Genomic DNA, 56,159 nt, shown 5'->3' on the forward strand with positions numbered 1-56,159 from the left:
AGAAATGGACCATGCCGATCCGGGATTGGAAGCCTGCACTGAATCGCTTTATTATCGAATTCGGTGACCGCCTGGACGGTCACCTATAGTGAGGTGGGCAGTTACACAGATTTATTTACAGGCTCGCAATATACGGTACACCATGCTTCACAAACTCAGATGATCGAGGGTACTGTGAGCCGTGGTTCCCGTCCTGCAATCTCAGCAGTATTTTTTTGTTGAGAAGTTCTTGCGCGCTGAATGTATTCCATGCGGCTGGAATTTTTCCCACCGGCGAATCCTTAAATTCCGTATGCCCAATTCCTTTCGTCAACAACTCCTGCATCATGCCGGTTTTCAGGTCTTTCAGCTTGTCGATCTGTGCGCGTGTTTTTCCGATCACGTCATCGACGGATGACAGGATGGTTGCGATTTTTTGTTGTTCGGGGAGTGGGGGATATGCCTTTTCTATGCCCTTAATATCTTTTACCGAGAGATGCTTAACTGTGGTCGCGCCAGTCGCTGCATGAATGGAATCAAGGTCATCTACGAGTGAGTAGAACAGAAAGTCACTATCGAACCCTCCATCCTTCGATGCTTTCACTTTGCAGATTCGCTGATTGAGTAGGGCGCTCTTCGTTTTCCATTTCACTATATTGAAATCGCCATCCATCCCGATCAGGATATCGCCTCTGCGCACCACGTATTCGTCGTCAAAGTCTCCGGCGTAAAAAGTTTCTACGCTTTGCTTCACTAGATCACGAATACGGATGACGCCCATCTTTGAGGGGTCATCGCAGAACAGTGATGACTTAAATGGATATCCAGATAGAATTTCGACCTTGCCGTCAAGGGGTTGAATAGCCCATCCTTCAGGAACCGTATTACTCATACCCCAGCTCCTTCAGATACCCCTTCATCACGTTCTCAGCTTCAGTCACTTGCGCATCCAATTCGTTCAATGACACTCGGTACTTGTCCCACCAACGTTCCAGCTGAGTGATCACTTTGGCATCCACTCCTTCCACGGTTTCCCGAATGGCTTCCTTGGTGTCGATCTCCGGCTTGAATTCGTAGCAATCCGCATTCTGCTTCACAAATACGGTGGACACGTCGAAGTCTTCCAGAATTTCTTCCCGGATGTATTCGCTTTCCACTTCCCGAACTGGAATGCCACCGTGCAGGATGGCGCGCACGTCGAAGATTTCCGGAGGCGGGCTGGTGTCGGCGTAGCGGCGGATGTTCAGGTTGTAATCGTTTTCGGCGATTTCAGCGAGGGTGACGACTTTTGAATATCGTTTGATTTCCGCGTAGTCGTCGAAGGTCTGGACGATCTTTTCAATGTCCTGCTGGCGGAGTTTGTTCTGGTTCTTGCCTTCTTCGTATTCCAGTTCACTGTTGATGAACAGCACTTTGCCCTTACGTTCTGCCGGTTTGTTCTTGTTGATGATCAACAGGCAGGCGGGGATGCCGGTGCCGTAGAACAGGGCAGCCGGTAAGCCCACCACGGCTTCCAGCAGGTCATCGTTCAGAATGCCCTGGCGAATGGCTTTTTCGCTGGAACCCCGGAACAGCACGCCGTGGGGCATGACCACGCCCATCATGCCTTCGGCGTTCAGGCTGGCAATCATGTGCTGAACGAATGCCAGATCACCGGCATCCTTGGGCGGTGTGCCGTAGGGGAAGCGACCGTAGGAATCACTGTCGGCTTCGTCCTTGCCCCACTTCTTCAGGCTGAAGGGCGGGTTGGCAATTACCCGGTCAAAGGTCATCAGTTCGCCGCCTTGGGTATGCTGCGGATCACCGAGAGTGTCACCCTTGCGAATGTCCGCACTGTAGACCCCGTGCAGGAACATGTTCATCTTGCAGATTGCCCAGGTGTTCAGGTTCATCTCCTGACCAAACAGGGACAGGTTGGACGGGTTTTCACCGTGGGTCGCCAGATAGTTCCGGGTCTGCACCAACATACCGCCAGAACCGGCGGTGGGGTCGTAGATACGCATCCCGGCATGGGGCTTCAGCAAGGCAACCAGCAGCTGCACCACTTCGGACGGGGTGTAGAACTCACCGCCTTTCTTACCGGCGCTGTCGGCGAACATCTTGATCAGGTATTCGTAGGCAGTACCCAGCAGGTCAGGGCGTTCAAAGTCTTCGTTGCGCAGGCGGTAGCGGCTGAAGTGGCTGAGCAGGTCGCGCAGCTTTTTATCAGACAGCTTGTTCTTGATGTTGAAGTCTATGGAAACCAGAACCCCTTCGAGAACGGGGTTGTATTCTTCAATGGCTTCGGTGGCGGTGTTCAGTTCGGAGCCAATGTCATGCTTCAGGTCTTTCAGCACATTCCAGCGGGCAACGGGCGGTATATAGAAGGTTTTGTCGTATTCGTCTTCATCGTCCGCCAGCTCGCGGGCTTGGTCTTCGGATTTGCCCTTTTCCATGTAGTACCGGACAACACCTTCCTGTGCTTCTTCAAAGGCATCCGATAGGCGCTTTAGAAACATCATCCCGAAGATGTAGTCCTTGTATTCGGATGCGTCCATGTTGCCGCGCAGAATGTCGGCGGCTTCCCACAGGAAGGATTCAAGTTGCTGAAGGGTGATGTTGTGGCTCATTCAATGGGTTCCATCTACTGCAATGAGCATGGGGCGTGTGGTGCCCATGCGGGTCAAAATGCCTTTGAGTGTAGCGGCGGGGGCGTACACGGGCAATGCTGCAAGAGAGTAGGGTATTGAATGAAGGCGACAAACAGCGTCGTTAGGTGAATAAGGAAGAAACAGAAAGTGCGTTAACGGCAGCCCAAGGCGACTGAACAATCAGGACAGAGTAGGGGAAATAGAAATGGTTTAATCAGGTGTGTTAAAGTCGGGCTTTTCTAACCCAAACACCTGTATATCTGAAGTCTGTAAGGTATTGAATCTTTGCCATTTCCTGGGGAAGAAATGGTGCCGAGGAGAGGACTTGAACCTCCACGGGGTTGCCCCCACTAGCACCTGAAGCTAGCGTGTCTACCAATTTCACCACCTCGGCAGGTGATTTGCAGTTTCGCCATTAGCTTATGAAAAAGCCGGCGGTTCTGCCTTCGTTGAGGTGTGCCCCTCAACCGATGGCGCATACTTTAATGATTCGATAAAAACCTGTCAAACCTTTTTTTGGAAAATTTTCCGGATTTTAATTGCTTTAATTGCCCGCAGGTTAGGCAGGGTGGCCGATCCGGCGTTATACTCCTGAGCACATGCAATGTAACCGCATCAATTCTGACGCGGACAGGACAAGGATCCGAATGGTTTCCAGGAAGAAGACGGATAATGATCCGCACGCCAGTCGTGAGGCGCAAAAGTACGACAATCCCATCCAGAGCCGGGAATTCATTCTCGAGCATCTCAAAGAACGCGGCGCGCCTGCGACCCATGAGACCCTGTGCCAAGAGCTCGGGCAGGAGTCGGAAGAAGGTATCGAGGCCCTGCGGCGCCGGCTGATTGCCATGTGTCGTGATGGTCAGCTGATCTGTAACCGGCGCGGGGCCTATCTGCCCATTGAAGAGGCGGATCTGGTCACCGGTCGCGTCGTCGGCCATAAGGATGGTTTCGGGTTTCTGATTCCCGATGACGGCGGCAGCGACCTGTTCCTGACGGCCCGTCAGATGCGCCAGGTGTTTCACGGCGACCGTGTCGCGGCGCGGGTCGACCGGGTTGACGATAAAGGGCGCCGTGAAGGCGTGATTGTGGAAGTGCTGGAGCACCGCACCAGCCAGACGGTTGGTCGCTTTTTCCAGGAGAGTGGCATCAGCTTTGTGGTGCCGGAGAACGCCCGCATCAATCACGAGGTGCTGGTGCCCCAGGAGAATTGTGGCGATGCCCGTCATGGGCAGTATGTGGTGGTCGATATCATCCGTCAGCCTACGGTCCGCACCCAGCCGCTGGGAAAGGTGGTGGAAGTGCTGGGTGAACATATGGCACCGGGGATGGAGATCGACGTCGCCATCCGCTCCTACGACATTCCCCACAGCTGGCCGCCTGCGGTGGGCGAACAGACGGCGAGCATTGCCGAAGAGGTGGAAGAAAAGGACAAAACCAACCGGGTGGATATCCGTAACCTGCGCCTGGTGACGATAGACGATGAGACCGCCCGCGACTTTGACGATGCGGTCTACTGTGAGCCGCGCCCGCGGGGCGGTTACCGGCTGCTGGTGGCGATTGCCGATGTGTCCCACTATGTGCGCCCGGGCACGCCGCTGGACGAGGAAGCGGTCAACCGCAGTACCTCGGTCTATTTCCCGGACCACGTAGTTCCCATGTTGCCGGAAAAGCTGTCCAACGGATTGTGCTCCCTCAACCCGGGGGTTGACCGGCTCTGCATGGTGGCGGATATGACCATCAGCGCCGCCGGTAATATCAGCAGCTACAGTTTCTATCAGGCGGTGATGTACAGCCATGCGCGGCTGACCTACAACAAGGTCAGCGCGATGCTCGAGCATCCGGACTCGGAGCAGGGCTACAAGCTGAGCGAGCAGTACGCCCATGTGCTCCCGCAGCTGCACAACCTTTACGGTTTGTACCAGTTGCTGCGCAAGGCCCGCACCGAGCGTGGCGCCATCGATTTTGAAACCACCGAAACCAAGATCGTGTTCGACGCCAATCGCAAGATTGAAGAAATCGTGCCGGTGCAGCGCAACGAGGCCCACAAGATCATCGAGGAGTGCATGCTCTGTGCGAACGTGGCCACGGCGCGCTTCCTCAAGAAATACAAGCTGCCGGCACTGTACCGGGTGCACGATGGTCCGTCGGAGGAGCGGCTGAACGCGGTCCGGCTGTTCCTGGGTGAGCTCGGGCTGCAGCTTGGTGGCGGCGACAGCCCCACCTCCGCAGACTATCAGGAACTGCTTTCCCACATTGCCGAGCGGTCCGACGCCAACGTGATTCAGACGGTGATGCTTCGTTCACTGAGTCAGGCGGTCTACAGCCCGGAAGAGGGTGGCCACTTTGGTCTCGGTTTCGCCGGCTACGCCCATTTCACCTCGCCCATCCGTCGCTATCCTGACTTGATCGCCCATCGGGCGATCAAGTCGGTCATTCACGGGGAAAACCCGGCCAAGGATGTGGTCAAGCCGCCGAAGCGCGATCCGGAGCTGGCAGATTACCCCTACGATTTTGCCCGCATGGAGCGGCTGGGTGAGCACACCTCGATGGCCGAGCGCCGCGCCGATGATGCCACCCGCGATGTGATGGCCTGGCTCAAGTGCGAGTATCTCAGCGATCATGTGGGAGAAGAGTTCGACGGCGTGATAGCGTCCGTGGTGCCTTTCGGTTTCTTTGTCGAGCTGTCCGGTGTCTACATCGAAGGTCTGGTGCATGTGTCGACCCTCAGTGGAGACTTCTTCCATCACGATGCCGCCAAGCATCGCCTGATTGGGGAGCGCACGGCCCAGAGCTTCCGGCTCGGCGATGAGGTCCGGGTCAAGGTGGTGCGCGTCGGCATGGAAGATCGCAAGATCGATCTCGAGCTGATCAGTGAGCCGCGCCATCGTCAGGCCGATCGGGACGCGCTGGATATCACCCGCAAGGAGCCTCGCGGCAAATCGAAGGGACGAGGCAAGGGCGGTGCAAAAGACAGCAAGCCCGGATCCCGTGGGGACGCTCGCGACAAATCGGCAAGCCGTGACCGGCCGGCTGCGAAAAAACGCCCCGCCAAGGCCGCGGGAGACCGGCCCAAAGGCAAGCCGGAGGCCAAGAAAGATCCGGGCTCTGACAATGAGCCGATGTCTGCCCGTGATGAGCTGGTCGCCCAGGCAGCCAAGCTGGCCCTTGGCAAGGACCGAAAACGGAAATCCCGCAAGTCAGGAAAATAATCAGTGTCCGGAGAATTCATATTTGGCTGGCACGCGGTTGAGGCGGTCCTCAAGCGCGAGCCGGAGCGTTTGCAGCAGGTCTGGATTCAGACCGGACGCCAGGACCGCCGGGTCAAAACCATTACCGATGGCCTGGACGAGCTGGGGGTGCGCTGGAAGGTGGTGCACCGCAAAGAGCTTGATGACAAAGTTGCTGGCGTCCATCAGGGCGTGGTGGCTGCAGTCTCCGAGAGCCGCGAGTGGGGCGAGGATGACCTGATGGCCATGCTCGCCACCGCCGAACAGCCGCCGTTCCTGCTGGTGCTGGATGGTGTAACCGATACCCACAACCTGGGCGCCTGTATGCGCACCGCTGATGCGGTGGGGGTGCAGGCGGTGATCGTGCCCAAGGACAAATCCGCCACCTTGACACCGGTTGCCCGCAAGGTCGCCTGCGGTGCTGCCGAAACCGTGCCCTTTGTGCGGGTCACCAACCTGGCGCGCTGTCTTCGCGCCCTGAAAGATCAGGGGGTATGGCTGATCGGCACCGCCGGGGAGGCGGACTGCACGCTGCATCAGGCCAACTTCACCGGCCCGGTGGCATTGATTATGGGTGCCGAGGGGAAGGGGATGCGACGGCTGACCCGCGAACACTGCGATACGCTGATCAACATTCCGATGCTGGGCCATGTAGACAGTCTCAATGTGTCGGTGGCCACCGGCGTCTGCCTATACGAGGCCTTGCGGCAAAGGCTTGCATAGATCCATCCACACGCCTAGAATACGTCACCCCTTTTTATAGGGGCGGTGTTGTATTGCCTGAATTCCGGGCCGCAGCGCTGCGCTTTTGATCAGGTCAGTTGTTTCGCCTTATCGATAAAGCAAAAGAAACCGGCAGCTTGACTGCCACCTCCTTGCTTTCATATTTAACGGTCCCGTTCGTGTTTTGGCTCGGTCGTTGAAAAGGAAGCTGTTTAAACCGTAGGGAGAACTCATGCGTCACTACGAAATCGTATTTATGGTACACCCGGATCAGAGCGAGCAGGTGCCCGCGATGATCGAGCGTTATACCAGCGTCATCACTGAAGATGGCGGCAAGGTACATCGCCTGGAAGATTGGGGCCGTCGTCACCTGGCATACCCGATCAACAAGATCCACAAGGCTCACTACGTGCTGATGAACGCTGAATGTTCACAGGCCGCAATGGACGAGCTGACCCACAACTTCCGGTTTAACGATGCCATCATCCGCGATCTGATTCTGCGTCGTGATGAGGCCGTTACCGATCTGTCTCCGATGAAAGCCGCTGAGTCCCGTGAGGACCGTCGTTCAGGCGGTGAAGATCGTCCCCGTCGTTCAGCCGAATCTGACGAGCGTCGTCAGGCTGAAACCCAGGACGAAGAAGAGTAATTAACCGGAGTTGAGGAGTTACGTTATGGCTCGTTTTTTCAGACGTCGTAAATTCTGCCGCTTCACGGCAGAAGGTGTTAAAGAGATCGATTACAAGGATCTGGACACCCTGAAAGGTTACATCACTGAAACCGGCAAAATCGTGCCCAGCCGCATCACCGGCACCAAAGCACGTTATCAGCGTCAGCTGGCTACCGCTATCAAGCGCGCCCGCTACCTGGCACTGCTGCCGTACTCGGACAGCCACGACAACTGATTAACAGATAAACAGGACCCGGGACCATGCGTGCACTGGCACAGTTTGTAATGCGCGGTCCCCTGCAGGCAGGCGGGGTTGCGGCGGTCACAACGGCCATACCCCTGTTGTTCTGGATTGGCGCAGCCGTTATCGGCCTGGTGATTCTCAGGCTCGGTATCGGGAAAGGGCTGAATATCGCCCTCTGGGCATTACTACCGGCGCTGGGCTGGAGCTGGTTCGGGCAAGACCCGACAGCCCTGGCGGTATTGCTGGAAGTGATGTTGATGGCGTCCATTCTCAGGCTGTCCCTGTCCTGGGAAAAGGCGCTCCTTGCGGGGAGTTTCCTGGCGATTGTCACCGGGCTGATGTTGCCGGTGATTTATCCCGGCTTGCTGGACGATCTGGTCCGCACCGGGGTCAGTTTTTACGAGCAATACAATGCCGAGGTGGCCCGCAGTCTGGGTGATGAGCTTGAGACTGTGATTCGGGACACTATGAATGCCAGCATGGCAGGCACCTACCTGGTGACAGGTGTGGCGATGACCATGCTGGCGCGAGCCTGGCAGGCCGGGTTGTACAACCCGGGCGGGTTCCGGAAGGAGTTTCATGCCTTCCGGCTGTCACCGGCGGTGGCTGTGCTGTGCGCAGTGACCATGGTGGCAGGGCCTCTTCTGGGGCTGAACTCGATGTTGCTGGGGTGGGCGGCGGGTACGCCGTTGTTCATCGCAAGTCTCGCACTGGTTCACGGTGTGGTCGGTCGTAAGAATCTGAATGGCCAGTGGCTGGTGCTGTTTTACATTGCACTGGTGCTGTTGGGCCCGAGTCTGATGTTTCTGTTGGTCGTTGTGGCGTTTGTGGATAGCTGGCTGGATATCCGGGGGCGAATAAAACCCGCCGGGCCGGCTGAATAAAGCACGAAGAGGTTAACGAGATGGAAGTTATTCTGCTCGAAAAAGTAGCAAACCTTGGTTCACTGGGTGACAAGGTCAAAGTAAAGGCCGGTTACGGTCGTAATTTTCTGCTGCCTTACGGCAAAGCGGTTGCAGCTACGGCTGATAACCTGAAAGCCTTTGAAGAGCGCCGTGCAGAGCTGGAAAAAGCGGCCGCTGAGAAGCTGGACGCTGCCAAGGCCCGCGCCGAGGCACTGGAAGGCGCTTCCTTCACCATCAGCTCCAAGGCTGGCGACGAAGGCAAGCTGTTCGGTTCTATCGGTGTGCGCGATATCGCGGATGCCGTGACCGCCGGCGGCACGGAAGTCGAGAAGAGCGAAGTTCGTCTGCCTGAAGGTCCGCTGCGCGCGACCGGCGAGTACGACATCGAGCTGCAGCTGCACTCCGACGTGACCGTTGAGATCAAGCTGGTTGTTGTAGCCGAGTAATCGGTTGCGGCGGGCCCGCGCCCAGGTATCGTTACCGGGGCGCGGCCTGTCACCAGTGTAGAATGCTGTTGGCATCCGGTATGACAGGATGGCAATGGCTGCACAGGCCCGGCCCCGCAAATGCGGGTTCCGGGCCTGTTGCTTTCTGATATGCTTCTGATTGCGGCGGCCCCTCCCATCTGTGATTCAATGGGCTTACACTGTCGCGGAAGCGATCCCTAACTGAAGATGTGTTCATGGCCAATCCGAATTTCAAACCTGTGAAAACCGATCTGGAAACCAGCCGCATCAAGGTGCCGCCGCATTCGGTGGAAGCAGAACAGGCCGTCCTCGGTGGCCTGATGCTGGATAATCGCCGGTTTGATGAAGTCAGTGAGGTGATTGGCGCCAGTGATTTCTATCGTCAGGACCATCGCCTGATTTTTGCCGCCGCTGAGCGTCTTGCCAGCGAGAGCGAGCCGTTGGACGTGGTAACGCTGGCGGAGTTTCTGGAGCGCGCCGGCGATATCGAGGACGCCGGTGGCCTGTCCTATCTGGCGGAGCTGGCGGAGAAAACACCGGGGGCGGCCAATATTCGCGCCTACGCGGATATTGTCAAAGAGCGTTCCATTCTGCGCAGCCTGGTTGAAGTGTCCGGCCAGATTTCCGATTCCGCGTTCAACCCGCTCGGGCGAACCAGTGCCGAGGTTCTCGACGAAGCGGAACGCAGCGTTTTCAAGATTGCCGAGTCCCGCGCCAAGGAAGGGTCCGGCCCCCAGGCCATCAACCCCATCCTGACCAAGGCGCTGAGCCGGATTGAAGAGCTGTTTGAATCCGGTGAGCAGACCACCGGCCTGACCACGGGCTTCCGCGATCTGGATGAACAGACATCCGGTATGCAGCCGGCGGATCTGATCATTGTGGCGGGGCGGCCCTCCATGGGTAAGACCACCTTCGCCATGAACATCGTGGAAAATGCGCTGATCAGCACCGGTACCCCGGTGCTGGTGTTCAGCATGGAAATGCCGGCGGATGCACTGGCCATGCGGATGCTGTCGTCGCTGGGGCGGATCGATCAGACCAAGGTGCGAAGCGGTAAACTGGAAGAGGACGACTGGCCGCGGCTGACGTCCGCGGTGAGCCTGCTGAAGGATAAGCCGCTGTACATCGATGACACCCCGGGTCTCAGTCCGACCGAAATGCGCTCACGCGCCCGCCGTATTGCGCGGGAGAACGACGGCAAGATCGGCCTGATCATGGTGGATTACCTGCAGCTGATGCGCGTACCCGGTAACACCGAGGGCCGGACTGCGGAAATTTCCGAGATCTCCCGATCCCTGAAGGGTATTGCCAAAGAGCTGAGCTGCCCGGTGGTGGCACTGTCGCAGCTCAACCGAAGCCTGGAGCAGCGTCCCAACAAGCGACCGGTCAACTCCGACCTGCGGGAATCCGGCGCGATCGAGCAGGATGCGGACGTGATCATGTTCGTGTACCGCGATGAGGTCTACAACGAAGATACCTCCGACAAGGGCATTGCCGAGATCATTATCGGTAAACAGCGGAACGGTCCGATCGGCACCATTCGTCTGGCGTTTATCGGTAAATACACCAAGTTCGAAGATCTGGCGCACGGGGATTACGGCGATTACGGTGGGGATTACTGATGCCCCGCACCACCGTCGCGCGGATTGATACCAGTGCGATTCGCCATAATTACCGGTTAGCCTGTGAGCGAGCCGGCCCGGCCAGGGCCATGGCGGTGATCAAGGCGGATGGCTACGGGCACGGCATTGCAGCGGTGGCAAAGGCTCTGGCGGAAGACGCGCCCCGATACGCCGTGGCCTGTCTTGAGGAAGCCCTGGCGGTGCGCGAGGCTGGTCTGTCGCAGCCGGTCGTGATGTTGCAGGGGCCGCATCAGCAAGACGATATGGCGGTTTTTGCCCGCCAGGGCTTCCAGCCGGTACTGCACAGCCATTATCAGCTGGAGTGGCTGAGAGCGCTTCAAACGGCGCCCGCGTTCTGGCTCAAGGTCAACACCGGGATGAATCGACTCGGATTTCCGCCGCAGGATCTTGCCGCTCAGGTTGAGCCGTTATTGAACGCGGCGGTTACCCGCTCCGCGCTGCAGGGCTTTGTTACCCACTTTTCCTGTGCGGATGATCCTGCCAGCCCCGAAACGGCGGAACAGACCCGGCGGTTGTGCCAGGCGACCGCTCGCTGGCCTCACCTGGAGAAAAGTGTGGGCAACTCGGCCGCGCATTTTCTGGCGGAGCAGCCGCTGTTCGACTGGAGCCGGCCGGGCATTATGCTATACGGCTCCTCTCCGGTGATTGGCCGGACCGGGCCTGAGCTGGGGTTGCGGGCGGCGATGACGCTGGAAGCCCCGCTGATCGCGACCCGTACCCTGAAAGCCGGGGACCGTGTGGGTTATGGTGGCAGCTGGGTGGCTGAACGGGATACCCGTATGGGCATGGTGGCCGTGGGTTACGGCGACGGCTATCCCCGCCATGCCGGTACCGATACCCCGGCGGCGGTTCGGGGCAGGCGTATCCGGCTGATAGGCCGGGTTTCCATGGACATGCTGGCGGTTGATCTGTCGTCCGTGCCCGAGGCCCGTGACGGCGACAGCGTTGAACTGTGGGGGCCGCAGGTCAGCGTGGACGAGGTGGCCGCCCACGCCGGAACCATCGGGTACGAATTGTTGACGGGGGTGACAGCCCGGGTGCCCAGGCTGTACCGGTAGGCGTTGGTCCCGGCCGGGTCTCAGGCCGCTGGTTCGGGCTCGTGGATAATTTCCTCAATGAAGTCGAGAATGGCGCCGAGGCTGCGGTCGTCCAGTTTTTTCAGTACCTTGTGAACAACCATCTTGCTGCCTTTAAGCATGCTGCTGATGCCCACTTTGGCCATCCCCATCATCATGCTGCTGGCGTTCAAGCGGCGCAGAGGCTCGAGAAAGAAAAAATCCAGGCCGTCGTCGGTCATGTCGACGATCAGGTTGTAGAGCTTGTCGATGGCCTCTTTGTCGGCCTTGCCGCGCTCCCGTAGCTCATTGACGGTGTAGAGGGCGCGGGTGCGCAGGTCGTCGGTAATCGGGGCAACGATATGGCTTTGTTGTTTCAGCATGTCGGATCCTGTTGTTGTATGCTCTTCGGGTTCTGATTGGACAGTTGCATAGTATTGTATGGCGGTCCCCGTGTGTGCCATTGGCTAGAGCGGAATGGGGTGTCCGTCACATCAGTGATATTCCGGGAGGCGTTGGACGCTTGTGCATGTTGTTGTAGTTCACGATTACGGCCCGTTGGGCAAGGTTCTGCTTGAGCGGCTTCGGGGAACGCCGCTTCAGGTGACGCCGTTGCTGGTCAGTGATCCTGAAAAGGTTAACCTCTCGGCTCTGGAGGAGTGGATTCCACCGGAGACAGAACTGATCGTCAATGCGCTCTGGCTGACGGACCCTGAGGTGGCCGAGCGGGACCCGGAGGGGGTCCACATGGCGGCGTTTTCCCTGCCCACGGCATTGGCCGAGTTTGCCCGTGACCGCAACATGGCCCTGCTGCAACTGTCATCCTGCTACGTTTTCGACGGGCGCAAGCAGAGCGCGTACATTTCGTCCAACCCCGGGCAACCATGCAACGAGCTTGGTAACTGGCAATGGGAGTGCGAACAGGCGCTGCGCACGCTGTTGCCACGGCACATCATTCTGCGAACAGGGTGGAGCCTCGGGCGCTTTATTCGCAAGATGCAGAAGAGCAGTGGTGCCGGTGAAACCCTGCGGTTGCCGGGCCGGTGCCGGGGGCAGCCGGTTACCGTGCGGGATCTGGCGCGAGTAATGACCGCGGTGATTCAGCAACTGGACTGCGGGGCGGAAGTCTGGGGAACCTATCAGTACGCGGGCGCCGAGGAAATCACGCTGTACGAACTTGGCCTCGCCATCGCGGGTCTGCCGGGCATTCCGGCGGGCATCCGCGTGGTGGACGATGTGCCGGAGTGGGCAACACTCGAACCGGCCAATGCCACGCTGATCTGCACCAAGATTCGCAATACCTTCGGGATCAAGCAGCTTCCCTGGCGCTCCGGATTGTCCGAGGAGCTGGATACGCTGGCCAGGGATTAACGTCCCTGGCGTGCGGAGTCCCGCGTGACCAGTTGCAGCGCCTCCACATCCAGCAGCTCCACCTCACGCCCGCGGGCACGGATGATTCCCTGGTTCTGGAAGCGGGTGAACACCCGGCTTACCGTCTCGACCGCCAGGCCAAGGAAGTTGGCGATGTCGTTGCGCGCCATGGGCAGGCTGAAGTTGGTGGGTGACATGCGTCGGCGCTGGAACCGGCTGGACAGCGACACCAACAGGGCGGCAATGCGCTCCTCGGCGGTATTCTTGCTCAGCAGCATCGCCAGTTGGTGGCTGTTCTGGATCTCCTGGCTCATCAGATGATACATGTGATGTTGGAGATCCGGCAGCTTTCCGGTCAGATCCTCCAGCTTCTCCACCGGGAACTCGCACACACTTGTACGCTCCAACGCCTTGGCGGTGCAGGCGTAGGTTTCACCGCTCATGCTGTCGAGGCCGACCAGCTCACCTGGCATGAAAAACCCGGTGACCTGCTCTTCGCCACCTTCGGTGATAATGGACGTCTTGACCGCACCACTGCGCACGGCAAAGCACGAGCGAAACGGCGTGCTCTGGTCGAAAATATGCTCGCCGCGATTAAAGATGCGTCCCTGTTGCACAATATCTTCCAGCCGGTCGAGGTCGTTTTCCTCGATGGCCAGGGGCAGGCACAGGTTGCTCAGGCTGCACTGATGACAGGAGGCCTTGAGCGGTGAAGCCTGCTTGATTCGGATTGCTTGCGCCATAGCGGATGAACCATCCAGATGGATTCATATCAGGCTTTTACCTTAATACGGATGATCCGTTTTGCCAATGACGGATCATGCCGTGGAGGTAGGTAATTGCCGTCCGGATCAGATTGTCTGGAAGATCAATGAGGCGTTGGTGCCGCCGAAACCAAAACTGTTGGACATAACGGTTGTCAGGTCCGCATCGCGCGCCTGCGGGCCGACCACCGGCATGTCACCGATCTTTTCATCGGGGTTGACGAGGTTGGCGGTGCCGGCAATAAAGCCGTGCTGCAGCATCAGCAATGAGTAAATGGCTTCATGCACGCCCGAGGCACCCAGGGAGTGGCCCGAGAGGCTTTTGGTCGAGGAGATGGGCGGAATGGCATCACCGAACACCTTGCGGACCGCGCCCAGCTCTGCCACGTCGCCAACGGGCGTGCTGGTGCCGTGGGCATTGATGTAGTCCACCGGGCCTTTTACCGTTGCCATTGCCTGCTGCATACAGCGCATCGCACCCTCACCGGAAGGCGCCACCATGTCGTGACCATCCGAGGTGGCGCCATAACCGGTCAACTCGGCAATGATCGGCGCGCCCCTGCGGCGGGCGTGTTCCAGTTCCTCCATCACCAGCATACCGCCGCCACCGGCAATCACGAAGCCGTCGCGGCCGCTGTCAAAGGGACGGGAAGCGGTTGCCGGCTGGTCGTTGTATTTGGTGGACAGGGCGCCCATGGCGTCAAACAGCATGGTCAGGCTCCAGTCTTCCTCTTCGCCGCCGCCGGCAAACACGATGTCCTGCTTGCCGCTCTGGATCTGTTCCATGGCGTGACCGATGCAGTGGGCGCTGGTCGCGCAGGCTGATGACATGGAATAGTTTACGCCGCGAATCCGGAAGGCCGTGGCCAGGCAGGCGGAGACCGTGCTGGTCATGATTCGGGGAACCATGTACGGCCCGATGCGCTTGACGCCTTTCTCCCGCATCAGATCCACCGCTTCCACCTGGCTGGCGCTGGATGCACCGCCGGAACCGGCAATCAGCCCCGTGCGGTCGCTGGAAATCAGCTCGTCGGTGAGGTCGGCGGACGCGACCGCCTGCTGCATGGCCAGATAGCTGAACATGGCGGACTGGCCCATGAAGCGCCGCAGTTTGCGGTCAATGACACTGGTATCGACATCCACCGAGCCCGACACCTGGCTGCGAAAGCCCATGTCCTGGTAAGTCTGGTTGAAGCGGATACCTGAGCGGCCGTTTTTCAGGCTGTCCAGTACCGCATCGGTGGAATTACCCAGGCAGGAAACAATGCCCATGCCGGTGACGACGACGCGTCTCATACTTTCCTCCTGAATGGCCCGGCCCCGATGGGCGGTGCCATTGAATCGCTGACAATAGGAGACAGTGTAAGGGCTTTGCGGCGGACAGGGTATTTGACCTTGGTAAGGGGCGGGCCAGTCAGCGGGACTTCTCGGCCTCTTTGGCAGCTCTGGCCGCCTCGGCTTCCCGGGTTTCCTGCTCCACCATGGCGGGGGTTTCCAGTGAAATCCGCCCTAGAGTGCCGGCCCTCAGCTCGTTTAACAGCACCTCCGACACTTTGTGCAGGTCGGGAATACCACCGCGGGCAAAAAAGCGGCGTTTGGCGGCAACAGCATCCATCAAGGCCAGGCCATCCACCGGCGTTTCTTCCAGCCCGTAGCGGTTCATGACCTGATTCGGGTAGGCCTGCAGCAGGTAGTCCGCCTCGAACAGGGCGACGTCCTCGAAGTCCAGCACCGCGCTGCGGATGGCGCCGGTAATGGCCAGCCGGTAACCGCAGGCTTCCGGCGACAGTTTCGGCCACAGAAATCCCGGCGTGTCGTACAGCAGAATATTGTCGGGCAGCTTGATGGCCTGCTGGGCGCGGGTTACCGCCGGCTCATTGCCGGTTTTGGCGGCGGGGCGCCCGGCCAGTGTGTTGATCAATGTTGACTTGCCGACGTTGGGAATACCCAGAATCATCACCCGCAACGCACTCTTCTGGCGATCGTGGCCGGGTGTCATCTCCGCCGCCAGGCGCAGAATATCCAGCGCTTCGTTGCGCTGGTTGTGGGTCAGGGTGATGGTGCGAACGCCGCGTTCCTTCTCCAGCCAGGTCTGCCACTGCGCGGTGATGTCCGGATCGGCCAGATCCCGCTTGTTGAGCACCTTGATCAGCGGGGTGTCGCCACGCAGGTTCGGCACCAGCGGGTTCTCGCTGCTGAAAGGAATGCGGGCGTCGAGAACCTCGATGATCAGGTCCATCTGCGGCATTACCTTTTTGATCTCCTTGCGGGCCTTGTGCATGTGCCCGGGAAACCAGTTTATAGCCATGGTGTGACTCCAGAATTGGCGGAACGGCGCCATTATGGACGGGAATGACCAAATTTTCACATTTGTTTGAAGCCGCCGCTGCTGCGGGATCAGGGCGGCTGCTTTGCGAAGTGTGTACAAAAAGAAGGGATATCGGGATGAAAGCTGTGGGGGTTTTGATTTAGGGTGTGAGACCTGACGATGAAACCCAATGACGATCAGCGGTTTGACGCAGTAAACCGCGCGATATGACGGAGAAACCTATGAAGCTTGTAAAACTGTTTGGTATTGCCCTTCTGACGTTTGGCCTGGCCGCGCCGACCCTGGCCCAGGACATGAGCCAGCAGGGTGGCCGTGGCGACCAGGTTGACCAACTGGCCGAACTGGTGGGCCTGAGCGAAGACCAGCAGACTGAGATTCGCGGTATCATCGAAGAGATGCAGGGCGAGATTCAGGCACTGCAGGTGGAAGCACAGCAGCTGCAGCAGTCTATCCAGGCCGAGATCAAGCCGGACTACGACGAGGAAAAGATTCGGGATGACGCGGAGAAGCTTGGTGATCTGACCGGCGAGATGACCGCGCTGTCCACACTGATGCAGGCCAAGGTGGATGCGGTATTCACCGAAGAGCAGCGTGCAGAACTTGATAAGCGCATGCAGCAGATGCAGCAGCAAATGCAACAGCAGCGCCAGATGCAGCAGCAGATGCAGTAAGCTGCTGGAGTGGAAAAGCCGCCGTGGCCTTGTGCCGCCGGCGGCTTTTTTGTGCCCGGACGATGGCTAGTTGCCAGCACCAAAGGGCTTGATCAGAACAATCAGGCGCGGCAGCAGCGTCAGGGCTCCGACCAGGGCCATGAACATCGCAAAGCCGGTAAACAGGCCGAAGTAGATGGTGGGTATGAAGTTCGACAGCACCAGTATCGAGAAACCGGTGATGATCGTCAGCGAGGTGTAGAACATGGCCCGGCCGATGCTGCGATGGCAGCGGTGCATGGTGGCCATGTAGTCGCCATCCTTGGCGAATTCGGTCTTGAAGCGGTGGATGTAGTGAATGGTATCGTCCACGGCGATGCCGACCGTGATGGCGGCCACGGTAATGGTCATCATGTCCAGCGGAATGCCCAGCCAGCCCATCAGGCCCAGCACCGAGCCGGCGGCGATCAGGTTCGGTGCCATACCGATCAGCGCGAGCAGCAGCGAGCGGAACAGGATCAGGAACATGATCATGATGGCGAGGAACACCACGCCCAGGGTCTTGATCTGGGAGTCGAACAGGCTCTGCAGCATGTTGTTGTACATCACCGTCATACCGGCAAACAGCACCTGATCGTCGGCAAAACCCAGCTCATTGGTCAGGTGCTCGCGAATGGTGTTCAGCAGTTCCTGCCGACGCAGGTCTGGCATGGTTTCCAGAATGCGGATGCTGAAGCGGGCCTGATCGTGCTCCTCGGAAATGTACGGCGTCAGCAGAATGTCCTGCAGGTCTGCCGGCACGGCCGAGGGTACAAACGCCAGTTCCAGCGCATTCAGCGGTTCATCCCCGTTAACCTGTGCCAGCAGGTCCAGCGTGGTGGTGATGGATAGCACCTTGCCGGTTTCCTCCAGGCTTTCCAGGTAATCGTGAACTCCCCGCAGGCGGTCCATCTTCTGATAGGTGTACCAGGTGTCCCGGTAGTCCGCCTGCTCGCCACAGTCCTCCACGAACGGATCGCAGTCACTGGCAAAGGGGTCGTCCGATACGGCGCCCTCGGGGGCGGGTTCATCGGTGATGACCACGTCCAGCGGGGTGGTGCCGCCGAGTCGGTCATCGATGGTGATCATGCCCTGATGGATCTCGGTGTCCGACTTGAAGTAGTCGATGAAGCTGTTTTCCACTGTCAGACGGCTCATGCCCAGCACGCACAACACGGCAATGAGCACGGAGCCGCCCAACACCAGTGTGCCGTGGCGTTCGGTGAAGCGGGCGAACAGGTCGGTCAGCGGAATGCGGTCGGAACTCACGTAACGGTCGACCGGGGGCGGCAGCAGCGACAGCAGGGCCGGAAAGATCAGGAAGGTGATCAGGAATGCCACGGTCAGGCCAATGGTCATCATCCAGCCAAAATCGATCACCGGGCGGATGCCGCTGAAGGTCAGCGACCCGAACGCGACGATCGTGGTGATGGCCATGAAGAAGCAGGGCTTGATCATCGCCAGCACGGTCTGGCGCAGGGTGTCTCGGGACGCAGCGTCGGGGGCGTCGTGCTGGAACTCCCGGTAGCGCACAATCAGGTGGATGGTCAGCGACAGGGTCATGATCAGCAGCAGCGAGACGAAATTGGAGGAGATCACCGTCACCGGCCACTGGGCCCAGGACAGGTAGCCGATCACCAGCCAGACCGCGGAGCTGCAACACAGCAACGGCACCAGCACCCAGCGCCACTGGCGGAAAATGATCGCCAGCGTCAGTAGCAGGAAGATCAGCACCCCGATACCGAAGGTGGACAGGTCGTTCTCGATGAACTGGATCATGTCTGCCACGATCATCGGTACCCCGCCGAGGTAGATTTCGGCGTGGTCACGGTAGTCGTCAAGAATGCTGCGAACCTGATTGATGGTCTGTTCGCGCTCGGCACCAAGCTGCTCGGTGAAGCGGATAAATTCGTCGCTGACCTGCTCAAGCGCCTGCCGGTCCTCGGCGCTGGCATCCGGGCCAGCAACTTTCTCCCGCAGTTGCTCGCGCTCGTTGAGCAGCTCGAAATAGCGCTCCGGCGTTGGCAGGTTAACCTGAATGGCCGTGGTGCCGCCCTCCTTGCTGATCAGCAGGTTGGGATAGAGCGGGTTGTTGAGTAGCGACGCACGGGCGGTGTCAGGGGCGACGTCATTGTCGTCCATGGTTTTGATTTCCGAGTCCACCGTGTCGAGGGTGAGGTCCGGGCTGTGCAGTAGCGGCACGTTGAGAATGCTGTTGGTGGAGCCGACCGCGTCGAGGGCTTCCAGTTCGTTGCGCAGCTGGCGCAGGGTGTCGAGGGTTTCGGGGCTGAACAGCTCGTCGCGCGGTGTGAAGGTGACAACCAGGAAGTCGTCTGAGGTGGTAAAGCGGCGATTGACCTCACGGTACTGCTCCAGGGAGCGGTCGTTCTCCAGCACCAGGGATTCGGCCGAGGCATCCAGGCGGAACTGGTCCAGCCGGAGGCTGGCGAGAATGAGAATGAGAGCGAACACCACAAGAACGGCGACCGGGTGGGGGAGAATCCACCGGTCATAAAGGGAGCGGATCGGGGTCATCGGCACATAGTCCACACTGTAAAAATCGAGTGCAGAGTGTGCCACAAACCCCTAGCCGACTGTGACCCTGTTTGAGGCCTCTTCCAGGGAATCGATCAGATTTTTCAGTCTCCGGGTCATGTCGGCGCTTTCGGACAGCTGGGTCACCATGTTCTGAGTGGTATCGCGAATACCCTGCACATTGGCCAACACTTCGTCGGTGGACGCGGTCTGATCGGCAGACATGGCGGCGATCTGCTCGTTGGTGTCGTCGATTCGACCCACCACCGAATTGATGGCGTCGAGCGCGTTGCGGCCCTGTTCAGACTCCTCCACGCAGCGCCGGGCATCGGCGGAGCTTTCGGTCATCTGGCGGACGGCCGTGTCCATTGCCTTCAGCAGGCGTTCAATGGTGGACTGAATCTGATCGGTGGAGTCCTGAACCCGTTGCGCCAGGTTACGGACCTCATCGGCCACCACGGCGAAACCACGCCCCTGCTCACCGGCGCGGGCCGCTTCGATGGCGGCGTTCAGTGCCAGCAGGTTGGTCTGCTCGGCGATACCCTTGATTTCGGTGACGGCCTTGCTGATTTCGTGGCTGTTTTCGGCCAGAGATTCCACGCTGGACGCGGAGTGTCGGATGATGTCTTCCAGCCGGCCAATGGAGTTGGCACTTCGGGTGACCCGTTCGCCTCCTTCGAGTGCGGTGCTGCGGGCTTCGTGGGACAGGGTCTTGGCGATGCCGGCCTGCTCCGCGATGGCGCCGAAGCTCTGCAGCATGGCTTCGATGACTTCCGCCGAGCGGTCGGCATCCGATTGCTGGCGGGTCAGATCGTCGCGCCGGCTCTCGGCCGCGGCGGTCAGTTCCCGCACTTCGTTGTGCAGTCGCTCAATGGCCTCTTTCATGCTGCTGACCACGGTCATGGTGCGATCCTGCATGGCGTTGAAGGCCAGGCCCATTTCGCCGATTTCGTCACTGGAATCGACATGGGCCCGAGCGCCCAGGTCGCCGGAAGCCTGGACTTCGACCATGGTGCTCTTGAGCCGGTGGACGTGGCGTTCGATGAACGAGATAAGCAGCTGAGAGCCCGCCATTTCCAGCACCATCAACAAGGCCACCACCACCGCAAACCCGGGCGCGGTGGCGGCGAATGCGGTGCCGAAATCCTCACCGGTAATGGCGGCAATGGTTTGAATGGCGTAAAGCACCAGCAGGCACAAGACCGCGAACACCACGATGTTGAGCAGCCAGAACTTGTACTTCAGGCGAGCATTTTTTAGCAGGGTCAGCATGGTGTTCCCCGTTCAAGGAGTGTTCTCAGTCGATGGCTTTTACTGGAATCTGCTGGGCACGGGGGGTGGGCACGTCCGGAACGGCAAGGCCGAGGTTGTTCTTGTCGAACACCCGATCCGCGCGGTAGCTCGACCGCACCATGGGGCCGGAGGGAACTTCCATAAAGCCCTTCTCAAGGCCGATGTCGCGGTAACGATTGAACTCCTCCGGCGTCACATAGCGTTCTACCGGTAAATGGTTCGGTGTCGGTCGCAGGTATTGGCCCAGAGTCAGGATGTCCACGCCGATGGCACGCAGGTCGTCCATGGTCTGCAGGACTTCTTCGTCCGTTTCACCCAGGCCCAGCATCAGGCTGGTTTTGGTGATCACGTCCGGGCGATGCTGCTTGGCGTGGGCCAGTACGTTCAGTGTTTTGCGGTAGCCGGCGCGGGGGTCGCGCACGCGGGCGGTCAGGCGTTCGACGGTTTCCACGTTCTGGGCAAAGACATCGAGGCCGGAATCCACCACCCTTTCCACATCGGTCATTACCGCGTCGAAATCGGGAGTCAGGGCTTCAACAGCCACCTCGGGCGTGCGCTGTTTGATGGCGGAAACGCACGCGGCGTAATGTGCAGCGCCACCGTCATCCAGGTCGTCCCGGTCAACGGAGGTCAATACAATATAGCGTAGCCCCATCAGTTCCACGGACTTTGCCGTGTTCTCAGGCTCTTCCGGGTCCAGCCAGCCCTTGGGGTTGCCGGTGTCTACCGCGCAGAATTTGCAGGCGCGGGTACACACCGAGCCCATCACCATGATGGTGGCGGTGCCATTGGTCCAGCATTCGCCGATGTTGGGACAGTGGGACTCCTGGCAAACGGTGCTCAGGCGATGCTCGCTGACGTTCTTGCGCACGGCCTCGTACCGTTCCCCGCCGGGCATGCGCGCGCGCAGCCACCGGGGTTTGCGCTCCACTGGCCTGGATTCTTCGCTGGATGAACGTTTCACGCCATCTTTGATCGCGGAAAAGCCGTGCTCGCTACGAAATTTCGAACCACTGGTGACACGGGGCTTTGCGGTCTCGCTCATTACAACCGGACTCTCGTCAAGACTTGGGGAGCATTCAAGAGTAAATCGCAGACGGTGCAGTTACAAGACGAGTAGGGGCAATCACGGGGGTATTCAGAGAGGAAAGGGCACGACTTTCGTCGTACCCTTGATCTCGGTCAAACAGTGGCAGCGTCCAGCGCCTGGGTGATGTCGACAATGATGTCATCCACATGCTCGATGCCGATCGACAACCGCACCAGGTCCTCGCTCACACCGGCACTTTTCAGCTCGTCCGGGTTCAACTGACGATGCGTGGTGGTGGCCGGGTGGCAGGCCAGGGACTTGGCGTCGCCGATGTTCACCAGGCGCAGAATCAGCTCCAGGGCATCGATGAATTTGGCACCGGCGTCGCGCCCACCTTTGATGCCAAAGCTCAGAATGCCGGAGGCCTTGCCGCCACAGATCTTGTCGCAGGTCGCCTTGTAGGGGCTGTTGGCCAGGGTTGCGTAATTGACCCACTCCACGGACGGGTGGTCCTGCAGGAAGTTGGCGACTTTCTCGGCGTTCTCGCAGTGGCGCTCCATCCGCAACGCCAGGGTTTCCAGACCCTGCATGATCAGGAAGGCGTTGAACGGGGCCAGGGCGGCCCCGGTGTTGCGCAGCGGTACCACACGGCAGCGGCCAATGAAGGCAGCAGGGCCCAGGGCGTCGGTATAGACCACGCCGTGGTAGGAGGGATCCGGTTCGTTTAGCATCGGGAACTTGTCGGCGCTGGCCTTCCAGTCAAACTTGCCGGAATCCACCACCACACCGGCCACAGTGGTGCCGTGGCCGCCGATGTACTTGGTGAGCGAGTGAATCACGATATCCGCACCGTGCTCGATCGGGCGGCACAGAAACGGCGTGGCCACGGTGTTGTCCACCATCAGCGGTATGCCGTGCCGGTGCGCAATCTCGGCCCAGCGCTGGATATCGACCACGTTGCCCGCCGGGTTGCCGATGGATTCGCAGAACAGGGCACGGGTGTTGTCATCGATGGCTTTTTCCACGGCATCGAAATCGTCATGGCGAACCATCTTGCACTCAATGCCCTGGTTCGGCAGGGAATGGGCGAACAGATTGTAGGTGCCGCCGTAGAGCTGGCTGGTGCTGACGATGTTGTTGCCCACCTTGCAGATGGTCTGCAGGGCGTAAGTAATGGCGGCCATGCCAGAGGCCACCGCCAGTGCGCCCACGCCACCTTCCAGTTCGGCCATCCGCTCTTCCAGAACCGCGTTGGTAGGGTTCATGATGCGGGTGTAGATGTTGCCCTGCACCTTCAGGTCGAACAGGTCAGCACCGTGCTGGGTGTCGTCAAAGGTGTAGGAGGTGGTCTGGTAGATCGGCGTGGTGGCGGCCCGGGTTGTGGGGTCGCTTTTGAAGCCCGCGTGAAGGGCGAGGGTTTCCGGTTTCATGGCAACGATCCTTGCTGTTGGGTGTGTGGTTGTTGGTCTTGAGGCACGAGTATGCCATACCACACGGCAGCGGAAAGTGCCTGTTGGTCGCAGGCCTTAGTGGCCGGCCGTTCGGGAGAACAGATTGATGATCGCGACGCCTGTCACAATAAACGCCATGCCCGCCAGTGCCGGCAGATCGAGCTTCTGCCCGTAGATGGCCCAGGACACCAGTGCAATCAGCACGATACCCAGACCGGCCCAGATGGCATAGGCCACACCGATGGGGATCACTTTGAGGGTCAGCGACAGGAAATAGAAGGCCAGGACATACCCCAGCACCACAATGACCGAGGGCGCCAGGCGGGTGAAGCCGTCGCTCGATTTCAGCGCGGAGGTGGCGATGACTTCCGCCACGATGGCGATTCCCAGAAATAACCAGTGCTTCATAGCGCTTTCGCCTGCCGGATAGGGTGGTGCGGTGACAAACAAAAAAGCCCGACTCCAGGGAGTCGGGCTTTTCAGAATACTGGTAGCAAGGGGCGGAGTCGAACCGCCGACCCCAGCATTATGAGTGCTGTGCTCTAACCAACTGAGCTACCTTGCCATTTCGCTTTGGGCATCGCCCCAAACGAGGCGCGTATTTTCAGTATTTGGGCCCTTGCTGTCAAGGCTTGGGGGCCGTTTTTTCCTGAAAAGTTATACGTTGAAGCGGAAGTGGATAACGTCGCCGTCCTTGACGATGTATTCCTTGCCCTCCAGGCGCCACTTGCCGGCATCCTTGGCGCCGGCTTCGCCGTTGTACTGCACGAAATCGTCGTAGCCCACGACTTCGGCGCGGATGAAGCCGCGCTCGAAATCGGTGTGAATCACGCCAGCCGCCTGAGGCGCTGTGGCGCCGATTTTCACGGTCCAGGCGCGGACTTCCTTCACCCCGGCGGTAAAGTAGGTCTGCAGGCCCAGCAGGCCGTAGCCGCCCCGAATTACCCTGTCGAGGCCTGGCTCTTCCATGCCCATCTCTTCCAGGAACATGGATTTTTCATCGTCTTCCAGTTCGGAGATTTCGGCTTCTATCTTGTTACAGATGGGCACAACCACCGCATTTTCCGACTCGGCGATCTTGCGCACCGTGTCCAGATGCGGGTTGTTCTCGAACCCGTCTTCGCTGACGTTGGCAATGTACATGGTCGGCTTGACGGTCAGCAGGCAGAGCTCGCGGATCAGAGCCATCTGGTCTTTGTCCAGATTCATGCTGCGCACCGGCTTGCCCTCGTTCAGCACCGGCAGCAGCTTCTCGAATATCTCGAGCTGGGCCTTGGCTTCCTTGTCACCGCTCTTGGCCACGCGTTGAACGCGCTTGATGGCTTTCTCAACCGTGTCCAGGTCGGCCAGAGCCAGCTCAGTATTGATTACTTCGATGTCTGAGGCGGGATCTATCTTGTTGGCCACGTGGATGACGTTGCCGTCTTCAAAGCAGCGCACCACATGGGCAATGGCGTCGGTCTGGCGGATATTGGCCAGGAACTGGTTGCCCAGGCCCTCGCCCTTGGACGCGCCTGCCACCAGGCCGGCGATGTCGACGAATTCCATGGTGGTGGGCACGACCCGTTCGGGCTTGACGATCTCCGCCAGTTTGTTGAGGCGCGGATCAGGCATGGCCACCACACCGGCGTTAGGCTCAATGGTGCAGAACGGGAAGTTTTCCGCGCCAATGCCGGATTTGGTCAATGCGTTGAACAGGGTGGATTTGCCGACGTTGGGAAGGCCGACGATGCCGCAGTTAAATCCCATGGAATGCCTCTGCTGGTGCTGGAAAAATTTGAGCGGATTATACCGGTTTGAAACTGTGCAGGCGATTCATCGCGGCGGAGAGTTTGCCGCTGGCTGCATCCGGTAATACCCGCATGATTTCGTCGATCACTGCGTTCAGTTCCTCGGTTTCCTGTTTGCCCAGGCGGCCGAGCACATAGCCGGTGACCTTGCGGCTGTCGCCTGGGTGGCCGATGCCGATACGCAATCTGTGAAAATCGTTACTGCCGAGGTGGGCAATGGTATCCCGCAAGCCGTTGTGGCCGCCGTGCCCGCCGCCTTTTTTGAGCTTGGCGGTGCCAGGGGGGATATCGAGTTCGTCGTGAGCAACCAGAATCTGCTGGGGCTGAATCTTGAAAAAATCCGCCAGCGCCTTGATGGCCAGGCCGCTGCGATTCATAAAGGTGGAGGGATTCAATAAGTGCAGGTCGAGTCCCTGCCACTGGATGCGGGCGTAAAGCCCGTGATACTTCCGCTCCGGGCGGAGCGTCTGGCCCGCGGCGCGGGCCAGTGCTTCGACGAAAAGGGCACCGGCGTTATGGCGGGTATTCTCGTAGTCAGCGCCGGGATTTCCCAGTCCAACCACCATGACAATATCCTGCGCCATTCGCCGGTGCCCTCGTCTTTACAGGAGTGATTACTCCTTGTCTTCGCCTTCGCCTTCTTCGCCTTCTTCGGCGTCATCAACCTTGGCGCCGCGCGGCTTGTGGATAGCCACCACCGGCAGGTCGTGATCTTCGCCCTGCAGCAGAGCAGCGATCTTGACGTTTTTCGGCAGTTTCAGATCGCTCAGGTGGACGACCTGGTCCATTTCAACGGTGGTCATGTCCACTTCGATGAACTCGGGCAGGTTCTGCGGCAGACAGATCACTTCCACTTCGTTGATCTGGTGGTTGGCTACGCCGCCCTGAAGCTTGATGGCCGGTGCAGTGTCTTCGTTGATGAAGTGCAGCGGCACGTTGACGTGGATCTCGTGATCCTTGTCGACACGCAGGAAGTCGGCGTGGGTCAGCAGCGGCTTGTACGGGTGACGCTGCAGATCCTTCAGGATCACGCTTTCTTTCTTGCCGTCCAGCTCGATGGTCAGTACGTGGGAGAAGAACGCTTCGTTCTCCAGAGCCTTTTTCAGCTCGTTGTGCCAGATGGAGACCGGAGTGGCTTCCTTGTTACCGCCATAGATGATGGCCGGGATTTTACGCTCCTCACGACGCAGGCGGCGGCTCGCACCTCTCCCCTGATCGCCACGAGGAAATGCTTCAATAACAAATTCCTGGGACATGATATGTACCTCAATCGTCACCTGAACTGCCCGCGACCAGGCGTTTGGACAGGTGATGTTTTTGAATAGCCTCAGAATGTTTTCTTCGGCTGACTAAAAGAATCGGGAGCCTGTTCAGGCTCCCGATTCTGTATCTGCTTGTTTTGTCTGAGTTAACTGTTAAAAACTTGCTCAGACGTTCTCAAACATGGCGCTGATGGACTCTTCGTTGCTGACGCGGCGAATGGACTCCGCGAGCAGGCCGGCCATACTGAGGACGCGGATTCTATCACAATTCTTCGCTTTGTCACCCAGCGGAATGGTGTCACAGACCACCAGTTCGTCGAGCTCGGAGGCGTTGATGTTGTCAATCGCCGGGCCGGACAGCACCGGGTGGGTGATGTAGGCCACGACCCGTGATGCGCCATGCTCCTTGAGTGCATTGGCGGCCTTGCACAGGGTGCCGGCGGTATCGATGATGTCATCCACCAGGATGCAGGTCTTGTCTTTTACATCACCGATGATGTGCATGACTTGGGAGACGTTGGCTCGCGGACGGCGCTTGTCGATGATGGCCAGGTCGGCGTCGTCGAGGCGCTTGGCAATGGCCCGCGCCCGAACCACGCCGCCAACGTCGGGGGAAACCACAACAAAGTTCTCGAAGCGCTGCTTCTCGATGTCTTCAAGCAACACCGGAGTAGCGTAGATGTTGTCTACCGGGATGTCGAAGAAGCCCTGGATCTGATCCGCGTGAAGGTCAAGGGTCAGTACCCGGTCCACGCCGATGCTGGAAATCATGTCGGCCACAACTTTGGCGCTGATGGCTACCCGCGTTGAGCGAACGCGGCGATCCTGACGGGCGTATCCGTAATAGGGGATAACGGCGGTGATGCGTGTTGCGGAGGCACGGCGAAGTGCGTCGGCCATCACGATCAGTTCCATCAGGTTGTCGTTGGTGGGGTAGCAGGTGGGCTGGATGATGAAAACATCATGGCCCCGCACGTTCTCATCGATCTCGACGGTGGTTTCACCATCGCTGAACCGGCCTACAGTGGCCTGACCCATGGGAATGTGGAGTTTCTGGGCAATAGCTTTGGCAAGGTCAGGATTGGCATTGCCAGCGAAAATCATCAGTTTGGACACGACGGCATCCTTCGCGGTATCAGCGTTTGATTCAGAAGAAGCAGGAGAAAGGTGGCTGGGGTGGCAGGATTCGAACCTGCGCATGACGGGATCAAAACCCGTTGCCTTACCACTTGGCGACACCCCAGTATCGTGCTTTTTTGGCATCATGTCAGCTCTGTCAGCTTTGTGTGAAGCGGTGAAACATTCACCCCTTGAGCGACGAACCCCGTGATGCCGGAGGGTTTGCTTTCCCAGATAATCCGGGCTGCGGATTCTGTCGGGAAACGTCCAAATATGCAAGCCCCGGTTCCGGTTAATCTTGCAGGTCCGAATTGTGAAAGCCATTCAAGGCTCTGGTTAACCTCCGGATACAGTTTGCGAACTACATCCTCACAGTCGTTTCGGTACCTCGAGGCGTCTCCCTCAAAAGCGGGCGCTATTTTGATTCTAGGGGTGTTCCTTGTCAACCCTTGCTCGGAAAAAATCTTGCCGGTGTTTATATCGCAGGCGGGTTTAAGAACCAAAAACCAGTCTTGTGGAGGATTGGCCGGCGTCAGCTGCTCTCCCACGCCCTCGCCCCAGGCGGCGTGCCCGCGAACGAACACGGGCACATCGGCGCCCAGCTGCAGTCCGAGTTCCGCAAGCTGGTCAATGGAGCGCCCCAGTTGCCAGTAGTGGTTCAGGCCGAGCAGCACGGTGGCGGCGTTGGAGCTGCCGCCGCCGAGGCCGCCGCCCATGGGCAGTCGCTTGGCGACGTCGAGGGTCACGCCGGGCAGTTCGGCGGCCTGGTTGCCGGCCAGCAACCGGGCGGCACGCAGAATGAGGTTGTCCTGGTCATTGACCCCCGGTATCGACGCGGCGAGGTGAATGCCCGGGCGGCCGTCGCTGGCCGGCACGAAGGTGATCTCGTCGCCGTAGTCGAGAAACTGGAACAGGGTCTGCAGCTCGTGGTAGCCGTCTGGCCGGCGCCCGACAATGTGCAGGCAAAGGTTGAGCTTGGCCGGGGAGGGCAGGGTAAACGCGTTCACCGGGCGGGTCCCGGGGTTGCCTGCCAGTCAGTCACCACCATTCGCACGCGTTTGTCGTCTTTGACGGCGGTGATGCGGGCCGGTAACGGCGGGTAGCCGGTGATAAAAGGCTGCCAGCGGTCGTAGCGGATCTCCCAGCCCTGCTGGCGGATCATTGCGAGCTGCCGGTTACTATCAAACAGCAGGCGGAAATCGCCGTCAGGGCCGGGCAGGCCGCGTATCCACCACACCAGGCTTTCGATCGGCAGTTGCCATCCGGTCGCGGCCTTGATCAGCGCCTCGGGATCACCGGAGCGATAGGTCTCGCCGTCCGGCAGGGTCAGTGCAATAAAGCCGGGAACCCCCTGAAGGCTGGTGCGGCCCATGCCAAGGAAGGAGGACGACAGTTCCAGGTCGTAGGCGTCCTGTTTCTGAATCCAGTGGTTGATGATGGCGGTACCACTGTCGGACGGCTGTTTGACCGCCAGCTTGCCGCTCAGCTCCCAGGCGTCCAGTCGCCTTAGCTGTTCGCTGCGTTGGGTCCAGTCGGCCGGTGGCTGATCGGTCAGGCCTTCGGGCAGGGGTTCCAGCTGGATGGTGGTGCAGGCGCCGAGCAGCATCAGCACGGTGGCCAACGTCAGCAGGCGCAGTCTGGGCAGAATCAAGGCTGCTGTTCTCCGGTCAGTCGCTGAATGGTTTCAATCAGTACCGGGTGGTCAGGATCCACATCGATGCCTTCCTTCCATATGATGCGAGCCTGATCCTGAGCGCCGGTGCTCCACAGCACTTCCCCGTAATGGGCAGAAACCTCGGGGTCCGGGTAGGCGGCCCAGGCTTCCGACAGGTAGGCCAGAGCTTCCTGCTGCTGCCCTTGCAGAAACAGTACCCACCCCATGCTGTCGAGGATGGCCGGGTTCTCGGGGTCCAGGGCCAGTGCGCGTTCGATGAAGCTGCGCGCCTCGTCGAGCCGGTCGGTGCGGGTTGTGAGGATGTACCCCAGGGCGTTGAGGGCCACGGCGTTGTCGGGATCGTCCTCAATGATCAGGCGAAGGTCCTGCTCGGCCTTGTCCGTCGCATCCATGCTGTCGTAGAGCATGGCACGGGCATAACGGATCCTGACGTTGTCTGGGAAGGCGTCCAGTGCCTCGGTCGCGGTTTCCAGCGCCAGACTCTGCTTTTCCTGATCCAGCAACAGGTTGACCTCGAGCAGCCAGAAGTTCTCGGCCTGCTCGGGATTTGCCTGGCGCAGGCCCTGGATATCCGCCAGCGCCGAGTCGAGCTCGCCTTCTTCCGCCAACAGCGCGCTGGCGCGGGCCAGGGCCGGGAAGTAATAGTTGCCTTCTTCCACGCTGCGGTAGTAGCCGATGGCCTGCTGGGTCTTGTTTTCTTCGTCGGCAATCCGCCCCAGATAATAGTGAGCTTCACTGGTGTGCTGGCCCAGTTCGACCAGCCGGGTGAGATCCTTTCGTGCCAGGTCGGTCTGGCCGTTCTCCAGCGCCACTAGGGCGTGGGAGAGGCGCAGGCCCGGGGTGTTGGGGAAGCGCGTCATCAGGCGTTTGAATTCGTCCTGGGCGGCCTGGAGTTCACCTTCGCCGATCAGCATGCGGCCGTATAGTGTGCCCATGGCGCGGTTGTCCGGGAAGCGCCGGGTGTTGACCAGCAGGTGGTCAAGGGCTTCACGGCGCTCACCCACCTGATACAGCAGGTCGCCTTTGAGAATGATGGCAGGTTGAAAGTTCGGATCGTTTTCCAGCAGGGTTTCGATGCGGGCCAGGGCGCGTTTCGGCTGGTTGGTCACTTTCAGCAGCAGTGCGGTGCTGTATTCCAGCTCCGGCGTCTGCGGATGGCGTTCGGCCATCTGTTCATACAGCGCCAGCAGTTCCCGCTGCTGTTCCGGCGGCAGATTGGCCGCCATGGCCGCCAGGCTGTCAAAGTCGGCATCACCGCCAAGATCCATGATCTGTTCCATGTGGCCGATGGCGGTCTGCAGGTCGTTGTTCTTGACCGCCTGGATAGCGGAAACCCGGTGGGCCTGAAGGTTCTCGGGGTCGACCTCCAGCCACAGCTCGGCCAGCTGGCGCTGCGCGTTGTCGGCATTCAGGGACTGGGCAATCCGCATGGCCCGCTCGATCACGACCTTGTCGCGGGACTGTTTTGCCGCGTTCAGGTAGTTCACCAGAGTCACATCGTAGCGTCCCCGCTGGGCGGCGATTTCGCCGGACAACAGCAGATAGAGCTCTTCCGGCTCGAAATCGGTGTAGCGGATCTCGGGTTCCGCCGGGGCAGCCTCAGCGGGCGTCTCTTCCTCGCTGGCGACGGGTTCGTCGGGCGTTCCGCTGAAGGCGGCGCAACCGGTGAGAGACAGCCCTAAAAGGCAGGAAAGATAAAACCGTGCAGATCTATGCATGCAACATCCCGTATCCTGTATACAACGCATCTGAGACGGCCGGCCCGGTGTTCAGGCGACCATGCAGTGCCGAGGTTCTATGATGGCACAAGCGTCTGATATTGCCCAACCTGTCAGCACTTCCCGAACTCTCCGGGGTTATGGGTGGCGACACTGGCCTCCCGTCGGTAAAATGCGGGCAATGTTCATACTCCTTAAAAAGGCTTTTCACACCTGACATGGCTCTGGTTACGCTGGGAATCAATCATCGCACCGCACCGGTTGAGCTGCGCGAACGGGTGGCGTTCACGCCGGAGCGGATGGCCGAGGCGTTTGCGGAATTGCGCGCCATGTGCGGTGCCAGCGAAGCCGCCATACTGTCCACCTGCAACCGTACCGAGCTTTATATTGCCGGTGATGACCAGTGTGCCCCCATCCTTCTGCGCTGGCTGGCCGGCTTTCATGATCTCGACGCCGCCGAGCTGGAACCGGCTCTTTATCTGCATCGGGACGGTGATGCCGTTCGCCATATGATGCGGGTAGCCGCCGGCCTGGATTCCATGGTGCTGGGCGAACCGCAGATACTGGGGCAGTTAAAGGACGCCTACGCGCTGGCGCGGGAGCATGGTGCCAGTGGCACCTTCCTGTCCCGACTGTTTGAACATACGTTTTCGGTGGCCAAGCGGGTGCGAACCCAGACCGCCATCGGCGAGAACCCCGTTTCGGTAGCCTATGCCGCGGTCAGCATGGCGCACCACATCTTCGCTGATATGTCCCGCAACAGGGCGTTACTGATTGGCGCCGGCAAAACCATCGAGCTGGTGGCCCGCCACCTGGCCGACGCCGGGGTGAAAGATTTCCTGGTCGCCAACCGTACGCTGGAGCGCGCCCAGGCGCTGGCCGAGTCACGGGGTGGCCGGGGTATCCTGCTGTCCGAGATTCCCGATCACCTGCAGGATGTGGATATCATCATTTCGTCCACCGCCAGCCCCCTGCCGATTCTGGGCAAGGGCGCCGTCGAACGGGCTCTGAAAAAGCGCAAGCACCGGCCCTATTTTATGGTGGATATTGCCGTACCCCGGGACATAGAGCCGGAGGTGTCGTCACTGGCGGATGTCTACCTGTACACCGTGGACGACCTGCGCCAGGTCATTGAGGAGAATATCCGCTCCCGCGAAGGGGCTGCCCACGAGGCGGAAAATCTCGTGGCCGGGGGAGTGCAGGATTTCCTCAGCCAGCTGCGCGCCCTGGATGCGGTCTCTATCCTCAAACAGTTCCGCCAGCGCGTGGAAACCCTGCGTGATCTGGAGACCGAGAAAGCCCTGCGGGCGCTGCGCAACGGCAACGATCCGGAGACGGTTCTGCGCAGCCTGGCCCGCGGTCTCACCAATAAATTTCTCCACGAACCCTCTATTCAGGTTCGCAAGGCAACAACTGAAGGTCGCAGTGAAGTGACCGAGTGGCTGAGGGAGCTGCATCAGCTGGATGTCCAGGATGCCGACGCCACCACCCCGGAAAAACTATGAAATCATCGATTCAGAACCGCCTCGAGCAGCTGTCAGACCGCTTCGAGGAAGTCAGCGCCCTGTTGAGCGACGCTTCCACCATATCCAACCAGGAAAAATTCCGCGACCTGTCGAGGGAGTTCGCGGAAATCGAGCCGATTGTTCACTGTTTCCAGGCCTGGAAGGCGTCGCTGGCGGATATCGACGAGGCCCGTGAGCTGGCCCGTGATGGCGACGCCGAAATGCGGGAGATGGCCGAGGAAGAGCTGACCCTGGCGGAGCAGAAAACCGAAGAGCTCGATGAGGAACTGCAGCGGCTGATGCTGCCGAAGGATCCCAATGACGGCAAGAACGTGTTTCTGGAGATCCGCGCCGGCACCGGCGGCGATGAGGCGGCCATTTTTGCCGGCGACCTGTTCAAGATGTACCTGCGTTACGCCGAGCGCCATCGCTGGCAGGTGGAAGTGATCAGCGAGAGCGAGGGTGAGCACGGTGGCTATAAGGAAATGATCGCGCGGGTTGCCGGAGCCGGTGTATACGGTGCCCTGAAATTCGAGTCCGGTGCGCACCGGGTGCAGCGGGTGCCGGAAACCGAGTCCCAGGGCCGCATCCATACTTCCGCCTGCACCGTCGCGGTTATGCCCGAAGCCGACGAGGCCGAGGCGATTGAAATCAATAAGGCGGATCTGCGGGTCGACACCTTCCGCTCCTCCGGCGCCGGTGGTCAGCACGTCAACAAGACCGACTCGGCCATCCGCATTACGCACCTGCCCACCGGCATTGTGGTGGAATGCCAGGAAGAGCGCTCCCAGCACAAGAACCGCGCCAAGGCTATGAGCCTGCTGGCATCGCGGCTGCAGAATGCCGAGACGGAGCGCCAGCAGAAATCGATGGCGGAAACCCGCAAGAGCCTGGTGGGCAGTGGCGACCGGTCCGAGCGCATCCGCACTTACAATTTCCCCCAGGGCCGGGTGACCGACCATCGCATCAACCTCACGCTGTACAAGCTGGACGAGGTGATTTCCGGCGATCTGGATGCGGTGGTGGTGCCGTTGCAGCAGGAGCACCAGGCCGAACTGCTCGCGTCCCTGTCGGATGAGTGAGCCATCGCTGACCTGTGATGCCTTGCTGCGGCGGGCGACGGTTGCTATTGCCGGCGACTCCCCGCGACTGGACGCCGAGTTGTTGCTCAGCCATGTAACCGGTCTGTCCCGAACCAGCTTCCGGGCCTGGCCGGACCGCCTGCTCACCGCCAGTGAGGCGCGGTGCTTCGAGGCGCTCGTCGGGCAGCGTGCCAGCGGTCATCCGGTGGCGCACCTGCTTGGCGAACAGGAATTCTGGTCGCTTCCCCTGAAAGTAAATGCCGCCACCCTGATTCCCCGTCCTGACACCGAGTGCCTGGTGGAAGCGGCGCTTGGGCTTGATCTGCCGGCGGACGCCTGCGTTGTGGATCTCGGCACGGGCACCGGCGCCATCGCACTGGCGCTGGCGAGCGAGAAACCGCAATGGCAGGTGTTCGCCTGCGATGCGGTGCCCTCGGCTGTGGAGCTGGCGGCCGAGAATGCCCGGCGGTTGGACCTGCCGCTCACGGTGATGGTCAGCCACTGGTTTGACAGCCTGCCTTCGCGCCGTTTCGATTTGATTGTGTCCAATCCGCCATACATTGCCTGTGATGACCACCACCTTAGCGAAGGTGATGTGCGTTTCGAGCCCGCGTCCGCGCTGGTTGCCGGCGAGGATGGGCTGGATGATATCCGTGTGATCGCAGCGGCCAGCCCGCAATGGCTGAACCCGGGCGGGTGGCTGGTGGTCGAGCATGGGTACGACCAGGGTGTCGGTGTGCGTGAGCTGTTCCGGGCAGCCGGGCTGGTGGCGGTGGAAACCCGCCGGGATTACGGCGATCGTGACCGTTTGACGCTGGGGCGGTGGCCGGGATGAGTGTGGGTCAGGATGGTTCAGCGAGGGGGAGAGCCGATGCTCAGTGATGAGGAGCTAATGCGTTACAGCCGGCAGATTCTGATGCCGGCATTCGATATCGCCGGGCAGGAAAAACTGAAATCCGCCCGCGTGCTGGTGGTCGGTGCCGGTGGGCTGGGGTGTCCGGTCGCTCTTTATCTTGGCGCCGCAGGCGTGGGCCATCTCACCCTGGTGGACGATGACGCCATTGAGCTGGCCAACCTGCAGCGCCAGGTGGCCTTCAGTCACGATCAGATCGGAGCCGGCAAGGCTGAGAGCCTGGCGGATCGCGTGCGCCGGATCAATGCGCTGGTGTCAGTGGAGGCGATTGCCCGCCGCCTGGAACGCGACGAGCTGACCCGTCAGGTGAGTGAGGCAAGCCTGGTGCTGGATTGCACGGATAACTTCGCGACCCGTTTTGCGCTGAACCGGGCCTGCGTTGCCGCGCGGGTGCCGCTGGTGTCCGGCGCGGCGATTCGCGGCGAGGGGCAGTTGTCGGTGTTCGATGCCCGGGATCCGCAGAGCCCCTGTTACCACTGCCTGTATCCGGAGCAGGGCAATGAGGATCTGTCCTGTTCCGAGGCGGGTGTCATCGGGCCCCTGGTGGGCATGATCGGGGCCAGCCAGGCGATGGAGGCGGTGAAGGTGATTGCCGGGGTGGGGCAGCCTTTGATCGGTCGGTTGCTGATTCTGGATGCCTGGCGGATGGAATGGCGGGAGATGAAGCTGGCGCGGGATCCTGGGTGCCCTGTGTGTTCAGCCCGCTAGATGCTCTCTATTGGGAGCAGGGCGTCACCGTCAGCCAGCGACTGTCCAAAACACGCCATGAATACGTCCCTGTAGGCTCCGCTCCGCCATCCATGGCTCCGCAGGGTTTTGGACAGTCGCTGGCTGACGGCTCCTCGCAACTTCAGTGTCAGTCCTTCAACGCCTGAAACCTGGCGATAGCCTCTTTTCTACTCTCTTTCAGATCCACAATTGGCCGTGGATACCCCTTCGGAATCACCCCGCCTTTGCCGGGATCGTGGATGCGTTTGTTGTCCAGTTTCTGCAGCTCCGGCACCCAGTGCCGGATGAACTCCCCTTGCGGATCAAAGCGTTCGCTCTGGGTCACCGGGTTGAAGACCCGGAAATAGGGTGCGGCGTCGGTGCCGGTGGAGGCGCTCCATTGCCAGCCGCCGTTGTTGGAGGCGAGAAAGCCGTCGACCAGTTTCGACATGAAGTAGGCCTCGCCCAGGCGCCAGTCGATGAACAGGTTTTTGGTCAGGAACATGGCGGTGACCATGCGCAGGCGGTTGTGCATCCAGCCGGTCTGGTTGAGCTGTCGCATGGCGGCGTCCACCAGGGGGATGCCGGTGTGGCCGTTTTTCCAGGCTTCAAAGTGGTCCCCGGGGGTGTTCCAGGCGAGGTTTTCGGTTTCGGGTTTGAAGGCCCGGTGCATGCTTATGCGGGGGTAGTGGTAGAGGATGTGGATGTAGAAGTCGCGCCATGCGATTTCGTTGGCCCAGGTGCTCAGGCCTTCCTGGTTGCCGCCGGCGCCCTGGGCCTGGCGTGCGGCGATCAGGCACTGGCGGCCGGACAACACGCCATTGGCCAGGTAGGGGGACAGCTGGCTGGTGCCGTCCAGGGCAGGGAAGTCGCGCTGTTCTTTATAGTCGCCGCCCCGTTCGCTCAAAAAGGCCTCGAGCTGGTCGTGGGCGGCGTGCTCGCCGGTTTTCACCAGCGCCGGCGGCGCGTCGCTGAAGCCGGCGGGCACCCCTTCGTACTGTTGTGGTTTCACCGCGTCACCCTGGGCCGCTGGAACCGGGAAGAGGGTGGGCTGGGTTTCTTCGATCCAGCTGCGCCAGCGACGGGAAAACGGGGTGAACACCGAGTAGGGTTCCTGTTGCTGGGTGAGGATGCTGCCCACCGGTGCGACGGTCTGGTCACGGTATTTGTTGACCTTGATGTCCTGCTCTGCCAGTTGCTCGCGGACTGCCTTGTCGCGTCGGCGTTCGTTGACGCCGTACTCTTCGTTGAAATGCACGGCGGTTACTTCTTGCTCGCGGCAGAAGCGGGTAAACACCTCAACGCTGTCGCTGAAGCGGCGGGCATCGAGAAAGGTCAGGGGGATGCCCAGCCTGGCCAGGTCTCGTGCCAGGGCGTTGGCGTGGTCGATGGCAAAGTGAACCCGCGCCGGTGACCAGTCGTGCTCCTGCCATTGTTCCGGGGTCACGATAAAGCAGGCCTTGACCGGGCTTGCCGCCTTGCAGGCTGCAGTCAGCGCGGGGTTGTCGGCGAGTCGAAGGTCGTTGCGGAACCAGACGAGTTGGGTCATTGGGCTTCCTGTGCTTGGGCGCATCCGCGCAGTGTAGGGGTAATTACCACGGCGCGGGCGATGAAATCGTTAACCGGGATATTCGCTGGAAAGCATTGATTGGATTATAGTTAAACCTGTTTTAACGCCAGCATTTTCAGGACGCAAATGGTCGACAAAAACGAAGAGTCCGCGCTGCCGCGGGATGGCGTCTGGGGGCAGGCCTACACCCTGGAGTCCGGGCAGACCCAGTTCCATGAGCTCAGCCACACGCGTCTCTGGGTTACCCGCCTCGATCTGGAGTGGCAGATACGTTCCCATACGCTGGCGCCGGATGTCGATCCGATGCGCTGGACCGAACACATCAGCCATGTCCTGCCCGGCAGTGATATTCCCGTGCAGCGGTTCGTCCGGCCGGACGACAGCAAGGAGCTGGTATTTCTTCCGGCGCTGGCGGGTCTGCCGACGGTGATTCGCCCTTACCAGCCGTTGACCATTCCCGCAGGCGGTGAGTGTGTCATCTACGTTGGCACCGTGGTCTGGCTGCGGGTCTGCGTCGGTCAGCAGCGAACTCAGCTGGCGGAACTGGCGTTGGCGGAGCCGTCCCAGACCTGGGTGGGCAAGAACACCATGGAGGGGGAACTGTGTTATTCGGCCCCAAGTTATGCGCGGCTGGTGCTGGAAGCGGTGCCCAAGCGTCCCTGGCGGGCGGTGACCCCGGTGACCATCAAAAACCGGCGGTCCGAGCCGCTGCTGCTCGAACGTTTCAGTTTGCCGACCCCTTTGCTTTCCCTGCACCTGAATGATAAAGGCCAGCTCTGGACACCGGGCGTCACGGTGGTTTGTGAAACCGATATGAATTCGGCCAGCCTGAATGTGGACGAGACCCTGTTCCCGGCGGCCGGTCAGTGCAGGCTGATCACCCCGGCGCGGGAGAAAGGCAGCCGGGGCAGGCTGGTGCGGGCATTCGACCGGATGTTCGGTTAACAGAAGCGGCTGATAATGGAGCCTGTAGTTTGATAGAGGATATTGAGAGCAGTCTGGTCCAGGTCGCCGGCACCATGCCGTGGATGCAATGGTTGAGCGCGGGGTTTCTGTTGGTGCTGGGGGTGATTCTGGGCTCCCTGGCCGCCCGCAGTGTGTCACGGGTGATGCAGGCACGGGCCACGCGGCACCATACGGTGATGTTCCGGCGCCTGGTATTTTACGTGGTGGTCGCGGTATTTGCCCTGGCTGCCCTGCGGGAGGCGGGGTTCTCGCTGGATGTGTTGCTGGGTGCCGCCGGTATTCTCACCGTTGCCATTGGCTTCGCCTCCCAGACATCCGCCTCCAACATGATCAGCGGTCTGTTCCTGCTGGTGGAGCGGCCGTTCGAGATTGGTGATTTCATCGAGGTGGACGCCACCGTCGGCGAGGTGATCGGTATCGACATGCTCAGCGTGAAACTCAGAACCACGGACAACCTGTACGTGCGCATCCCCAATGAAACGCTGATCAAGACCCGGGTGGTCAATCGGTCCCGTTTTCCGATTCGCCGTCTCGACCTGACGGTGGGTATTGCCTACGCTGAAGATGTGGAGAGAGTAGAACAACTGCTGCTGGATCTGGCCGCCCGCAACCCGGCGTGCCTCGAGGAGCCGCGGCCATTCGTACTGGTCACGTCATTCGGACCGTCGTCCGTGGACCTGCAGTTTTCGTTCTGGGTACCCAAGGAACGTATTCTCGAGGGCCGCAGCCATATGATGGTGGATATTAAAAAGACGCTGGATCGGGAGGGTATCGAGATTCCTTTTCCCCACACCAGTATTTATGCCGGAAGTCATTCCGCGCCATTCAGGGTCGAACTGCTTCGGCCGCAAAGTACCACCCAAAAGGAACTGCCGGATGCCAACGAAAACGGATAAGCCTGAAAAGCCGCTTACCTATCCGACGCTGGACGGCGTGGTCAATTTGGGGTGGCGTGAATGGGTGGCGTTGCCGGACCTGGATATCAGCCGGATCAAGGCGAAAGTGGATACCGGGGCGCGCACCTCCTGCCTGCACACTTTTCGCACCGAGCCCTACACCGAGAACGGTCAGCGCCGTGTGCGTTTCTGGGTGCATCCGGTCCAGAATGACCTGCATCAGGTCGTGGAATGCGATGCCGTCGTGCTGGATGAGCGTAACGTCTCCGATTCCGGCGGCCATCGCGAGCTGAGGCTGGTGATCGAAACACGGCTGGTGCTGGGTAGCACCGTCTGGCCGATTGAAATGACTCTGACCAACCGGGACTCCATGCGATTCCGGATGTTACTGGGACGTACCGCCATGGCGGGGCGCTCTGTGGTTTTTCCCGAAGCTTCCTATCTTGCCGGTGAACCGGCTCTGAGGACAACCAAATGAAGATTGCGATTCTGTCGCGCAACCGCCACCTGTATTCCACCCGCCGCCTCGTCGAGGAAGGCATCAATCGCGGGCACGAAGTGCGGGTGATTGACTGCCTGCACTGTTCCATGAACATCACCTCGTCCAACCCTCAGATCCATTACCACGAAGAGGTGCTGGAGGATTTTGATGTGGTGGTGCCGCGCATTGGCGCCTCGGTGACCTTCTACGGTACGGCGGTGCTGCGGCAGTTCGAGATGATGGGCGTGTTCCCGGTCAACGAGTCGGTGGCCATTACCCGCTCCCGTGACAAATTGCGCTCGCTTCAGTTGCTGGCCCGTAAAGGCGTGGGCATGCCGGTGACCGGCTTTGCCAACAAGCCTGACAACGTGCCTGAATTGCTGAAGATGGTGGGTGGCGCGCCGGTGGTGATCAAGCTGCTGCAGGGCACACAGGGGATTGGTGTGGTGCTGGCGGAAACCCGTAAGGCCGCCGAAAGCGTGATCGAGGCTTTCATGGGCCTGAAGGCCGATATTCTGGTTCAGGAATTCATCAAGGAGGCCGGCGGTGCCGACATTCGCTGTTTCGTGATCGGTGACAAAGTCATTGCCGCCATGAAACGGCAGGGTGCAGACGGCGAGTTCCGCTCCAACCTGCATCGAGGTGGCACCGCGTCGCTGGTGCGCATCACCCCCGAAGAACGCCGAACCGCCATCACCGCCGCCAAGGCCATGGGTCTGAACGTGGCGGGCGTGGACCTTCTGCGCTCCAGCCGCGGGCCACTGGTGATGGAGGTGAATTCCTCGCCGGGGCTCGAAGGCATTGAAAACGCGACCGGCAAGAATGTCGCCGGCATGATCGTGAACTGGATCGAGAAGAATCAGAAGCCATGGAAGACCCGCACCAAGGGAGGTCGGGGCTGATATGGCGCGGGCTCCCTTTGTCATTGCCGATACCGAGATCAAGGCCGGCACCCGCCTGACGGTGGAGGTGCCGGTGGCCAAGCTGTATACCCATACCCCGCTGCACATTCCGGTGGAAGTGGTGCATGGCCGGCGAGATGGCCCGGTCCTGATGGTGTGTGGCGCCATTCACGGTGACGAAATCAACGGCGTGGAAATTGTCCGCCGGGTGCTGACCAATTCTGCCCTGCGTCACCTGCGGGGCACGCTGGTGGCGGTGCCCATCGTCAACATTTTCGGTTTCGTGCAGCGCACCCGTTACCTGCCGGACCGGCGAGACCTGAACCGCTGCTTTCCCGGCAGCGAAAGCGGGTCCCTGGGCGGCCGCATCGCGTATCTGCTGCGCACCCAGATCATGGAGCACGTCACCCACATCATTGACCTTCACACCGGTGCGATTCACCGTTTCAATCTGCCGCAGATCCGGGCCGAGCTGAAAAACCCCGAAACCATCCGCATGGCCGAGGCCTTCGGTGCGCCTATCATCATCAATGCCAGCCTGCGGGAAGGCAGCCTGCGGGCGTACGCGGATTCCCAGGATATTCCGGTGGTGACGTTCGAGGGGGGCGAGGCCCTGCGGTTTGACGATGTGGTGATCGCCAGCGGTGTAAAAGGCGTGATCCGGGTCATGCGGGAACTGGAAATGATTCCCTCCAAGAAAGGCCCGAAAGCGCCCCGCAAGCGGTCAGAGACCGCCGCCAATTCACAATGGGTGCGCACCGACATTGATGGCATCATGCGACCGGTCGCCAGCCTTGGACAGAAAGTCCGCAAGGGCCAGAAGCTGGCGATGGTGGCCGACCCGTTTGGCGAGTCGGAAACCGCCGTGCTGTCGCCCTGTTCCGGCATTGTGATCTGCGTGAACAACCTGCCACTGGTGAACGAGGGCGAAGCCATCTATCACATCGCGCGGTTTGATGAGCTCAGTGAGGCGGAGAAAGCCATGGACTATTTCCGCAGCAGCTACGAAGGCGACGTGGCCGAGGACGTGGTCCCTGTCCACCCGTGGGACGACCGGCAGAAATAACCGCGAGGCATACCATGATCTGGGATCAGACCTTCATCGAACTAGCGCCGCTGCCCCGCGGCTTCCACCTGGTCACCAATGAAGTGGTGGCCCAGGCTCCGGATCTGCGCAACTGCGAAGTGGGGCTACTGCACCTGTTTATCCAGCACACCTCGGCGTCGCTGGCGATCAATGAGAATGCTGATCCGGATGTGCGTGGGGACCTGGAGCGTCACTTCAACGTGATGGTGCCGGAGGACGCTGACTACTATGAACACACCCTGGAAGGGCCGGACGATACCACCTCGCACATCAAGAGCGTGATCATCGGCCCGGCCCTGACCATTCCCATTACCCATGGCCATCTCGCACTGGGTACGTGGCAGGGCATTTACCTGTGCGAGCACCGCGATCGTGCCGGCGGGCGCCGAATAGTGGCGACCCTGCAGGGGCGTTGGTAATCTTACACGTCGCCATCACAGGGCATCCTGACCATCCGGCGTCAGCAGCGGCAAGGCGACCTCGCCGCTGACGTTGACCGATGCCACGGTCAGATCGCGGGAGAAGGCGCCAAGGAAGGTGGGATGCTGGCCGTATAGCATCAGCACCAGTTTATCGCCCGCCTTCAGTCGCTCGGCAATGCCGGTCAGTTCAAGAGTATGCTCACCGAAGCCGCGGACCGGCTGAACCTGCTCGTCGATCAACTCCGGCACGCTGGCACCGCCGCGAATAACGCCGACGCCAACAAACAGGATGGCGTCGCAGGTGCCGGTGGCGGTCAGTGGATCAGACGTTTCGAGGCAGAGTTCCTCGGTGCCGGGAATAACCGCGCCAACCTTGAGGGTGGCCGTGGGAATGCCCGCGATGACCGCGTCGGTTTCCAGCGTAGTCAGTGGAATGCCGGCCGGTATCAGGCCGGCCAGACCGGTCAGTGCTGTCACTGGAAACTCTTCCCCGAAAATCTCGCGGCTGACCGGGAAACGTCTGCCGCCTACGGTCACCTCCGGTGCTGCGACTGCATCCCCGGGGCTCAGTGTGTAGCAGATCTGCTCGCCGGTGGTGATCACGTTGTCGGCGTCGCCCCGATCCAGAAGCTTCTCGTTGAACCAGGCCACCGCTGCCTGATTGGCGTTGATGTCGCCGCAATTGGCCAGCACGTTGAGGCCGGCGCCGGCCAGCTCCGGCAGGGCTTTGGCGTAGAAATCGAGGCTGGGAATGGTTTCCTGGATCAGCCCCACGTTGGGTGATAGGTAGTGATGGCTGAACGGGTAGGTCAGCAGTCGCACATCGCCGCCCGCAGCCTTCAGTTCCCGATAGTTTTCCCAGGCCTCGTTGAACGGGAACAGGCTGTCGCGCATACCCTGGAACATCAGTACATCGACCGGGTAGGGGGCTTTCTGTGGGGTCTTGATCACATAGCGGCCGTCACTGGTGATCGGGATCCGGCCTGTGATCGGGTCAAGCAGGTATTCCTGGGTGTTGCCACTGTCGAACAGCGCCAGATCCCGCTCGTTCTCCCAGAAGTAGCTGGGGCTGTGATAATGCAGGAAATCCAGTGCTGGATTGGGGAAGCGATTCCCTACAATGCCTTCTATCAGTGATGAGCGCAGCAGCGGGTCCATGGAGCCACCGCTGCCGGCATCACCGGCCACCGAGAGGAACGCCAGCCAGTAATTCTTGGTGACGTTTCCGGGGTTCAGGCTGTAGGTCAGGTCGTGCCAGGTAATGTGGGGCACCATGGCGTCCATGCGCTGGTCCGGATCCACGTTGTACAGCAGGTACTGGAAACCACCGCCGTAACTGCCGCCGATGCCGCCGAGTAGCAGGTTGTCGTCACGGTATTTCAGGTAATCGAGGTGGGTCTCGGCCCAGTCAACAATCTGCACCAGGTCCTCACCCTCGAAGTCCGGGTCCATGACCCGGATGGTGCCACCGCTTTCGCCGTGGCCGCGTTGGTCGATGCTGATCACCGTAAAGCCGGCGCTGACCAACGGCTCGATCGGCGCCAGCGGGTCATCGCCGCTCTCGGTGGAGCGGGAACCGCTGAAGCCGTGCCCCTGAAGAATCAACGGATGCTCGGTACGGCAGTCGAACTGACGGGGCTCGAATACCTGGAACACGATGGCCGCGCCGTCGACGCGGGAGGGCATTTCCACCCGGTAGCTTCGGCCCCCGGAAAGATTCTGGTCTGCATCACAGGAGGCGTGCTGGCGTTCGCTCACACTCGTCGTCAGCGGTCGGTTAATGGTGCGCGCGGTGGGTTCCGGGGTGGTTGCGGCCGGCGTGGATTCGCGGCTCTCGGTGTCGCCCTGGACGCTGCTTCCGCTGCCGTCGTCGGAGGAGCTACCACCGCTTCCGCCACAGGCTGTCAGCAGAAGCGCGCTGGCGCCGATCACCAGGTGTCTGGTCAACTTGTTCATAATCTCGCCTATGTTTGTTTTTGTAAGGTGCGTTACATAATGTGACAAGGATCACATTAAGGCGCTGGCGAGCAATGTGGGATGGCCGGATTGCCATACTGGCGTGGCCGATTGGTCAAGAAACCGATGGTGGGGCTTCGAAACGGAAATTATTGCGCCCGGTGGCTTTGACTTGATAGAGCGCTTTGTCGGCACCTCGGATCAGGGCTTCTACGCTGAGAACTGGATCGGGTACAACCGACGCGATGCCGATGCTAAGGGTGAGGTAGGGCCCGGTGCTGCTCCTGGCGTGCTCGATGTTTTCCTTCCTGATCGCTGTCAGCAGGCCGGCTGCAATAACCCTGGCATCCTCGACACTGGTTCCCGGCAGCACGATCACAAATTCTTCGCCGCCATAGCGGGCCGCTATGTCTGTATCCCGCCTGGCCGCCTGCTGAAGAATGCCGGCGACCCGTTTCAGGCACTCGTCCCCCGCCTGGTGACCGTAGTAATCGTTATAGCCCTTGAAATCATCTATATCGATCAGCAGCACGGTGAGCGGGTCGCGCGTGCGTCCCAGCAGCTTCCAATCCTGCTCAAGCTTTTTCTCAAGCGCCAGCCGGTTCTTGACGCCGGTAAGGGCATCGGTCTCGGATTGTTTCTTCAGCGCCTTGTTGGCGATCCGCAGTTTGGTCTGGGCGTTCAGCACGTTCTCGTGCTCCGAAGCCAGCTCCGCGTTGAGGTGCAGAAGGGCGGCATTGTTGGATTCGACAAGTTCCAGCATGAAGTTGAATTCCCGCGAGAGGGCGCCGATTTCGTCGTCGTTCCTGATGGTGGTCCTCAGCGAGTAATCCATCGCGGTGGCGATGGCCGAAATATCCTTCCTCAGGCTGCGGATAGGCGACACCACTACCCGTTGCACCAGCACCACCAACGTCAGCACAATGAGGATGCAGAGTACGATGAACAGAGCGACAGCGTACTGTGTAATTTCCCCGCCCAATCGGGTAATGCTGCGTGGTAGCGTGGCGGAAACTGTCAGGCTGGGAACGCCTGCCACGCTATAGAGTTTCGAAGCGGAGAGGGCATCCTGGCTGATGCGCGAGACGGTGTATTCATCAGGCCCCGGCCCTTCATAGGAGGGGGCAACCGGTTCAATACTGAAGTCGAGCACGATTTGCTGGGAGAAGTCCTCCACCACCTCCTTGCTGAGAAACTGTCCGAAAAGTATGAAACCCCGGTGGGGGCCACTGCCATCACTCCGGACGATGGGTCTCATGGAGAACAGGACCGGCGTGTTATCGATGACGAATATGCCACTGGCGCGCTGATCGTCTATGTACTCGCCAAGATCAATGCTTTGAGCGTGCGCTGCGGCCTTGGGCAGTATCCGGTCAAGGTGGGTTTCGGTGATGTCGACCAGATCGCCGTCTGAGCGGAAGTCGTAAACACCCGCCCAGACTGGACGGTAGTCGGCGTCCATGAAAACGGCCAGGTCAAACCCATAGTTCCAGAAGGTGTCGGGGTGCAGGTTGGACGCGATATAGGCCGCGCTTCTGTCGGTAATAAACCGGTAGGTGTCGTCCCACGCTGACCAGTCGTACACCGTGAAATCAATGAGTTCCCGCTGCGATTCCAGGCGTCTTATGGCCCGGTCTATATTGTTTTTCGCGTAGTTGGTTTCTACTTCTGCGAAAGCGGGATAGATAACTTTTGTCTGGATCAGGTAGGCAGACAGAGACAAAAGTACGCCCATCAGAATGATCGGGAGCATTGTTTTTGCAGACAGTGACAAGGATTTCACGCGTTCCCCCAATCTTCAGGCACAGGCATTCTCTACTGGAATGCCTGTGGAGGAAAGGCGCCTTACAAAACGTCACAGTTAATGTGGAGGGCCTACAGATTGGCTTCGGCGTACTCCGCCAGTGGCGAGCGGGGAACGCCCTGAAGGTGAATGTGGCCGCCCTGGCGGAAACCCTTGAAGCGTTCTGTCATGTAGGTCAGGCCGGAACTCAGGGCGCTCAGGTAGGGGGTGTCGATCTGTGCCAGGTTGCCGAGGCAGATCACCTTGGATCCGTTGCCTGCGCGGGTGATGATGGTTTTGATCTGGTGCGGCGTCAGGTTCTGGGATTCATCGATAATGATCAGGCTGTGCTGGAAGCTGCGCCCGCGGATGTAGTTCATTGATTTGAAATGCAGCGGAACCTTGCTGAGGATGTAGTCCACGCTCGCGGTCATGTTCTCGTCGTCCTCGTGCAGCGCTTCGAGGTTGTCGACAATGGCGCCTAACCACGGCTCCATCTTCTCGGCCTCGGTGCCGGGCAGGAAGCCGATGTCCTCATCCAGGCCCTGGGTGCTGCGGGTGGCGATGATGCGCTTGTAGAGCTTGCTGGCCACGGTCATCTCGATGCACGCCGCCAGCGCCAGGATGGTCTTGCCGGAGCCGGCGGAACCGGTCAGGTTGACCAGGTGGATATCCGGGTCCAGCAGCAGGTTCAGGGCCAGGGCCTGATAGATGTCCCGGGGCACCAGGCCCCAGACTTCCTCGTTCATCAGGTCATGCTGGTGGAGATCGCGGATCACAATCTGGTTGTCGGACAGATCCGACACCCGGCCGACAAAGCCCAGTTCGTCCACCACGAATTCGTTGATGTTCAGTCGCGCCAGGTCGCCCTCACGCTTGAGAATATGCTCGGTGATGCCTTCACGCTGAATGGTCTCCACCTTCTCGATGGTGTCCCAGAACGAATTGGCAAACTCCTTGTAACCCTTGGGCAACAGGTCGATATCGTCCAGCAGCATGTCGTTGTGGTAATCCTGGGCCTCGACCCCGAAACCGCGGGCTTTGAGCCGCATGTTGATGTCTTTGCTGACCAGGATGATGTCCCGGGATTTGTGCTGGTTCTGCAGCGCCGCCAGGGTGTTGATGATCTTGTTGTCGTTCAGGTGTTCCGGCAACGAATGATTGCCCAGGTGCTCGGTGCTCATCAGGATCGACAGAGTGCCAAGGGGATCGGCCTTTTTCGCCCGCACGATGGGTACGCCTTTCTCAATGTCCTTCGGGCTGGCATCGCCCAGCAACTTGTCGATGTTGCGAATGGCCTGACGGCAATCAGCAGCAACCGCCTGTTTGCCGGATTTCAGACTGTCGAGCTCTTCAAGGACCGTCATCGGAATGATGACGTCGTGTTCTTCAAAATTGAGGAGGGCGTTGGGATCGTGAATCAGAACGTTGGTGTCGAGGACGTACATCTTTCGGCGAGCTTGCGATGCTCCTGGCATAAGGCGCGTTACCTCTCTGGTGGCTCGGACGTTTCAGGCACAGCGGCTGGTAAGTTCCTTGTCGGATATCAGTTTTAGCATGTCGTATGTCGTTATGATACCGGTGATTTTACTCTCTTTTGTAACGAAGATGCGGTGCAGATGCTCGCGCATCATGATATCGGCAATCTCCCGCACCGGGGTCTGCTCTTCCACGGACAGCACGCTTGGCGTCATGATATCGCGAACTTCCACGGGAACCTTGCCCATTTCCTCGAAAATGGCCATGCGCAGGCGGCGGGCTTCCCGCTCCTCTTCCACAGTCAACCTTGCCTCGCCACCCTGGCGGCTGGCGTTCCAGCGAAATTCGGTAATGTCTTTGAGGGTTGCGATACCGACAATCTCGCCGAGATCATCAGTGACCGGGCTGCCGGTAATTTCGTTGTCGGTGAGGAAGCGGGCCAGCCTGTCCATCGTCCATGATTGCGGTACGGCCTTGATGCTGGGGGTCATGATCTCGTAAGCGAGAACAGTCATTTACCGGGTCCTGTTCTGTGAAAGGGTCCTTTTCAACAGAGCTTAGCGTGTCCGTTAAGGCGCGTCATCCCCCGATTTCGACGGTGGCTTCACTCCGGTGAGTTGCCCGGTCTCATCGTAAACCAGGGAAAAGCCCTGGTAGCGTTCCTTGCGGGTGACCCGTTCCAGTTCCTCCATCGACCGCACCGGGATGTCCACCAACAGGCTGTTGACCAGCCAGCCCGGCAGGGCGCCATTGGGATCAGTGTGCTGAACCCAGATCATTCGGGTCTGATCGCCTTCGGGGATAAAACGGTACAGGGTGTCGGAGCGATCCACGCGCACGTGGCCATCGACCTCATCGCGGCGGGCCGGCACGGCGTTCAGGTCCATCACCACTTCGCCACTGGCCTGGTCACCGCGGGTGCGGATGCGCAGCACGTAATCCCGGTCGGATACCGGCCAGGGCATGTCGTTGACGGAGTAAGCGTAGCGGTCGTGGAAGTCGCCTTCGCCGAAGCCGTAGGATTCGGTGCAGTTATGCACCCATTCGACGCAGGATTGGGGGTTCACCATCACTGCCATCAGGTTTTCCATGGAGGTGTCCAGCACCGCTTCTGCCTTGAACGCCTTGAAACTGGAATCGCTCTGATCGATCGTGTAAATACGGATGTTGTCGGTTTCCTTGCGCAGGCTCCAGCCACTGGCGTCTTCCGGCGGCAGGTCGGCCTGAGCGGCGGCCGCCACGCACGCGGAAACAGTGAAACCGGCAAGCAACGCGGTAAAGCGGTGGGCCCAGCCCGATGTGCCTTGGGCTCTCGGATTACGCATAGAGTACACTTCCTTGGATAGGGTGCTTCGAGTCTATCATGAGCATTTGCGCCGGCGTGTTGCCAGATCAAGGGTTTGTGAACTGGGTAGCTGCCGTGGAATCCATGGCTTGAAATTGGCCTGAATTGACGATGAGTACGACCATGAAGACGCTGATTGACGACCGTGGACGGGTAAGCACCGGTGTGTTTTCCAGCCCGGTAGAGCACATCAATTATCGGGACCATGACCTGAGAACCGTCATGGACAGACCCCGCTCCGGGCTGGCGCGCAAATGGCGGTTCAACCAGTTCCAGTTCGTCAGTGTGATGGCGCCGAACTGGCTGTTTGGTCTGGCGATTGTCGATCTGAAGCTGGTCAGTAGCGGCTTCTTCTATCTTTTCGATTTTGAAACCGGGGAGATGCTGGAGTCCTCGTTTATGCAGCCACTGGCGATGGGTACGGTGATTGAGCCGTATCCGGAGTCGGGTGTGGCCGGCTTTCGCTCCCGGGGCGCAAACCTGCGAATCATTCCGGGCACCCACGGTCGCACGGTCACGGTTTCTGCCGGCGGCCGCATCCGCGCCGGTTTTGAGCTGAGTGATGACCGCGAGCCGCTCAGGCTGGCGAGCCCGGCCGGCTATTCGGGCTGGGTTTTCACCCGTAAATCCGCCGGCTTGCCGGTCAGTGGGGAAATCCGCTGGGGGAATCAGGTGTGGCGCTGCGACGAGCGCTGCCGCGGATCGATCGACTGGAGCTGCGGTTTCATGCGCCGTGAAACCGCCTGGAATTGGGCTTGCCTGGCGGGTTCTCTGTCCGACGGCACCTCCGTTGGATTGAATCTGGCGACCGGCGTCAACGAGTCGGGGATGACCGAAAATGCGCTGTGGCTCAACGGGCGCTGCCACAAGCTCGAACTGGCCCGTTTCGAGTTCGACCGCTACGACCAGAGCGCGCCCTGGCGGGTGACCACCAGTGATGGCCGGGTTGATCTGAGATTTGAGCCGTCGGGGGTTCGCAGGGAGCGGCTGAACGCCTGGGTGCTGGCGTCCAATTTTCGTCAGTACGCGGGCACCTTCGAAGGCTTTGTGACGGATGAGAGGGGTAAAAAAATCCCCGTAACGGGGCTACGGGGATTGATGGAGGATCACTTCGCCCGCTGGTAAGCGCGGGCGCGGATCAGGCCTCCGGCAGAGTAACGTTCAGTTCAAGCACCGAGCAGCTGTCGTTACGGTCGACCTCCACCTGTACCATGTCGTCACTGATCTGCACGTACTTGCGAATAACCGCCAGCAGTTCCTGCTGCAACTGGGGCAGGTAGTCCGGCTGTTCACGCTGGCCGCGCTCGTGAGCCACGATGATCTGCAGACGTTCCTTGGCCACGTTGGCGGTGTTATTGCTCTTCTTGCTTCTGAAATAATCGAGCAAACTCATCCCTTAGCCCCCCTTGAACATCCGTGAGAAGAAGCCCTTCTTCTGGGCAGACATGAAGCGGTGCTCACGCTCCTCGCCCAGCAGGCGTGCGACGGCGTCGTCGTAAGCCTGGCCGGCATCGCTCTCACCTTCCAGGATGACAGGCAGACCCTGGTTAGAGGCGTTCAGTACAATCTGGCTCTCCGGGATAACCCCCAGCAGCGGAATCGCGAGAATTTCCTCGACATCCCCAACCGACAGCATTTCGCCTTTTTCCACCCGCGCCGGGTTGTAGCGGGTCAGCAGCAGGTGTTCCTTGACCGGGTCCTGGCCCATCTCCGCGCGGCGCGATTTGCTCTGCAGAATGCCCAGAATGCGGTCGGAGTCCCGCACCGAAGACACCTCCGGGTTGGTGACCACCACCGCCTCATCGGCGTAGTACAGGGCCATCAGGGCGCCATGTTCGATGCCGGCAGGTGAGTCGCACACGATGTAGTCGAAGGTTTCGGACAGCTCGTTGATGATCTTTTCGACGCCTTCGCGGGTCAGTGCTTCCTTCTCCCGGGTCTGGGACGCCGGCAGGATATAGAGCGTGTCGACCCGCTTGTCGCGGATCAGCGCCTGGTTCAGCGAGGCTTCGCCCTGGATGACGTTGACGAAGTCATACACCACCCGGCGTTCGCAGTTCATGATGAGATCGAGGTTGCGCAGGCCCACGTCGAAATCGATGACCACGGTCTTGTGGCCACGCTTGGCCAGACCGGTGCTGATTGAAGCGCTGGTGGTGGTTTTGCCCACGCCACCTTTTCCTGAGGTAACGACAATGATTCTAGCCAAGGTTACATTCCTGTTTCGCTGTGGATTCGTCGTTCGTCCCGAATAATCCGGTAGTTTTAGTGAGATCAGGCCTTTTCCAGTGGCGTAACCACCAGCAGGTCATCCCTGAGCTGGATCTGTACGGCGGTCTTCCAGCCGTTATCCTGAAGATCCTCGGAGATTTTATAGTGTCCGGCGATGGACACAAGCTCCGCCTCCAGTGACTGGCAGAAAACACGAGCGGACTGCGCACCGTGAATGCCTGCCAGGGCGCGGCCCCGCAAGGGGCCGTAGACGTGGATATTACCCGCCGCCAGGACTTCCGCGCCAGCCTGAACCGGGGCCAGAATGATCAGGTCGCCCTCCGGCGCGTAGACCTGCTGGCCGGAGCGCACCGGTTGGCTGATGATCCGGGCGGGGGTAGGTTCGGTCGGTGCTTCCGGGGCGGCCGCCGCCGGTTCGCTGGTTTCAGCCGTGTCCTCGGCAGGGTCGACCTGCCGGTCACGCTGGCCGCCGCCCGGCAGCAGCGCCAGGGCCGCGCCCCGCGCCAGCCGGCGTTGATCGTCGTTGCCGCCGCGCACGCCGATCACGTGAATGTTGTGGCGCCGGCAGGTACCGATGATCTTGAAGAAATCCAGCTCACTGCTCAGGCCTTCGTATTTCTCCAGGCTGATGATCAACGGGATGTCCTTGAAGAACCCGGGGGCCTGGCTGATCTTGTCCCGCAGGGTGTCCTCGAATTCATCATTGTCGAAGTAATACAGCTCCAGCGCCGTCATGGAGACGCTGGCGCTCTTGAGCTGAAAGCAGTGTTGCAGCCCTGAGGAGGCGGTTTCGCTCATGAAAGATTCTCTTCCTTGGGATCGTTCCGGGTGTCGGCGGGGCGAGCGCGAAGGGGCGTGCCCTCGAAGCGGATGCCGGACCAGCCGGTGCTGATGAACTGGCGGATGTTACCATGGCTGTTGCCGGCCGGATCGCTCAGCACCTGTTGATAGTGCTGGGCAAACAGCTGCAGGGTATCGGCTTCGTTCAGATTGCTGTACTGCCCGAGCCCGAATACCCGGCAGGAACCGGCGTTCTCGCCGGCGTCATTGTGCAGCGGGCCATTGGCAAACCCGGTGGGTTGATAATCGAAGTGGCGCTCAATCAATGCCAGAGTGTCGTCAAAGTCGGCGTGGCCGGCGGCCAGGGAGGCCAGGTGGATCCGCACTGCATCGTTTACCGTCATTGTTTATGATCCTGCCTCGGGCCTTTCTGGTAACGGGTCTTCCACTCGTCGTAAGGCATGCCGTAGATGATTTCGCGGGCTTGCGGGTCGGACAACTCGAAGCCCCGTTCGGCTGCCTCGGCACGATACCATTTGGACAGGCAGTTGCGACAGAAGCCGGCCAGGTTCATCAGGTCGATATTCTGGACTTCAGTGTGTTCGCGCAGGTGCTGCAGCAGTCGACGGAAGGCGGCGGCCTCGATGTCGGTCTGTGATGGCTCCGAGATAGGGTTAGTCATGGTCGCTCGCGTGTTTGACTGTGGTTGTTGGCTGAAGAGATCCTGACATTCTCGGCATGTTACCGTAAGATACAAGGCTGTATATATGTACAGATTGTCGACCCGAGTTGCTGCCCATGCCCCAGCGCAAGATCATACACGTGGATTGCGACTGCTTTTACGCCGCCGTTGAAATGCGGGACGATCCGTCCCTGAGGGAGGTGCCCCTTGCAGTCGGCGGCGAAGGTGGTCGTGGGGTGGTGACCACCTGCAATTACCGCGCCCGGGCGTTCGGAGTGCGCTCCGCCATGCCCGGGGGCGAGGCGCGTCGACTGTGTCCGGGGCTGGTCATGGTGCCTACGGACATGTCGCGCTACCGGGCCGTGTCACAGCAGGTGATGGCCATTCTGCGGGAGATGACCGATCTGGTGGAACCGCTGTCGCTGGACGAAGCTTTCCTCGATGTCAGCGACATCACCGAACACAAGGGCAGTGCCACGTTGATGGCGCAGTACCTTCGCGAAAGAGTGCGGGAGGAAGTCGGTATCACCATTTCCGCCGGCGTGGCCCCCAACAAATTCCTCGCCAAAATAGCCAGCGACTGGAAGAAGCCGGACGGCCTGTTTGTCATTCGCCCCCAGGATGTTGACGGTTTTGTGGCGGACTTGCCGGTGGAGAAACTGTTCGGGGTGGGGCAGGTCACCGCCGCCAAGCTCCACGCCCTCGGTGTGACCACCTGTGGCGACCTGCAGGCAATCGGCGCCGACGTGCTGATGGACCGTTTCGGCAAGCAGGGATACCGTCTGCACGAAATGGCGTTTGGCCGTGATGAACGACCGGTGGTGGTGTCGCGCATCGCCAAATCCCTGAGCGTGGAGCGCACGTTCTCCCAGGACCTGCCCGACAAAGCCGCCTGCGAATCGGTGATGGCTTCGCTGGTGGCGGATCTGAATCTGCGCCTGAATCGCAAGGCCCGCCACAAGCCCATCCACAAGCTGTTCATCAAGATCCGTTACAGCGACTTTTCAACCCATACCCTGGAGCGGGTGCGGGAACAGGTTCGCGAACCGCAGATCGAAGACTTCGGCCCGCTGCTGGATGAACTGGTCACCGACAGTAAGCGGCCGGTTCGGCTGCTGGGGTTGGGGGTGCGCTTTCGCAACGACGACTCCCCGGTGACACAGTTGCGGTTGTTCGACTGAGCCGGCTCAGGAGACAAACACCGCCAGAGCGCCGATACAGCCACCGATCACCGCGCCCGCGGCCACGTCGCTGGGATAGTGCAGGCCAAGAATGACCCGCGAGGCCGCCACACTCAGGGTGAAGGGCAGAATCGGCCAGAACACTTCCGGTGCCGTCAACGCGAGGATGGTGGTAAAGCAGACGGCGTGCAGGGTGTGTCCGGAGGGGAAACTGTAGCGGTCCAGGGGCGGCGTGCCGCAGTTGATGCTCGGGAAGGATATAAAGGGCCGTTCGCGGATTAACCAGCGTTTGAGCACTTTGTAGGTGATGGTACAGGTCAGGCCAGTGAAGACCATCAGCAAGGCCAGGGCCAGTCCGTCTGCGGGGCGCAGCAGTGGCATGGCGAGAATCAGCGCGTACCACAACCAGCCGTCGCCAAGTCGGCTCACCAACTGGAAATAGCCGTGGACCGGGCGAAATCGCAGGCTGCGGTTGATCGCCTGACACAGCGCGTATTCCCGCTGGTCCACCAGGTTAAAGAGGCGAGATGCTCTGGTTGTTGATGGCATGGCAGTTGGCCTTTGTTGGCTGATTGAATACCAGTTGTTCAAACTGCTCGATCTGGCTGGTCCAGTTCAGTTCCAGCGCGTCCAGCCGCGCCTGGATGCGGACGCGGTGCAGCAGGGAGGGTTGATCCGCCAGGCGCAGCGCGTTGTCCACGAAGGCCTCGTCGTCTTCAAGAGGTGCTTTCATGCCGTTCACTTCCTGGCGGATATGCTCGCTGGCGGCAGCATCGTCGAAGGCCACCACCGCAAGTCCGCTGGCCATGGCCTCGGTGACCACGTTGCCGAAGGTGTCGGTTTTACTGGGAAACAGGAATATATCCCCGGAGGCGTAGTGGCGGGCCAGATCGTCGCCGCGTCGGGTGCCGCAGAAGACGTAATCGGGGTGCCGTTCGGCCAGTTGCCGGCGCAGCGGGCCGTCGCCTACCAGTATGAACCTCGCCTGGGGGTGAAGACCGCGGATGCGCTCGAAACAGGCCGCTGCCATCTGCAGATTTTTCTCTGACGCCAGCCTGCCCACGTAAAGCACCGCCCGATCATTACCCGTCAGCCCCCACTGCTGGCGCAGCCCGTCGTCGCGCTTGTGGGGTGTGAAACGATGGCAGTCGACGCCACGGCTCCAGAGGCCGGTGGGCTCGATGCCCATCGCGCTGACCACCCGCTGCATTTTCTGCGTCGGCACCAGGGTGATGGCGGTGCGGTTATGGAACCAGCGGCCGTAGGCGCAGAGCAGTTTTTCCAGCCATCCGGCGCCGTAGTAGCGGCTGTAGGAGTGAAAGTTGGTGTGAAAACCGGAGCACACCGGGATGCCCAGCCGGCGCGCGGCCGTCACCGCCGCCACGCCAAGTGGCCCCTGTGTGGCCACGTAAATAGCGTCCGGCCTGTGCCGTTTCCAGCGCTTGCTGAGCGAGCCGGCACCGGCCAGTCCGAATCGGAGGTCAGGGTAGCCGGGCAGCGGCAGGCCGGTGACCACGTGCTCGGCGGAGAACAGCTGGTCGCCGGCCGGGGCACATTGACCTGTGCGTTCATGCCGCTGACGCGGGCGGATCACGGTTACCCGGTGGCCCCGCTGCAGTAGGCCCTGGCAGAGGTGTCGCAAGGTGTTGGCCACGCCGTTGATTTCCGGAGGAAAGGTTTCCGAAACAATGGTAATGTGGCTAGCCTGCCTGACGGCCATGGGTGTCGTGGTCACGGTGCTTCCTGTGTGTCCCTGAGTCATGCCTCCACTATGGGAAGTTGCTGTGACAGTTCTGCGACAGCCCCATGACAATCTGTTTACCTTTTGACCAGTGCAACCGGAGTTATTATGGAGAAGCGCAAGCTCGGCAACACCGATATTGATGTCAGCCTGACCTGTCTCGGCACCATGACCTGGGGCGAACAAAATACCGAGCAGGAAGCGTTTCAGCAGCTGGACATGGCGATTTCTGAAGGGGTGAACTTCATCGACGCGGCGGAGATGTATCCAGTGCCGCCGCGGGCGGAAACCCAGGGGCTGACCGAGCAGTATCTGGGGAACTGGCTGGCTGCGCGAGGTCGTCGGGACGATCTGGTAATTGCATCCAAGGTGGCGGGCCCCGGCAACGGCCTGACTTACCTGCGCAACGGTCCGCGGCTGACCCGTGATCACATTCGGCTCGCCTGTGAGCAAAGCCTGAGACGGCTGCAGACAGACTACATCGACCTTTATCAGGTGCATTGGCCGGACCGCAATACCAACTTTTTTGGCAAGCTGGGCTATGCCCATGATCCCCAGGAGCAGTCAACGTCCATCGAGGAGACGCTGTCCGCCCTGGACGAACTGGTACGGGAAGGCAAGGTGCGTCACATCGGGCTCTCTAACGAAACGCCCTGGGGCACCATGGAGTATCTTCGGCTGGCCCGCGAGCGCGGCTGGCCACGGCCGGTGAGTATCCAGAATCCCTACAACCTGCTCAATCGTTCCTATGAAGTGGGCATGGCAGAGATTTCCCTGCGTGAGCAGGCCGGATTGCTGGCTTACTCGCCGCTGGCTTTTGGCATGCTGTCCGGCAAATACCTTGACGGCCAGCGGCCGGCCAAAGCACGGCTGACCCTTTACGAGCGCTTCAGCCGATATAACAGCGAGCAGGGCGAAGCGGCCACCCGGGCATACGTGGATCTGGCCCACGAGCTGGGCATGTCCCCGGTGCAGCTGGCACTGGCATGGGTTAACAGCCGTGAGTTTGTGACCAGTAACATCGTGGGGGCGACTACCCTCGAGCAACTCCGGGAGAACGTCGGTTCGGCCCGGGTGACGCTTGCTGATGACGTGATCCATGCAATTGAGGCCATTCATCAGCGCTACACTTACCCGTGCCCCTGAGCTAGAGCGGGTGTATGCAGACGCGCGTGGGCTACGGCGATTTCGCTGGAACCCGCGCGGTGCTTCGCGTCGCCAGAGGGTGCGTTAACAAAGTGAAACAAGCTTAACTATAAATTGACAAATAAATGTTAAATCAGTGACAAAAAATCGACTTTATTGTGTGCAGATTCACATCTTTCGTGCCGTTATTCGTTAGACTTTAGCCCTATACGAACGTAGAATTTCGCGCAAACAATAAAGGTCGTCAGAAGTATCATGATTATCCGTATTTTCGTAGCGCTGCTGGCGCTCAACATGGTCGCATTTGTCGTACGCGCTGAAGCCGGCGAGCGGGTCATCGCGGATGAAGTCATCGCTGAAGACGTATACGAGCTTCAGGAACAGATGGCCGGCGAATTCGATGACAACAATGCGCAAGACGCGATGTCAGAGATCGGTTCCCGGTTGCTCAGTCTTGGCCTGGTCCGCGCTGAGCACGACGAAAAGCGCTATGCGTCGGACCCTGCGCAGCCCGACCATGGTGTGGCGCTGCTTGATGAAGGCGCCGCGCTGAACCTTAAATGGAATTTCTGAGACTGCCTCCTTTCCCACGCTGATTCCCAGCGAGCCCGCCGAATTACTGGCCGGACGCATTGCCTGTAACTACCTGTCATGTGATTATCCACTCCGGAACCCTTTTCAAGGTTATAAAGGAGTATGGATATGGCCGCAGACGCGCCGCTACGTCTGA

56 protein-coding genes and 3 tRNA genes (1 of these 59 running past the window's edge) are annotated in these 56,159 nt (G+C 60.0%); 25 read left to right on the forward strand and 34 right to left on the reverse strand.

Features of this window, described 5'->3' with window-relative positions:
* Positions 1-115 precede the first annotated feature (115 nt).
* The 3 genes from DYI22_RS02375 to DYI22_RS02385 form a co-directional block, all read right to left on the reverse strand.
* Entirely contained in the window at positions 116-871 is a 756-nt protein-coding gene (locus DYI22_RS02375) for a restriction endonuclease subunit S (protein ID WP_213476443.1), read from the reverse strand.
* Positions 864-2,588: a type I restriction-modification system subunit M gene (locus tag DYI22_RS02380; protein ID WP_213476444.1), complete on the reverse strand. Its 1,725-nt coding sequence runs from the start codon at positions 2,586-2,588 to the stop codon at positions 864-866. Before DYI22_RS02380 ends, DYI22_RS02375 begins: the two co-directional genes overlap by 8 nt.
* Positions 2,589-2,916: 328 nt before the next feature.
* Positions 2,917-3,003 (reverse strand) — tRNA-Leu (locus tag DYI22_RS02385).
* 253 nt (positions 3,004-3,256) lie between these two features.
* Here DYI22_RS02385 and rnr point away from each other — a divergent pair.
* The 8 genes from rnr (at position 3,257) to alr (ending at position 11,549) form a co-directional block, all read left to right on the forward strand.
* Entirely contained in the window at positions 3,257-5,821 is a 2,565-nt protein-coding gene (rnr, locus tag DYI22_RS02390) for a ribonuclease R (protein WP_213476445.1), read from the forward strand.
* 3 nt (positions 5,822-5,824) lie between these two features.
* A complete protein-coding gene (gene rlmB / locus DYI22_RS02395) occupies positions 5,825-6,562 on the forward strand; it encodes a 23S rRNA (guanosine(2251)-2'-O)-methyltransferase RlmB (protein WP_213476446.1) in 738 nt (245 codons plus the stop codon).
* 232 nt (positions 6,563-6,794) lie between these two features.
* Positions 6,795-7,211: a 30S ribosomal protein S6 gene (gene rpsF / locus DYI22_RS02400; RefSeq protein WP_213476447.1), complete on the forward strand. Its 417-nt coding sequence runs from the start codon at positions 6,795-6,797 to the stop codon at positions 7,209-7,211.
* 25 nt (positions 7,212-7,236) lie between these two features.
* Entirely contained in the window at positions 7,237-7,467 is a 231-nt protein-coding gene (rpsR, locus tag DYI22_RS02405) for a 30S ribosomal protein S18 (protein WP_007154918.1), read from the forward strand.
* A gap of 26 nt (positions 7,468-7,493) precedes the next feature.
* Entirely contained in the window at positions 7,494-8,360 is an 867-nt protein-coding gene (locus DYI22_RS02410; protein WP_213476448.1) for a hypothetical protein, read from the forward strand.
* Between the two features lie 20 nt (positions 8,361-8,380).
* On the forward strand, positions 8,381-8,827 hold the full coding sequence (gene rplI / locus DYI22_RS02415; protein ID WP_213476449.1) for a 50S ribosomal protein L9: 447 nt from the start codon (positions 8,381-8,383) through the stop codon (positions 8,825-8,827).
* A gap of 236 nt (positions 8,828-9,063) precedes the next feature.
* Entirely contained in the window at positions 9,064-10,470 is a 1,407-nt protein-coding gene (gene dnaB, locus DYI22_RS02420; RefSeq protein WP_213476450.1) for a replicative DNA helicase, read from the forward strand.
* The gene (alr, locus tag DYI22_RS02425; RefSeq protein ID WP_213476451.1) at positions 10,470-11,549 is read left to right on the forward strand and encodes an alanine racemase; all 1,080 of its coding nucleotides are present in this window, start codon (positions 10,470-10,472) and stop codon (positions 11,547-11,549) included. The genes dnaB and alr overlap by 1 nt, the downstream gene beginning before the upstream one ends.
* A 20-nt stretch (positions 11,550-11,569) precedes the next feature.
* On the opposite strand, the gene DYI22_RS02430 is transcribed toward alr, so the two are convergent.
* Entirely contained in the window at positions 11,570-11,929 is a 360-nt protein-coding gene (locus DYI22_RS02430; protein WP_213476452.1) for a hypothetical protein, read from the reverse strand.
* A 142-nt stretch (positions 11,930-12,071) separates the two neighbouring features.
* Between DYI22_RS02430 and DYI22_RS02435 the strand changes: the two genes are divergently transcribed.
* A complete protein-coding gene (locus tag DYI22_RS02435; protein WP_213476453.1) occupies positions 12,072-12,917 on the forward strand; it encodes an SDR family oxidoreductase in 846 nt (281 codons plus the stop codon).
* Here the strand turns inward: DYI22_RS02435 and fnr are convergent.
* From fnr to ylqF, 3 genes are all read right to left on the reverse strand, one after another.
* Positions 12,914-13,660 (reverse strand): fumarate/nitrate reduction transcriptional regulator Fnr, encoded by a 747-nt coding sequence (gene fnr, locus DYI22_RS02440; RefSeq protein WP_213476454.1) that lies wholly within the window; start codon positions 13,658-13,660, stop codon positions 12,914-12,916. The two genes, DYI22_RS02435 and fnr, sit on opposite strands and share 4 nt — an antisense overlap.
* Positions 13,661-13,768: 108 nt before the next feature.
* Positions 13,769-14,977, reverse strand: coding sequence for a beta-ketoacyl-ACP synthase I (fabB, locus tag DYI22_RS02445; RefSeq protein WP_213476455.1), 1,209 nt, complete (start codon positions 14,975-14,977; stop codon positions 13,769-13,771).
* Positions 14,978-15,095: 118 nt separating this feature from the next.
* On the reverse strand, positions 15,096-15,989 hold the full coding sequence (gene ylqF, locus DYI22_RS02450; RefSeq protein ID WP_213476456.1) for a ribosome biogenesis GTPase YlqF: 894 nt from the start codon (positions 15,987-15,989) through the stop codon (positions 15,096-15,098).
* A gap of 242 nt (positions 15,990-16,231) precedes the next feature.
* On the opposite strand from ylqF, the gene DYI22_RS02455 reads away from it, so the two are divergent.
* A complete protein-coding gene (locus DYI22_RS02455; RefSeq protein WP_213476457.1) occupies positions 16,232-16,681 on the forward strand; it encodes a Spy/CpxP family protein refolding chaperone in 450 nt (149 codons plus the stop codon).
* Positions 16,682-16,747: 66 nt separating this feature from the next.
* Here the strand turns inward: DYI22_RS02455 and DYI22_RS02460 are convergent, their stop codons facing one another.
* From DYI22_RS02460 to DYI22_RS02525, 14 genes are all read right to left on the reverse strand, one after another.
* Positions 16,748-19,279, reverse strand: coding sequence for an efflux RND transporter permease subunit (locus DYI22_RS02460; protein WP_323132856.1), 2,532 nt, complete (start codon positions 19,277-19,279; stop codon positions 16,748-16,750).
* 6 nt (positions 19,280-19,285) lie between these two features.
* Complete coding sequence (locus DYI22_RS02465) at positions 19,286-20,506, reverse strand: methyl-accepting chemotaxis protein (protein WP_213476458.1); 1,221 nt, start codon at positions 20,504-20,506, stop codon at positions 19,286-19,288.
* Positions 20,507-20,531: 25 nt separating this feature from the next.
* Positions 20,532-21,572, reverse strand: coding sequence for a lipoyl synthase (lipA, locus tag DYI22_RS02470; protein WP_213476459.1), 1,041 nt, complete (start codon positions 21,570-21,572; stop codon positions 20,532-20,534).
* A 137-nt stretch (positions 21,573-21,709) separates the two neighbouring features.
* Positions 21,710-22,987, reverse strand: coding sequence for an O-acetylhomoserine aminocarboxypropyltransferase/cysteine synthase family protein (locus DYI22_RS02475; RefSeq protein WP_213476460.1), 1,278 nt, complete (start codon positions 22,985-22,987; stop codon positions 21,710-21,712).
* Between the two features lie 96 nt (positions 22,988-23,083).
* A complete protein-coding gene (locus DYI22_RS02480) occupies positions 23,084-23,416 on the reverse strand; it encodes a DMT family transporter (protein WP_213476461.1) in 333 nt (110 codons plus the stop codon).
* Positions 23,417-23,496: 80 nt separating this feature from the next.
* Positions 23,497-23,573: transfer RNA gene (locus DYI22_RS02485), tRNA-Met, on the reverse strand.
* 92 nt (positions 23,574-23,665) lie between these two features.
* Positions 23,666-24,757 (reverse strand): redox-regulated ATPase YchF, encoded by a 1,092-nt coding sequence (gene ychF / locus DYI22_RS02490; RefSeq protein WP_213476462.1) that lies wholly within the window; start codon positions 24,755-24,757, stop codon positions 23,666-23,668.
* Between the two features lie 37 nt (positions 24,758-24,794).
* Entirely contained in the window at positions 24,795-25,382 is a 588-nt protein-coding gene (gene pth, locus DYI22_RS02495) for an aminoacyl-tRNA hydrolase (RefSeq protein ID WP_213476463.1), read from the reverse strand.
* A 30-nt stretch (positions 25,383-25,412) separates the two neighbouring features.
* On the reverse strand, positions 25,413-26,054 hold the full coding sequence (locus tag DYI22_RS02500; protein ID WP_213476464.1) for a 50S ribosomal protein L25/general stress protein Ctc: 642 nt from the start codon (positions 26,052-26,054) through the stop codon (positions 25,413-25,415).
* Between the two features lie 171 nt (positions 26,055-26,225).
* Positions 26,226-27,176, reverse strand: coding sequence for a ribose-phosphate diphosphokinase (locus DYI22_RS02505; RefSeq protein WP_213476465.1), 951 nt, complete (start codon positions 27,174-27,176; stop codon positions 26,226-26,228).
* A 52-nt stretch (positions 27,177-27,228) separates the two neighbouring features.
* A tRNA-Gln gene (locus tag DYI22_RS02510) sits at positions 27,229-27,303 on the reverse strand.
* 19 nt (positions 27,304-27,322) lie between these two features.
* Positions 27,323-28,186: a 4-(cytidine 5'-diphospho)-2-C-methyl-D-erythritol kinase gene (gene ispE / locus DYI22_RS02515; protein WP_213476466.1), complete on the reverse strand. Its 864-nt coding sequence runs from the start codon at positions 28,184-28,186 to the stop codon at positions 27,323-27,325.
* Positions 28,183-28,785: a lipoprotein insertase outer membrane protein LolB gene (lolB, locus tag DYI22_RS02520; protein ID WP_416234550.1), complete on the reverse strand. Its 603-nt coding sequence runs from the start codon at positions 28,783-28,785 to the stop codon at positions 28,183-28,185. Before lolB ends, ispE begins: the two co-directional genes overlap by 4 nt.
* Positions 28,786-28,826: 41 nt before the next feature.
* Positions 28,827-30,572 carry a tetratricopeptide repeat protein gene (locus DYI22_RS02525; protein WP_213476467.1) on the reverse strand — a complete coding sequence of 582 codons (1,746 nt, stop codon included), beginning with the start codon at positions 30,570-30,572 and terminating at the stop codon, positions 28,827-28,829.
* 218 nt (positions 30,573-30,790) lie between these two features.
* Here DYI22_RS02525 and hemA point away from each other — a divergent pair, with 218 nt between their 5' ends.
* From hemA to DYI22_RS02545, 4 genes are read left to right on the forward strand one after another with little or no spacing between them, the layout of a single operon-like run.
* A complete protein-coding gene (hemA, locus tag DYI22_RS02530) occupies positions 30,791-32,077 on the forward strand; it encodes a glutamyl-tRNA reductase (protein WP_213476468.1) in 1,287 nt (428 codons plus the stop codon).
* A complete protein-coding gene (gene prfA / locus DYI22_RS02535) occupies positions 32,074-33,159 on the forward strand; it encodes a peptide chain release factor 1 (RefSeq protein ID WP_213476469.1) in 1,086 nt (361 codons plus the stop codon). Before hemA ends, prfA begins: the two co-directional genes overlap by 4 nt.
* Positions 33,152-33,994, forward strand: coding sequence for a peptide chain release factor N(5)-glutamine methyltransferase (prmC, locus tag DYI22_RS02540; RefSeq protein WP_213476470.1), 843 nt, complete (start codon positions 33,152-33,154; stop codon positions 33,992-33,994). The genes prfA and prmC overlap by 8 nt, the downstream gene beginning before the upstream one ends.
* Positions 33,995-34,030: 36 nt before the next feature.
* Positions 34,031-34,780: a molybdopterin-synthase adenylyltransferase MoeB gene (locus DYI22_RS02545; RefSeq protein ID WP_213476471.1), complete on the forward strand. Its 750-nt coding sequence runs from the start codon at positions 34,031-34,033 to the stop codon at positions 34,778-34,780.
* Positions 34,781-34,928: 148 nt separating this feature from the next.
* Here DYI22_RS02545 and phrB read toward each other — a convergent pair whose 3' ends face one another.
* Entirely contained in the window at positions 34,929-36,329 is a 1,401-nt protein-coding gene (gene phrB, locus DYI22_RS02550) for a deoxyribodipyrimidine photo-lyase (protein WP_213476472.1), read from the reverse strand.
* A gap of 147 nt (positions 36,330-36,476) precedes the next feature.
* On the opposite strand from phrB, the gene DYI22_RS02555 reads away from it, so the two are divergent.
* The 6 genes from DYI22_RS02555 to DYI22_RS02580 are packed head-to-tail and all read left to right on the forward strand — an operon-like array spanning position 36,477 to position 41,101.
* Positions 36,477-37,295: a hypothetical protein gene (locus DYI22_RS02555; protein WP_213476473.1), complete on the forward strand. Its 819-nt coding sequence runs from the start codon at positions 36,477-36,479 to the stop codon at positions 37,293-37,295.
* Positions 37,296-37,324: 29 nt separating this feature from the next.
* On the forward strand, positions 37,325-38,212 hold the full coding sequence (locus DYI22_RS02560; RefSeq protein WP_228300767.1) for a mechanosensitive ion channel family protein: 888 nt from the start codon (positions 37,325-37,327) through the stop codon (positions 38,210-38,212).
* A complete protein-coding gene (locus DYI22_RS02565; RefSeq protein ID WP_213476474.1) occupies positions 38,193-38,690 on the forward strand; it encodes an ATP-dependent zinc protease in 498 nt (165 codons plus the stop codon). The genes DYI22_RS02560 and DYI22_RS02565 overlap by 20 nt, the downstream gene beginning before the upstream one ends.
* On the forward strand, positions 38,687-39,595 hold the full coding sequence (gene rimK / locus DYI22_RS02570; protein WP_213476475.1) for a 30S ribosomal protein S6--L-glutamate ligase: 909 nt from the start codon (positions 38,687-38,689) through the stop codon (positions 39,593-39,595). Before DYI22_RS02565 ends, rimK begins: the two co-directional genes overlap by 4 nt.
* Position 39,596: 1 nt before the next feature.
* The gene (locus DYI22_RS02575; protein ID WP_213476476.1) at positions 39,597-40,661 is read left to right on the forward strand and encodes a succinylglutamate desuccinylase/aspartoacylase family protein; all 1,065 of its coding nucleotides are present in this window, start codon (positions 39,597-39,599) and stop codon (positions 40,659-40,661) included.
* 14 nt (positions 40,662-40,675) lie between these two features.
* Positions 40,676-41,101: a secondary thiamine-phosphate synthase enzyme YjbQ gene (locus DYI22_RS02580; protein ID WP_213476477.1), complete on the forward strand. Its 426-nt coding sequence runs from the start codon at positions 40,676-40,678 to the stop codon at positions 41,099-41,101.
* A gap of 15 nt (positions 41,102-41,116) precedes the next feature.
* Here the strand turns inward: DYI22_RS02580 and DYI22_RS02585 are convergent, their stop codons facing one another.
* From DYI22_RS02585 to DYI22_RS02605, 5 genes are all read right to left on the reverse strand, one after another.
* Positions 41,117-43,060 carry an alpha/beta hydrolase family protein gene (locus tag DYI22_RS02585; protein WP_213476478.1) on the reverse strand — a complete coding sequence of 648 codons (1,944 nt, stop codon included), beginning with the start codon at positions 43,058-43,060 and terminating at the stop codon, positions 41,117-41,119.
* A gap of 115 nt (positions 43,061-43,175) precedes the next feature.
* Complete coding sequence (locus DYI22_RS02590; protein WP_213476479.1) at positions 43,176-44,813, reverse strand: diguanylate cyclase; 1,638 nt, start codon at positions 44,811-44,813, stop codon at positions 43,176-43,178.
* Positions 44,814-44,935: 122 nt separating this feature from the next.
* Positions 44,936-46,291, reverse strand: coding sequence for a PhoH family protein (locus DYI22_RS02595; RefSeq protein ID WP_213476874.1), 1,356 nt, complete (start codon positions 46,289-46,291; stop codon positions 44,936-44,938).
* Positions 46,292-46,354: 63 nt separating this feature from the next.
* The gene (locus DYI22_RS02600; RefSeq protein ID WP_213476480.1) at positions 46,355-46,837 is read right to left on the reverse strand and encodes an HPP family protein; all 483 of its coding nucleotides are present in this window, start codon (positions 46,835-46,837) and stop codon (positions 46,355-46,357) included.
* A 54-nt stretch (positions 46,838-46,891) separates the two neighbouring features.
* Positions 46,892-47,647 carry an START domain-containing protein gene (locus DYI22_RS02605; RefSeq protein WP_213476481.1) on the reverse strand — a complete coding sequence of 252 codons (756 nt, stop codon included), beginning with the start codon at positions 47,645-47,647 and terminating at the stop codon, positions 46,892-46,894.
* Positions 47,648-47,790: 143 nt separating this feature from the next.
* Here DYI22_RS02605 and DYI22_RS02610 point away from each other — a divergent pair, with 143 nt between their 5' ends.
* Positions 47,791-48,792, forward strand: coding sequence for a DUF2804 domain-containing protein (locus tag DYI22_RS02610; protein ID WP_228300768.1), 1,002 nt, complete (start codon positions 47,791-47,793; stop codon positions 48,790-48,792).
* A 13-nt stretch (positions 48,793-48,805) separates the two neighbouring features.
* Here the strand turns inward: DYI22_RS02610 and minE are convergent, their stop codons facing one another.
* The 5 genes from minE to DYI22_RS02635 all read right to left on the reverse strand — a co-directional run bounded on the left by minE (position 48,806) and on the right by DYI22_RS02635 (position 51,361).
* On the reverse strand, positions 48,806-49,060 hold the full coding sequence (minE, locus tag DYI22_RS02615) for a cell division topological specificity factor MinE (RefSeq protein ID WP_213476483.1): 255 nt from the start codon (positions 49,058-49,060) through the stop codon (positions 48,806-48,808).
* 3 nt (positions 49,061-49,063) lie between these two features.
* Positions 49,064-49,876: a septum site-determining protein MinD gene (minD, locus tag DYI22_RS02620; RefSeq protein ID WP_213476484.1), complete on the reverse strand. Its 813-nt coding sequence runs from the start codon at positions 49,874-49,876 to the stop codon at positions 49,064-49,066.
* Positions 49,877-49,941: 65 nt separating this feature from the next.
* A complete protein-coding gene (gene minC / locus DYI22_RS02625) occupies positions 49,942-50,697 on the reverse strand; it encodes a septum site-determining protein MinC (RefSeq protein ID WP_213476485.1) in 756 nt (251 codons plus the stop codon).
* Complete coding sequence (locus tag DYI22_RS02630) at positions 50,694-51,083, reverse strand: HopJ type III effector protein (protein WP_213476486.1); 390 nt, start codon at positions 51,081-51,083, stop codon at positions 50,694-50,696. The genes minC and DYI22_RS02630 overlap by 4 nt, the downstream gene beginning before the upstream one ends.
* Positions 51,080-51,361 (reverse strand): DUF1244 domain-containing protein, encoded by a 282-nt coding sequence (locus tag DYI22_RS02635; protein WP_213476487.1) that lies wholly within the window; start codon positions 51,359-51,361, stop codon positions 51,080-51,082. Before DYI22_RS02635 ends, DYI22_RS02630 begins: the two co-directional genes overlap by 4 nt.
* Before the next feature lie 116 nt (positions 51,362-51,477).
* Here DYI22_RS02635 and dinB point away from each other — a divergent pair, with 116 nt between their 5' ends.
* Positions 51,478-52,542: a DNA polymerase IV gene (gene dinB, locus DYI22_RS02640; protein WP_213476488.1), complete on the forward strand. Its 1,065-nt coding sequence runs from the start codon at positions 51,478-51,480 to the stop codon at positions 52,540-52,542.
* 6 nt (positions 52,543-52,548) lie between these two features.
* Here dinB and DYI22_RS02645 read toward each other — a convergent pair whose 3' ends face one another.
* Positions 52,549-53,091 (reverse strand): phosphatase PAP2 family protein, encoded by a 543-nt coding sequence (locus DYI22_RS02645; RefSeq protein WP_213476489.1) that lies wholly within the window; start codon positions 53,089-53,091, stop codon positions 52,549-52,551.
* On the reverse strand, positions 53,057-54,262 hold the full coding sequence (locus DYI22_RS02650; RefSeq protein ID WP_228300782.1) for a glycosyltransferase family 4 protein: 1,206 nt from the start codon (positions 54,260-54,262) through the stop codon (positions 53,057-53,059). Before DYI22_RS02650 ends, DYI22_RS02645 begins: the two co-directional genes overlap by 35 nt.
* A gap of 129 nt (positions 54,263-54,391) precedes the next feature.
* Between DYI22_RS02650 and DYI22_RS02655 the strand changes: the two genes are divergently transcribed.
* The 3 genes from DYI22_RS02655 to DYI22_RS02665 form a co-directional block, all read left to right on the forward strand.
* Entirely contained in the window at positions 54,392-55,429 is a 1,038-nt protein-coding gene (locus tag DYI22_RS02655) for an NADP(H)-dependent aldo-keto reductase (RefSeq protein ID WP_213476491.1), read from the forward strand.
* 255 nt (positions 55,430-55,684) lie between these two features.
* Complete coding sequence (locus tag DYI22_RS02660; protein WP_213476492.1) at positions 55,685-56,002, forward strand: hypothetical protein; 318 nt, start codon at positions 55,685-55,687, stop codon at positions 56,000-56,002.
* A 129-nt stretch (positions 56,003-56,131) separates the two neighbouring features.
* Positions 56,132-56,159, forward strand: partial view of an acetyl-CoA hydrolase/transferase C-terminal domain-containing protein gene (locus tag DYI22_RS02665; RefSeq protein WP_213476493.1) — the beginning only. The gene runs 2,183 nt beyond the window's last position; only the first 28 of its 2,211 coding nucleotides appear in the window; the start codon lies at positions 56,132-56,134; its stop codon lies off the right edge, out of view.

It is taken from the genome of Marinobacter lipolyticus (assembly GCF_018424605.1).
Taxonomy (GTDB): Bacteria; Pseudomonadota; Gammaproteobacteria; order Pseudomonadales; family Oleiphilaceae; genus Marinobacter; species Marinobacter lipolyticus_B.

Coding starts and splice junctions, on each gene's coding strand:
- DYI22_RS02375 (WP_213476443.1), bottom strand. CDS start 871: ATGAGTAATACGGTTCCTGAAGGATGGGCTATTCAACCCCTTGACGGC.
- DYI22_RS02380 (WP_213476444.1), bottom strand. CDS start 2,588: ATGAGCCACAACATCACCCTTCAGCAACTTGAATCCTTCCTGTGGGAA.
- rnr (WP_213476445.1), top strand. CDS start 3,257: ATGGTTTCCAGGAAGAAGACGGATAATGATCCGCACGCCAGTCGTGAG.
- rpsF (WP_213476447.1), top strand. CDS start 6,795: ATGCGTCACTACGAAATCGTATTTATGGTACACCCGGATCAGAGCGAG.
- rpsR (WP_007154918.1), top strand. CDS start 7,237: ATGGCTCGTTTTTTCAGACGTCGTAAATTCTGCCGCTTCACGGCAGAA.
- DYI22_RS02410 (WP_213476448.1), top strand. CDS start 7,494: ATGCGTGCACTGGCACAGTTTGTAATGCGCGGTCCCCTGCAGGCAGGC.
- rplI (WP_213476449.1), top strand. CDS start 8,381: ATGGAAGTTATTCTGCTCGAAAAAGTAGCAAACCTTGGTTCACTGGGT.
- dnaB (WP_213476450.1), top strand. CDS start 9,064: ATGGCCAATCCGAATTTCAAACCTGTGAAAACCGATCTGGAAACCAGC.
- alr (WP_213476451.1), top strand. CDS start 10,470: ATGCCCCGCACCACCGTCGCGCGGATTGATACCAGTGCGATTCGCCAT.
- DYI22_RS02430 (WP_213476452.1), bottom strand. CDS start 11,929: ATGCTGAAACAACAAAGCCATATCGTTGCCCCGATTACCGACGACCTG.
- fnr (WP_213476454.1), bottom strand. CDS start 13,660: ATGGCGCAAGCAATCCGAATCAAGCAGGCTTCACCGCTCAAGGCCTCC.
- fabB (WP_213476455.1), bottom strand. CDS start 14,977: ATGAGACGCGTCGTCGTCACCGGCATGGGCATTGTTTCCTGCCTGGGT.
- ylqF (WP_213476456.1), bottom strand. CDS start 15,989: ATGGCTATAAACTGGTTTCCCGGGCACATGCACAAGGCCCGCAAGGAG.
- DYI22_RS02455 (WP_213476457.1), top strand. CDS start 16,232: ATGAAGCTTGTAAAACTGTTTGGTATTGCCCTTCTGACGTTTGGCCTG.
- DYI22_RS02465 (WP_213476458.1), bottom strand. CDS start 20,506: ATGCTGACCCTGCTAAAAAATGCTCGCCTGAAGTACAAGTTCTGGCTG.
- lipA (WP_213476459.1), bottom strand. CDS start 21,572: ATGAGCGAGACCGCAAAGCCCCGTGTCACCAGTGGTTCGAAATTTCGT.
- DYI22_RS02475 (WP_213476460.1), bottom strand. CDS start 22,987: ATGAAACCGGAAACCCTCGCCCTTCACGCGGGCTTCAAAAGCGACCCC.
- DYI22_RS02480 (WP_213476461.1), bottom strand. CDS start 23,416: ATGAAGCACTGGTTATTTCTGGGAATCGCCATCGTGGCGGAAGTCATC.
- ychF (WP_213476462.1), bottom strand. CDS start 24,757: ATGGGATTTAACTGCGGCATCGTCGGCCTTCCCAACGTCGGCAAATCC.
- pth (WP_213476463.1), bottom strand. CDS start 25,382: ATGGCGCAGGATATTGTCATGGTGGTTGGACTGGGAAATCCCGGCGCT.
- DYI22_RS02500 (WP_213476464.1), bottom strand. CDS start 26,054: ATGTCCCAGGAATTTGTTATTGAAGCATTTCCTCGTGGCGATCAGGGG.
- lolB (WP_416234550.1), bottom strand. CDS start 28,785: ATGCTGCTCGGCGCCTGCACCACCATCCAGCTGGAACCCCTGCCCGAA.
- DYI22_RS02525 (WP_213476467.1), bottom strand. CDS start 30,572: ATGCATAGATCTGCACGGTTTTATCTTTCCTGCCTTTTAGGGCTGTCT.
- hemA (WP_213476468.1), top strand. CDS start 30,791: ATGGCTCTGGTTACGCTGGGAATCAATCATCGCACCGCACCGGTTGAG.
- prfA (WP_213476469.1), top strand. CDS start 32,074: ATGAAATCATCGATTCAGAACCGCCTCGAGCAGCTGTCAGACCGCTTC.
- prmC (WP_213476470.1), top strand. CDS start 33,152: ATGAGTGAGCCATCGCTGACCTGTGATGCCTTGCTGCGGCGGGCGACG.
- DYI22_RS02545 (WP_213476471.1), top strand. CDS start 34,031: ATGCTCAGTGATGAGGAGCTAATGCGTTACAGCCGGCAGATTCTGATG.
- phrB (WP_213476472.1), bottom strand. CDS start 36,329: ATGACCCAACTCGTCTGGTTCCGCAACGACCTTCGACTCGCCGACAAC.
- DYI22_RS02555 (WP_213476473.1), top strand. CDS start 36,477: ATGGTCGACAAAAACGAAGAGTCCGCGCTGCCGCGGGATGGCGTCTGG.
- DYI22_RS02565 (WP_213476474.1), top strand. CDS start 38,193: ATGCCAACGAAAACGGATAAGCCTGAAAAGCCGCTTACCTATCCGACG.
- rimK (WP_213476475.1), top strand. CDS start 38,687: ATGAAGATTGCGATTCTGTCGCGCAACCGCCACCTGTATTCCACCCGC.
- DYI22_RS02575 (WP_213476476.1), top strand. CDS start 39,597: ATGGCGCGGGCTCCCTTTGTCATTGCCGATACCGAGATCAAGGCCGGC.
- DYI22_RS02580 (WP_213476477.1), top strand. CDS start 40,676: ATGATCTGGGATCAGACCTTCATCGAACTAGCGCCGCTGCCCCGCGGC.
- DYI22_RS02585 (WP_213476478.1), bottom strand. CDS start 43,060: ATGAACAAGTTGACCAGACACCTGGTGATCGGCGCCAGCGCGCTTCTG.
- DYI22_RS02590 (WP_213476479.1), bottom strand. CDS start 44,813: ATGCTCCCGATCATTCTGATGGGCGTACTTTTGTCTCTGTCTGCCTAC.
- DYI22_RS02595 (WP_213476874.1), bottom strand. CDS start 46,291: ATGTACGTCCTCGACACCAACGTTCTGATTCACGATCCCAACGCCCTC.
- DYI22_RS02600 (WP_213476480.1), bottom strand. CDS start 46,837: ATGACTGTTCTCGCTTACGAGATCATGACCCCCAGCATCAAGGCCGTA.
- DYI22_RS02605 (WP_213476481.1), bottom strand. CDS start 47,647: ATGCGTAATCCGAGAGCCCAAGGCACATCGGGCTGGGCCCACCGCTTT.
- DYI22_RS02610 (WP_228300768.1), top strand. CDS start 47,791: ATGAAGACGCTGATTGACGACCGTGGACGGGTAAGCACCGGTGTGTTT.
- minE (WP_213476483.1), bottom strand. CDS start 49,060: ATGAGTTTGCTCGATTATTTCAGAAGCAAGAAGAGCAATAACACCGCC.
- minC (WP_213476485.1), bottom strand. CDS start 50,697: ATGAGCGAAACCGCCTCCTCAGGGCTGCAACACTGCTTTCAGCTCAAG.
- DYI22_RS02630 (WP_213476486.1), bottom strand. CDS start 51,083: ATGACGGTAAACGATGCAGTGCGGATCCACCTGGCCTCCCTGGCCGCC.
- DYI22_RS02635 (WP_213476487.1), bottom strand. CDS start 51,361: ATGACTAACCCTATCTCGGAGCCATCACAGACCGACATCGAGGCCGCC.
- dinB (WP_213476488.1), top strand. CDS start 51,478: ATGCCCCAGCGCAAGATCATACACGTGGATTGCGACTGCTTTTACGCC.
- DYI22_RS02645 (WP_213476489.1), bottom strand. CDS start 53,091: ATGCCATCAACAACCAGAGCATCTCGCCTCTTTAACCTGGTGGACCAG.
- DYI22_RS02650 (WP_228300782.1), bottom strand. CDS start 54,262: ATGGCCGTCAGGCAGGCTAGCCACATTACCATTGTTTCGGAAACCTTT.
- DYI22_RS02655 (WP_213476491.1), top strand. CDS start 54,392: ATGGAGAAGCGCAAGCTCGGCAACACCGATATTGATGTCAGCCTGACC.
- DYI22_RS02660 (WP_213476492.1), top strand. CDS start 55,685: ATGATTATCCGTATTTTCGTAGCGCTGCTGGCGCTCAACATGGTCGCA.